The sequence below is a fragment of the Rhodococcus sp. NS-SX18 genome, from assembly GCF_057367935.1.
The window spans coordinates 2,390,054-2,447,346 of sequence record NZ_CM170633.1; the positions used below are offsets into that span (position 1 = coordinate 2,390,054).

The 57,293-nt window shown below is 70.4% G+C and carries 51 protein-coding genes and 7 tRNA genes (1 of these 58 cut by a window edge); 35 read left to right on the top strand and 23 right to left on the bottom strand.

The window, feature by feature from the left end; translation table 11 throughout:
• Positions 1 to 1,173, top strand: partial view of a 1-deoxy-D-xylulose-5-phosphate synthase gene (dxs, locus tag AC2IPW_RS11160; protein ID WP_416063454.1) — the 3' portion only. The gene continues 801 nt to the left of window position 1, outside the view; the window shows 1,173 of its 1,974 coding nt (coding positions 802-1,974); its start codon lies beyond the left edge, outside the window; the stop codon is at positions 1,171 to 1,173.
• Positions 1,174 to 1,228: 55 nt separating this feature from the next.
• Here the strand turns inward: dxs and AC2IPW_RS11165 are convergent, their stop codons facing one another.
• The 7 genes from AC2IPW_RS11165 to AC2IPW_RS11195 all read right to left on the bottom strand — a co-directional run bounded on the left by AC2IPW_RS11165 (position 1,229) and on the right by AC2IPW_RS11195 (position 11,345).
• Complete coding sequence (locus AC2IPW_RS11165) at positions 1,229 to 2,668, bottom strand: sugar porter family MFS transporter (protein ID WP_371383015.1); 1,440 nt, start codon at positions 2,666 to 2,668, stop codon at positions 1,229 to 1,231.
• 138 nt (positions 2,669 to 2,806) lie between these two features.
• Positions 2,807 to 4,912, bottom strand: a complete 2,106-nt coding sequence (locus AC2IPW_RS11170; RefSeq protein ID WP_416063455.1) for a 3-hydroxyacyl-CoA dehydrogenase NAD-binding domain-containing protein — start codon at positions 4,910 to 4,912, stop codon at positions 2,807 to 2,809.
• Positions 4,913 to 4,914: 2 nt separating this feature from the next.
• Positions 4,915 to 6,123, bottom strand: a complete 1,209-nt coding sequence (locus AC2IPW_RS11175; RefSeq protein ID WP_416063456.1) for a thiolase family protein — start codon at positions 6,121 to 6,123, stop codon at positions 4,915 to 4,917.
• Positions 6,124 to 6,462: 339 nt separating this feature from the next.
• Complete coding sequence (locus AC2IPW_RS11180) at positions 6,463 to 7,701, bottom strand: HRDC domain-containing protein (RefSeq protein WP_416063457.1); 1,239 nt, start codon at positions 7,699 to 7,701, stop codon at positions 6,463 to 6,465.
• Between the two features lie 100 nt (positions 7,702 to 7,801).
• Entirely contained in the window at positions 7,802 to 9,178 is a 1,377-nt protein-coding gene (locus AC2IPW_RS11185) for a WS/DGAT/MGAT family O-acyltransferase (RefSeq protein WP_416063458.1), read from the bottom strand.
• A 100-nt stretch (positions 9,179 to 9,278) separates the two neighbouring features.
• Positions 9,279 to 10,691 carry a WS/DGAT/MGAT family O-acyltransferase gene (locus AC2IPW_RS11190; RefSeq protein WP_371383010.1) on the bottom strand — a complete coding sequence of 471 codons (1,413 nt, stop codon included), beginning with the start codon at positions 10,689 to 10,691 and terminating at the stop codon, positions 9,279 to 9,281.
• A 78-nt stretch (positions 10,692 to 10,769) separates the two neighbouring features.
• Positions 10,770 to 11,345: a DUF3000 domain-containing protein gene (locus AC2IPW_RS11195; RefSeq protein WP_003935556.1), complete on the bottom strand. Its 576-nt coding sequence runs from the start codon at positions 11,343 to 11,345 to the stop codon at positions 10,770 to 10,772.
• Positions 11,346 to 11,461: 116 nt separating this feature from the next.
• Between AC2IPW_RS11195 and hemE the strand changes: the two genes are divergently transcribed.
• The 4 genes from hemE (at position 11,462) to AC2IPW_RS11215 (ending at position 17,031) form a co-directional block, all read left to right on the top strand.
• Entirely contained in the window at positions 11,462 to 12,559 is a 1,098-nt protein-coding gene (gene hemE, locus AC2IPW_RS11200) for a uroporphyrinogen decarboxylase (protein ID WP_416063459.1), read from the top strand.
• Positions 12,556 to 13,914, top strand: coding sequence for a protoporphyrinogen oxidase (locus tag AC2IPW_RS11205; RefSeq protein WP_289379339.1), 1,359 nt, complete (start codon positions 12,556 to 12,558; stop codon positions 13,912 to 13,914). Before hemE ends, AC2IPW_RS11205 begins: the two co-directional genes overlap by 4 nt.
• Before the next feature lie 5 nt (positions 13,915 to 13,919).
• On the top strand, positions 13,920 to 14,615 hold the full coding sequence (hemQ, locus tag AC2IPW_RS11210; RefSeq protein ID WP_003935553.1) for a hydrogen peroxide-dependent heme synthase: 696 nt from the start codon (positions 13,920 to 13,922) through the stop codon (positions 14,613 to 14,615).
• 130 nt (positions 14,616 to 14,745) lie between these two features.
• Positions 14,746 to 17,031, top strand: a complete 2,286-nt coding sequence (locus AC2IPW_RS11215) for a molybdopterin guanine dinucleotide-containing S/N-oxide reductase (protein ID WP_416063660.1) — start codon at positions 14,746 to 14,748, stop codon at positions 17,029 to 17,031.
• A gap of 118 nt (positions 17,032 to 17,149) precedes the next feature.
• Here the strand turns inward: AC2IPW_RS11215 and AC2IPW_RS11220 are convergent, their stop codons facing one another.
• Positions 17,150 to 18,112, bottom strand: coding sequence for an L-lactate dehydrogenase (locus tag AC2IPW_RS11220; protein ID WP_416063460.1), 963 nt, complete (start codon positions 18,110 to 18,112; stop codon positions 17,150 to 17,152).
• A gap of 66 nt (positions 18,113 to 18,178) precedes the next feature.
• On the opposite strand from AC2IPW_RS11220, the gene AC2IPW_RS11225 reads away from it, so the two are divergent.
• Positions 18,179 to 18,904 (top strand): HAD family hydrolase, encoded by a 726-nt coding sequence (locus AC2IPW_RS11225; protein WP_416063461.1) that lies wholly within the window; start codon positions 18,179 to 18,181, stop codon positions 18,902 to 18,904.
• Here the strand turns inward: AC2IPW_RS11225 and msrB are convergent.
• The 3 genes from msrB to AC2IPW_RS11240 are packed head-to-tail and all read right to left on the bottom strand — an operon-like array spanning position 18,867 to position 22,216.
• Positions 18,867 to 19,295, bottom strand: a complete 429-nt coding sequence (msrB, locus tag AC2IPW_RS11230; RefSeq protein WP_289379342.1) for a peptide-methionine (R)-S-oxide reductase MsrB — start codon at positions 19,293 to 19,295, stop codon at positions 18,867 to 18,869. The genes AC2IPW_RS11225 and msrB overlap by 38 nt on opposite strands.
• A gap of 10 nt (positions 19,296 to 19,305) precedes the next feature.
• Positions 19,306 to 20,613, bottom strand: coding sequence for a glycosyltransferase family 87 protein (locus AC2IPW_RS11235; protein ID WP_486376859.1), 1,308 nt, complete (start codon positions 20,611 to 20,613; stop codon positions 19,306 to 19,308).
• Between the two features lie 46 nt (positions 20,614 to 20,659).
• Positions 20,660 to 22,216: an alpha/beta hydrolase gene (locus AC2IPW_RS11240; RefSeq protein ID WP_486376860.1), complete on the bottom strand. Its 1,557-nt coding sequence runs from the start codon at positions 22,214 to 22,216 to the stop codon at positions 20,660 to 20,662.
• Between the two features lie 153 nt (positions 22,217 to 22,369).
• On the opposite strand from AC2IPW_RS11240, the gene zapE reads away from it, so the two are divergent.
• A complete protein-coding gene (zapE, locus tag AC2IPW_RS11245; protein WP_003935546.1) occupies positions 22,370 to 23,386 on the top strand; it encodes a cell division protein ZapE in 1,017 nt (338 codons plus the stop codon).
• 42 nt (positions 23,387 to 23,428) lie between these two features.
• On the opposite strand, the gene AC2IPW_RS11250 is transcribed toward zapE, so the two are convergent.
• Positions 23,429 to 23,989: a GNAT family N-acetyltransferase gene (locus AC2IPW_RS11250; protein ID WP_003935545.1), complete on the bottom strand. Its 561-nt coding sequence runs from the start codon at positions 23,987 to 23,989 to the stop codon at positions 23,429 to 23,431.
• Between the two features lie 363 nt (positions 23,990 to 24,352).
• Between AC2IPW_RS11250 and AC2IPW_RS11255 the strand changes: the two genes are divergently transcribed.
• Positions 24,353 to 24,865 carry a 2-isopropylmalate synthase gene (locus AC2IPW_RS11255; RefSeq protein WP_054373604.1) on the top strand — a complete coding sequence of 171 codons (513 nt, stop codon included), beginning with the start codon at positions 24,353 to 24,355 and terminating at the stop codon, positions 24,863 to 24,865.
• Positions 24,866 to 24,961: 96 nt separating this feature from the next.
• Here AC2IPW_RS11255 and AC2IPW_RS11260 read toward each other — a convergent pair.
• The 6 genes from AC2IPW_RS11260 to AC2IPW_RS11285 form a co-directional block, all read right to left on the bottom strand.
• Positions 24,962 to 25,037, bottom strand: a tRNA-Gly gene (locus tag AC2IPW_RS11260).
• Between the two features lie 59 nt (positions 25,038 to 25,096).
• Positions 25,097 to 25,171 (bottom strand) — tRNA-Val (locus AC2IPW_RS11265).
• A 7-nt stretch (positions 25,172 to 25,178) separates the two neighbouring features.
• Positions 25,179 to 25,254 (bottom strand) — tRNA-Gly (locus AC2IPW_RS11270).
• A gap of 60 nt (positions 25,255 to 25,314) precedes the next feature.
• A tRNA-Val gene (locus AC2IPW_RS11275) sits at positions 25,315 to 25,389 on the bottom strand.
• A gap of 1 nt (position 25,390) precedes the next feature.
• A tRNA-Cys gene (locus AC2IPW_RS11280) sits at positions 25,391 to 25,461 on the bottom strand.
• A gap of 25 nt (positions 25,462 to 25,486) precedes the next feature.
• A tRNA-Gly gene (locus tag AC2IPW_RS11285) sits at positions 25,487 to 25,559 on the bottom strand.
• 298 nt (positions 25,560 to 25,857) lie between these two features.
• Between AC2IPW_RS11285 and AC2IPW_RS11290 the strand changes: the two genes are divergently transcribed.
• From AC2IPW_RS11290 to AC2IPW_RS11390, 21 genes are all read left to right on the top strand, one after another.
• A tRNA-Val gene (locus tag AC2IPW_RS11290) sits at positions 25,858 to 25,929 on the top strand.
• A gap of 166 nt (positions 25,930 to 26,095) precedes the next feature.
• Positions 26,096 to 26,662, top strand: coding sequence for a DUF742 domain-containing protein (locus AC2IPW_RS11295; protein ID WP_289379345.1), 567 nt, complete (start codon positions 26,096 to 26,098; stop codon positions 26,660 to 26,662).
• A 137-nt stretch (positions 26,663 to 26,799) separates the two neighbouring features.
• Positions 26,800 to 28,881 carry a threonine--tRNA ligase gene (gene thrS, locus AC2IPW_RS11300; RefSeq protein ID WP_289379352.1) on the top strand — a complete coding sequence of 694 codons (2,082 nt, stop codon included), beginning with the start codon at positions 26,800 to 26,802 and terminating at the stop codon, positions 28,879 to 28,881.
• Positions 28,878 to 29,426, top strand: coding sequence for an ATP adenylyltransferase (locus AC2IPW_RS11305; RefSeq protein ID WP_289379346.1), 549 nt, complete (start codon positions 28,878 to 28,880; stop codon positions 29,424 to 29,426). Before thrS ends, AC2IPW_RS11305 begins: the two co-directional genes overlap by 4 nt.
• A 109-nt stretch (positions 29,427 to 29,535) precedes the next feature.
• Positions 29,536 to 30,216, top strand: coding sequence for a phosphatidylinositol phosphate synthase (gene pgsA / locus AC2IPW_RS11310; RefSeq protein ID WP_289379347.1), 681 nt, complete (start codon positions 29,536 to 29,538; stop codon positions 30,214 to 30,216).
• Positions 30,213 to 31,118, top strand: a complete 906-nt coding sequence (locus tag AC2IPW_RS11315; RefSeq protein ID WP_289379348.1) for a phosphatidylinositol mannoside acyltransferase — start codon at positions 30,213 to 30,215, stop codon at positions 31,116 to 31,118. Before pgsA ends, AC2IPW_RS11315 begins: the two co-directional genes overlap by 4 nt.
• On the top strand, positions 31,115 to 32,242 hold the full coding sequence (locus AC2IPW_RS11320) for a glycosyltransferase family 4 protein (protein WP_289379349.1): 1,128 nt from the start codon (positions 31,115 to 31,117) through the stop codon (positions 32,240 to 32,242). Before AC2IPW_RS11315 ends, AC2IPW_RS11320 begins: the two co-directional genes overlap by 4 nt.
• A gap of 40 nt (positions 32,243 to 32,282) precedes the next feature.
• Positions 32,283 to 33,302, top strand: a complete 1,020-nt coding sequence (locus AC2IPW_RS11325; protein WP_003935537.1) for an NUDIX hydrolase — start codon at positions 32,283 to 32,285, stop codon at positions 33,300 to 33,302.
• A gap of 237 nt (positions 33,303 to 33,539) precedes the next feature.
• Positions 33,540 to 34,442: a pyridoxal 5'-phosphate synthase lyase subunit PdxS gene (pdxS, locus tag AC2IPW_RS11330; RefSeq protein WP_003935536.1), complete on the top strand. Its 903-nt coding sequence runs from the start codon at positions 33,540 to 33,542 to the stop codon at positions 34,440 to 34,442.
• Between the two features lie 116 nt (positions 34,443 to 34,558).
• A complete protein-coding gene (locus AC2IPW_RS11335; protein WP_003935535.1) occupies positions 34,559 to 35,374 on the top strand; it encodes an acyl-CoA thioesterase in 816 nt (271 codons plus the stop codon).
• A gap of 107 nt (positions 35,375 to 35,481) precedes the next feature.
• Positions 35,482 to 36,102 carry a pyridoxal 5'-phosphate synthase glutaminase subunit PdxT gene (gene pdxT / locus AC2IPW_RS11340; RefSeq protein ID WP_152975440.1) on the top strand — a complete coding sequence of 207 codons (621 nt, stop codon included), beginning with the start codon at positions 35,482 to 35,484 and terminating at the stop codon, positions 36,100 to 36,102.
• A gap of 64 nt (positions 36,103 to 36,166) precedes the next feature.
• Positions 36,167 to 36,919: a YebC/PmpR family DNA-binding transcriptional regulator gene (locus tag AC2IPW_RS11345; protein WP_003935533.1), complete on the top strand. Its 753-nt coding sequence runs from the start codon at positions 36,167 to 36,169 to the stop codon at positions 36,917 to 36,919.
• Between the two features lie 173 nt (positions 36,920 to 37,092).
• A complete protein-coding gene (ruvC, locus tag AC2IPW_RS11350; protein ID WP_289379350.1) occupies positions 37,093 to 37,671 on the top strand; it encodes a crossover junction endodeoxyribonuclease RuvC in 579 nt (192 codons plus the stop codon).
• A complete protein-coding gene (gene ruvA / locus AC2IPW_RS11355) occupies positions 37,668 to 38,261 on the top strand; it encodes a Holliday junction branch migration protein RuvA (protein WP_003935531.1) in 594 nt (197 codons plus the stop codon). Before ruvC ends, ruvA begins: the two co-directional genes overlap by 4 nt.
• Before the next feature lie 41 nt (positions 38,262 to 38,302).
• Positions 38,303 to 39,352 carry a Holliday junction branch migration DNA helicase RuvB gene (gene ruvB / locus AC2IPW_RS11360; RefSeq protein ID WP_416063478.1) on the top strand — a complete coding sequence of 350 codons (1,050 nt, stop codon included), beginning with the start codon at positions 38,303 to 38,305 and terminating at the stop codon, positions 39,350 to 39,352.
• A gap of 117 nt (positions 39,353 to 39,469) precedes the next feature.
• Positions 39,470 to 39,811, top strand: coding sequence for a preprotein translocase subunit YajC (yajC, locus tag AC2IPW_RS11365; RefSeq protein WP_054374608.1), 342 nt, complete (start codon positions 39,470 to 39,472; stop codon positions 39,809 to 39,811).
• Positions 39,812 to 39,976: 165 nt separating this feature from the next.
• Positions 39,977 to 41,701, top strand: coding sequence for a protein translocase subunit SecD (gene secD, locus AC2IPW_RS11370; RefSeq protein WP_371382997.1), 1,725 nt, complete (start codon positions 39,977 to 39,979; stop codon positions 41,699 to 41,701).
• A gap of 2 nt (positions 41,702 to 41,703) precedes the next feature.
• The gene (gene secF / locus AC2IPW_RS11375) at positions 41,704 to 42,894 is read left to right on the top strand and encodes a protein translocase subunit SecF (protein ID WP_371382996.1); all 1,191 of its coding nucleotides are present in this window, start codon (positions 41,704 to 41,706) and stop codon (positions 42,892 to 42,894) included.
• A 1-nt stretch (position 42,895) separates the two neighbouring features.
• Positions 42,896 to 44,641, top strand: coding sequence for an ABC transporter substrate-binding protein (locus AC2IPW_RS11380; protein ID WP_371382995.1), 1,746 nt, complete (start codon positions 42,896 to 42,898; stop codon positions 44,639 to 44,641).
• 26 nt (positions 44,642 to 44,667) lie between these two features.
• The gene (locus tag AC2IPW_RS11385; RefSeq protein WP_486376993.1) at positions 44,668 to 45,195 is read left to right on the top strand and encodes an adenine phosphoribosyltransferase; all 528 of its coding nucleotides are present in this window, start codon (positions 44,668 to 44,670) and stop codon (positions 45,193 to 45,195) included.
• Positions 45,196 to 45,286: 91 nt separating this feature from the next.
• Positions 45,287 to 47,593, top strand: a complete 2,307-nt coding sequence (locus AC2IPW_RS11390; RefSeq protein WP_040781631.1) for a RelA/SpoT family protein — start codon at positions 45,287 to 45,289, stop codon at positions 47,591 to 47,593.
• Between the two features lie 35 nt (positions 47,594 to 47,628).
• Here the strand turns inward: AC2IPW_RS11390 and AC2IPW_RS11395 are convergent, their stop codons facing one another.
• The 3 genes from AC2IPW_RS11395 to AC2IPW_RS11405 all read right to left on the bottom strand — a co-directional run bounded on the left by AC2IPW_RS11395 (position 47,629) and on the right by AC2IPW_RS11405 (position 50,198).
• The gene (locus AC2IPW_RS11395) at positions 47,629 to 48,426 is read right to left on the bottom strand and encodes a peptidylprolyl isomerase (RefSeq protein WP_371382994.1); all 798 of its coding nucleotides are present in this window, start codon (positions 48,424 to 48,426) and stop codon (positions 47,629 to 47,631) included.
• Positions 48,427 to 48,537: 111 nt separating this feature from the next.
• On the bottom strand, positions 48,538 to 49,326 hold the full coding sequence (locus AC2IPW_RS11400; protein WP_371382993.1) for a peptidylprolyl isomerase: 789 nt from the start codon (positions 49,324 to 49,326) through the stop codon (positions 48,538 to 48,540).
• Positions 49,326 to 50,198, bottom strand: a complete 873-nt coding sequence (locus AC2IPW_RS11405; RefSeq protein WP_003935519.1) for a peptidylprolyl isomerase — start codon at positions 50,196 to 50,198, stop codon at positions 49,326 to 49,328. The genes AC2IPW_RS11400 and AC2IPW_RS11405 overlap by 1 nt, the downstream gene beginning before the upstream one ends.
• 167 nt (positions 50,199 to 50,365) lie before the next feature.
• On the opposite strand from AC2IPW_RS11405, the gene AC2IPW_RS11410 reads away from it, so the two are divergent.
• Genes AC2IPW_RS11410 through AC2IPW_RS11425 form a run of 4 tightly spaced genes read left to right on the top strand, consistent with a single transcriptional unit; the run spans position 50,366 to position 53,746 of the window.
• Entirely contained in the window at positions 50,366 to 51,049 is a 684-nt protein-coding gene (locus AC2IPW_RS11410) for an MBL fold metallo-hydrolase (RefSeq protein WP_200863123.1), read from the top strand.
• Positions 51,050 to 51,088: 39 nt separating this feature from the next.
• Complete coding sequence (gene hisS, locus AC2IPW_RS11415) at positions 51,089 to 52,363, top strand: histidine--tRNA ligase (RefSeq protein WP_416063480.1); 1,275 nt, start codon at positions 51,089 to 51,091, stop codon at positions 52,361 to 52,363.
• Positions 52,350 to 52,994, top strand: a complete 645-nt coding sequence (locus tag AC2IPW_RS11420; RefSeq protein ID WP_416063481.1) for a hypothetical protein — start codon at positions 52,350 to 52,352, stop codon at positions 52,992 to 52,994. Before hisS ends, AC2IPW_RS11420 begins: the two co-directional genes overlap by 14 nt.
• Positions 52,995 to 53,038: 44 nt before the next feature.
• Entirely contained in the window at positions 53,039 to 53,746 is a 708-nt protein-coding gene (locus tag AC2IPW_RS11425) for a phosphodiesterase (RefSeq protein WP_450120158.1), read from the top strand.
• An 84-nt stretch (positions 53,747 to 53,830) separates the two neighbouring features.
• Here the strand turns inward: AC2IPW_RS11425 and AC2IPW_RS11430 are convergent, their stop codons facing one another.
• Together AC2IPW_RS11430 and ctaD are read right to left on the bottom strand one after the other, a co-directional pair.
• A complete protein-coding gene (locus AC2IPW_RS11430) occupies positions 53,831 to 54,325 on the bottom strand; it encodes a hemerythrin domain-containing protein (RefSeq protein WP_450120157.1) in 495 nt (164 codons plus the stop codon).
• A 102-nt stretch (positions 54,326 to 54,427) separates the two neighbouring features.
• Entirely contained in the window at positions 54,428 to 56,176 is a 1,749-nt protein-coding gene (gene ctaD, locus AC2IPW_RS11435) for an aa3-type cytochrome oxidase subunit I (protein ID WP_003935513.1), read from the bottom strand.
• Between the two features lie 299 nt (positions 56,177 to 56,475).
• On the opposite strand from ctaD, the gene AC2IPW_RS11440 reads away from it, so the two are divergent.
• Complete coding sequence (locus tag AC2IPW_RS11440) at positions 56,476 to 56,892, top strand: Hsp20/alpha crystallin family protein (RefSeq protein WP_003935512.1); 417 nt, start codon at positions 56,476 to 56,478, stop codon at positions 56,890 to 56,892.
• Between the two features lie 24 nt (positions 56,893 to 56,916).
• Positions 56,917 to 57,192 (top strand): hypothetical protein, encoded by a 276-nt coding sequence (locus AC2IPW_RS11445; RefSeq protein ID WP_486376861.1) that lies wholly within the window; start codon positions 56,917 to 56,919, stop codon positions 57,190 to 57,192.
• The last annotated feature ends 101 nt before the right edge of the window (positions 57,193 to 57,293 follow it).

The following is a 57,293-nucleotide window of genomic DNA, read 5'->3' on the forward strand; positions in this document are numbered from 1 at the left end:
GCCAAGTCGTTCGGGGGACCGGTGATCGTGCACGCCGTCACCCGTAAGGGCGCCGGATACGCGCCGGCCGAGAACCACGTCGCCGATCAGATGCACGCCACCGGCGTCATCGACCCGGTCACGGGCCGCGCCACCGCGGCAGCGTCGGCCCCGGACTGGACGTCGGTGTTCTCCGACGAACTGCTCGTGCAGGGCGGTCGCCGCAAGGACGTCGTGGCTATCACCGCCGCGATGCCGGGGCCCACGGGCCTCTCGGCCTTCGGTGAACGCTACCCGGACCGGATGTTCGACGTCGGCATCGCCGAACAGCACGCCGTCACCTCCGCCGCAGGCCTGGCGCTCGGCGGGATGCACCCGGTGATCGCGGTGTACTCGACGTTTCTCAACCGTGCCTTCGACCAATTGCTGATGGACGTGGCGCTGCTGAAACTCCCGGTGACCGTCGTGCTCGACCGAGCGGGCATCACCGGTGCCGACGGCGCCAGCCACAACGGCATGTGGGACTTCTCCCTGCTGGGCGTGATCCCGGGGATCCGCGTGGCCTCGCCGCGCGACGGCGCGACCCTGCGCGAGGAGTTCGACGAGGCGCTCGCCGTCGCGGACGGCCCGACCGTACTCCGGTTCCCGAAGGGCGCGGTCGGTCCCGACATCCCCGCGGTGGAGCGCATCGACGGCACCGTCGACGTACTGCGGATGCCGCCCGGACGCCGCGGCGACGTGCTGATCGTCGCGGTCGGAGCCTTTGCGGGCCTGGCACTCGACGCGGCGGAGCGGCTCGAGCAGCACGGCCTCACCGCCGCCGTCGTCGACCCGCGCTGGGTGCTGCCCGTTCCGGCGGCCCTCGCTCGATTGGCGCGGGACTTCCGGCTCGTCGTCACCGTGGAGGACAGCGGCATGCACGGCGGCGTGGGTTCGGCGGTCTCGTCGGCCCTGCGCTCGTCCGGCGTGGACCTTCCCACCCGCGAACTCGGTGTGCCGCAACGGTTCCTGGATCACGCATCGCGGGAGCAGATCCATCGCGAGCTGGGTCTGACCGCGCAGGACGTCGCCCGTCAGGTCACCGGCTGGGTGGTCGGGCTCGGGGCCGCGCAGAAGGCGGAGCCGGCCGTGGACGGATCGGCCGGTGAGGAGTCGGCGGGCGACGTCGTCGTCCGTCGCGACCCCGGCCGCTGACGCTGAACCGAGGGGCCGGTCCACCGCGTATGCGATGGACCGGCCCCTCGACTGCTCAGCCTGCTTCCTCGAGGGTGCGCCCGCGCGTCTCCGGCACGAACTTGAGCACCAGTGCGAGCGAGAGCGCAGCCATCAGCGCGTATCCGGCGTAGGTGAAGGACAGGTTCCAGTCGGCCAGGGCCGGGAACGTCGCCGAGACGAGGAAGTTCGCCACCCAGTTGGACGCGGTCGCGATGCCGACGGCGACGGCGCGCACCCGATTCGGGAACATCTCGCTGATGAGGACCCACACGACCGGGCCCCACGAGAGGGCGAAGAAGAAGACGAAGGCGTTGGCGGCCAGCAGGGCGATCGTGCCGTTGGTGTCGGACAGGGTCGCGACCCGCTCACCGTCCTCGTTGACGACGAACGTCGCCGAGTGGAAGCACACCGCGGCAGTGCCCAACGAGAGCGCCATGCCCACCGAGCCGACCAACAGCAGCGGCTTGCGGCCGATCTTGTCGATCACGGCGATGGCCACGAAGGTGCCGACGATGTTGACCAGCGCGCTGACGACGCTGATGAGCAGGGACCGATCCTCACCGAAGCCGACCGCCTGCCACAGCGTCGACGAGTAGTAGAAGATCACGTTGATGCCGACGAACTGCTGCAGAGCCGCCAGCGCGATGCCGACATAGATCAGCCCGGCTACGCCCAGCCGCCGGGTGAACACGTCCCGTACTCCCGGCCGGGCGGCCTCGAGGTGCAGGGTCTCGCGGATCGTGGCGATCCGCTCGGAGACGGCGACCTCGTCGCCGCCCTCGACCGTGGCGATGATGCGACGCGCCGTGTCCTCCCGGCCGATCCGAACCAGATACCGCGGAGACTCGGGGATCGGGAACGTCATGATCAGGTACAGCGTCGCCGGGACCGCGCCGAGCGCGAGCATCCACTGCCACGCCTCGATACCGAGCAGTTCTTCGCGGGCACCCCCGGCCGCCGCGGCCAGCGCATAGTTGACGAGCTGGGAGACGGCGATACCGAGAACGATCGCGAGCTGGTACATCGAACCGAGCCGGCCGCGAATGGCAGCGGGCGAGATCTCGGCGATATAGGCCGGGGCGATGACCGAGGCGAAGCCGACGCCGACGCCGCCGATGGTGCGCCAGAAGGTCAGGTCGTAGATGCTGAACGGGAACGCCGACCCGAGCGCCCCGACGAGGAACAGGACCGCGGCGATCTGCATGACCCGGATCCGGCCGAGCCGGTCGGCGACGCTGCCGGCAATCCACGCGCCGATCGCCGCGCCGACCAGCGTCAGCGACACGGACAGGCCGATGGCGCCGGCTCCGACCTCGTAGCGGTCCCGGATGGCCCCGACGGCGCCGTTGATGACGGCGGTGTCGTACCCGAACAGGAATCCGCCGAGCGCGGCCACGGCAGCGAACAACACCGCGCGCGCCACCGTGTGCTGCTGTTCGAGCCTCGAATGGGGGAGGTGGGAACTGTCGGTCACAGGCTGGACGGTACGCCTGACGGTGCACCGAGGGGGCCGCTTCGGCGGGCACCGTGGCCGGGGCGATACGCACGGACACGCCCCGCGGTCCGCAGCGGAGTGCGCGGACCGCGGGGCGCCGTGACGAACAACCGGGTGTCAGACGCTCGCTACTCCCGGGGCGAGGAAGCGTGCCCCGTTGACGGCCTCCGAGGTGCCGGTGCGATCCAGGTACGGCGTGATGCCCCCGTTCCAGAATCCGAAGCCGCCACCGAGGATCAGGCACAGATCGATGTCCTCGGGAGCGGCGACGACGCCCTCCTCGAGCATGATCCGGATCTCCTCGGCGAACGCGCGACGGGTCCGCTCGAGCACCTCCTCGGCGGTGGAGGGCCGGTCGCCCTGCGGCCACAGCGCGGCGACCTCCGGGTCGACGACCTGCTTGCCGTCGACGTACGTCCACACCCCGGGCTTGCGGGCCTCGACGAGTGCCTCGAGGCCGGGGGAGGAGACGAAGCGCTCGGGGTAGGCGGCCTGCAGGGTCTCGCCGGTGTGCAGCGCGACGGCCGGGCCGACGAGCGCGAGCAGGGTGAACGGGCTCATGGGCATGCCGAGTGCGCCGACGGCGTTGTCCGCCACCTCGAACGGGGTGCCCTCGTCCACGGCGGTCATGACCTCCCCGAGGGTGCGGGTGACGAGGCGGTTGAACACGAATCCCGGCTTGTCCGCGCACAGCACGGCCGACTTCTTCAGCGCCTTGGCGGTGGCGAAGGCCGTGGCCAGGGTCGCATCGTCCGTCTGCGCCCCCTTGATGATCTCGAGCAGCGGGAGCACAGCGACGGGGTTGAAGAAGTGGAAGCCGACCACGCGCTCGGGGTGCTTCAGGTCCGCAGCCATCTCCGTGATCGACAGGGAAGAGGTGTTGGTCGCGAGAATCGTCTCGGGCGAGAGGTGCTGCTCGAGGTCGGCGAACACCTGCTTCTTGACGTCCATGTTCTCGAACACGGCCTCGATGACGAAGTCGGTGTCCGCGAACGCCGCCTTGTCCAGCGAGCCGGACACCAGTGCCTTGAGACGGTTCGCCGCGTCGGGCGAGAGCCTGCCCTTGCCCTGCAACTTGTCGATCTCGGTGTGGACGTAGCCGACGCCCTTGTCGATGCGCTCCTGGTCGATGTCGGTGAGGATCACCGGCACCTTCAGCTGCCGGACGAACAGCAGCGCGAGCTGGCTGGCCATCAGGCCCGCACCGACGATGCCGACACCGGTGACCTTGCGGGCCAGCGACTTGTCCGGGGCGCCCGCGGGACGCTTGGCGCGCTTGTTGACCAGGTCGAACGCGTACAGTCCGGCCCGCAGCTCGTCGGACATGAGCAGGTCCGCCAGCGCCTCGTCCTCGGCGGCGAAGCCGGCCGACAGCGACTGCGGGTCACCGATGTCGGTGTTGCGGGCGAGCTCGAGCAGCTCGATCGCCCGAGCGGGGGCAGGCGCGAAGCCGCGGGTCTTGGCCGCGACGAGCGCCCTCGCCCGTTCGAGAGCACTGTCCCAGCCGGCGCCGCGATCGATCTCGGGCCGGGCGGGGGTGATCTGCCCGGCGAGCACCTTCGCGGCCCAGGCCAGGGACTGCTCGAGGAAATCCGCCGATCCGAACACCGCGTCGGCGAGGCCGATCTGCTCGGCCTGCTGCGCGCGGATCACCTTGCCGTTGTCGAGCGGGTTCTGGAGGATCAGGGTCACGGCCGCGTCGGGGCCGATGAGGTTCGGCAGCAGCTGCGTGCCGCCCCAGCCGGGGACCAGGCCGAGCATGGTCTCGGGCAGACCGAGCGCGGGCACGTTGTCGGCGTAGGTGCGGTAGTGGCAGTGCAGCCCGACCTCGAGGCCACCGCCGAGCGCGAGCCCGTTGACGAAAGCGAAGGTCGGGACGGCCGACTCGCGCAGCCGCCGGAAGACCCGGTGGCCGAGCCGGCCGAGTTCGACGCCCTGCTCGCGGGTGGTGATCGCGGGCACGCCCTTGAGATCGGCACCCGCGGCGAAGATGAAGGGCTTACCCGTGACGGCGACGGCGGCAGGCTCCGCGGCGAACGCCTCGTCGAGCGCGGCGTCGAACGCCGCGAGGCCGGCAGGGCCGAACGAGTTCGGCTTGGTGTGGTCGAACCCGTTGTCCAGCGTGATCAGCGCGACGGGACCGTCGATGCCGGGCACCCGGAGGATCTTGGTGTAGGCGTTCGTGACGACCTCGTCGGCGAACAGGGACGAAAGCTCGCTCATGACTACTTGTCTCCCTCGAAGTTGGGGTTCTCCCAGATCACGGTGCCGCCCATGCCGAGGCCGATGCACATCGTGGTCAGGCCGTAACGCACCTCGGGGTGCTGCGCGAACTGCCGGGAGAGCTGGGTCATCAGGCGCACGCCGGACGAGGCGAGCGGGTGACCGCAGGCGATGGCACCGCCCCACTGGTTGACCCGCGGGTCGGCGTCGTCGATGCCGAAGTGCTCGAGGAAGGCGAGGACCTGCACGGCGAAGGCTTCGTTGATCTCGAACAGACCGATGTCATCGATGGTCAGGCCGGTGCGGGCCAGGACCTTCTCGGTTGCCGGCACCGGGCCGATGCCCATCACGGCCGGATCGACACCATGGAAGGCGAACCCGACCATGCGCATCCCGATCTGCAGGCCGAGTTCGCGGGCGGTGTCCTCACCGGCGAGGATGCAGGCCGTCGCGCCGTCGTTGAGGCCGGCGGCATTGCCGGCGGTGATGCGGCCGGCGGGACGGAACGGGGTCTTGAGCGTCGCGAGATCCTCGAGCGTGGTGCCCGGACGCGGCGGCTCGTCCTCGGTGGCCAGGCCCCATCCCGTCGTGGACCGGGTCGCGACGGGCACGAGGGTGTCGGCGAGGTAGCCGGCCTTCTTCGCGGCGTCGTACTTGTTCTGGCTGGCGACGGCGTACGCGTCGGTGCGGGCCTTGGTGATACTCGGGAAGCGGTCGTGCAGGTTCTCCGCGGTGTTGCCCATCACCAGGGCGCTGGGGTCGACGAGCTTGTCGGCGAGGAAGCGGGGGTTCGGGTCGGCGCCCTGGCCCATCGGGTGGCGGCCCATGTGCTCGACGCCGCCGGCGACGACGACGTCGTACTGGCCGAAGCCGATTCCGGAGGCGGTGGTGGTGACCGCCGTCATAGCGCCCGCGCACATCCGATCGATCGCGAAGCCCGGCACGGTCTCGGGCAGACCGGCAAGGATCGCGGAGGTGCGTCCGATGGTCAGGCCCTGATCGCCGGTCTGGGTGGTCGCGGCGATGGCGACCTCGTCGATGCGCGCGGGGTCGAGCTGCGGGTTGCGGCGCAGCAGTTCCCTGATGGTCTTGACGACGAGGTCGTCGGCGCGGGTCTCCGCGTAGATGCCCTTCGGGCCCGCCTTCCCGAACGGGGTGCGTACGCCGTCGACGAAGACGACAGTGCGTTGAGTTGTGGTGGTTGACGCCACGCGTATTCCTCCCGATGGAGCGATGCTCGCCGACGTGGGCGAGGCCAGGGTTCCGGGAACATCCGGCGCCGGGCAGCCCGGACGCCAACGTGTTACCGACCGGTAACTTACCACCTGTGTCCGCGGCTGCGGGAGGGGTGCGCCGAGGGTCGTCGGTCTGCGGGCACGACCGCACGGCCGAGGGGCGTGGATGGTCGTGACCGGCGATCCGGCCCGTGGCAGCCCTCGGCGCCGATTCCGGGCGGCTACGGCGGCGGCGTGCGCGCGCTCGGGTACGAGACGGACGGCGACGATCGCGGCGGCGCCGAGCTCGACCGTCGCGAAGGAGGGATCCGGGGGTCAGTCCGCGGACAGCGCCTTCGCCAGCCGCGGCACCGTCAGTTCCCGTTGCCAGGGCCGTGCCCCGTCGGCGGCGAACCGTTCCTCGATGTACGCGACGACGTCCGCATCGGTCGGCACCTGCCACTCCCAGCACAGCCGGCGCACCATCTCGGGGCCGACCAGATTCTCCACCGGCACCTGCACCTGCTCGCTCAGCTCGGCGAGCGCGGACCGGGCCGCGGCGAGCCGCGCCGCGGCCTCGGGGTCGTGCCGGGCCCAACGGTTGGCCGGCGGCGGACCTGTGAACGGCTGGGTGACCGGGGGCAGCTCCGATTTCGGCAGTGCCCGGGCCCGTTCGATCGCGCCCAGCCATATCCGCGACGACCGGCGCTGACGGGGGCCTCCGAACACCGGCAGGGCGCGCAGCTCCTCGACCGTGCGAGGTGCGGCCTCCGCTGCGGCGACGATCGCGGAGTCCGGCAGTACCCGTCCCGGTGCTATGTCTCGCCGTGCCGCGAGTTCGTCTCGCGCAGTCCACAATTCACGCACGATCGCGAGCCGGCGCGGATCCTTGAGGGTGTGGATCCGGGAGGTGCGGCGCCAGCGGTCCGGCTTGGGGGCGGGGGGTCCGGCGCGACGGATGTGCTCGAACTCCTGCGCCGCCCAGTCCGACTTGCCCTGCCGCTCGAGCTCGTCCGCCATCGCGTCCCGGAGCTCGACGAGGATCTCGACGTCGAGTGCCGCATAGTTCAGCCAGGCATCGGGGAGCGGCCGGGTGGACCAGTCCGCCGCCCCGTGCCCCTTTCGCAGTTCGAAGCCGAGGGTGCGTTCGACGATGGCGGCCAGCCCCACTCGATCGAAGCCGGCCAGTCGTCCGGCCAGTTCGGTGTCGTAGAGCACCGCAGGCCGCAGCCCGAGCTCGTCGAGGCCGGGTAGGTCCTGGTCGGCGGAGTGCAACACCCACTCGAGATCGTTGATCGCCGATGCGAGCGGGGTGAGCGCGCCGGCCGTCGGGATCGGGTCGAGCAGTACCGTGCCGGCGCCGGCGCGACGCAGTTGCACGAGGTAGGCCCGCGCGGAGTAGCGGAATCCCGAGGCGCGTTCGGCATCGACGGCCAGCGGTCCCCGGCCCGCGGCGAGCGCCTCCGCGGCCGCGGCCACTCCGGCGGCCGTGGTGACGACCTCGGGGACACCGTCCCGTGGGGTCAGCAACGGGACCGTTGCCCGCGCGGGCTCGTGCTCGTTGGCTACCGACATGCTTCGTGACTCTATCCGGATGGCGGAAACAGGGGCGTCGACCCGGTCAACGGCGCGGTCCCCGCGTCGATTCCCGGGGTGACGAAAGGCACAGGGCGGGTCATCGTGAGTTCTCGAGTTCCTCGAGCGCCGAGGGGAAGCCGTCGACGAGTGCCCAGAGGTCGGGAACCAGCTCGGGGCACGCGAGCACGCCGACATCGAGCGTGCCGGACAGGGACATCACGGTGACGTTGAGTCCGACACCGTGGAAGATCGGCCCCAGCGGATACATGGCCCGGATCCGCGCGCCCAGAAAGTACAGGGGCACGGCGGGGCCCGGCACGTTCGACACCACCAGGTTGTGCACCACGGGGTGGCGTTCCGCCAGCCGCAGCGACGCGTACATGCGCATCGCGGTGCCGAACACCGCCGGCGCCATGAACTGCGTCCAGTCCTGCAGCAGGCTCACGCCCAGTGCCGAATTATGTTCTTTGGCAGAGGCATTCGCATCGGCAATCGCGTGCAATCGCTCGATCGGATCCACGATGTGGGTGTGCAGGCTCGCGAACATCGGCGAGACCTGATTGCGCCCGGGCCGGTCCGACGTGCCGCGCACCGACACCGGGACCATGCCGATCAGCGGGGAGTCGGGAAGTTCGTCGCGCTCGGTGAGGTAGCGGCGCAACGCCCCGGCGCACACCGCCATGACGACGTCGTTGACCTTCACGCCGTGCTCGTCCTTCACGGCCTTGACCCGGCCCAGATCGAATTGCGTGAACCCGACACTGCGGTGGCCGGTGATGGTGCCGTTGAAGGATGTGCGCGGCGCGGTGAACGGCGCCGGCATGGCCTCGCCCCGCCGGGCCCGGGTGATCCACCGGGGCAGCAGTTCCACGGTCTTGGGCAGTGCTCGTACCAGACCCAAGGGGCGGGTGGCGACGTTGAACAAGCCGCCGAGGGCGATCTCGAGCGCCGACCCCCCACCGGCACCGTCGGCGACCGGATCGGGGCGCGGTGCATCGGGTTCGAGACTGCACAGCTGGGCCACGAGTTCGGCGCCGGTGACGCCGTCCGCGCCCGCGTGGTGGATCTTCGTCATGACGGCGACCGATCCGTCCTCGAGCCCCTCGATCACTGTCATCTCCCACAGGGGCCGGGAGCGGTCGAGCGGCTGCGCAGCGATGTGTCCGCACAGTTCCGCGAGTTCCTCCCGGCGCCCGGGCGCCGGGACCGCGACCCGGTGCAGGTGCCGGTCGAGGTCGAAGTCCGGATCGTCCACCCACACCGGATGGTCGAGATTGAACGGGCTGTCGGCGATCTTCTGCCGGAACAACGGCACGGCCGGAACACGGGCGGCGAGTCCGGCGCGGAGCGTCTCGAAGCGGTATCCGCCCGGGACCGTGGTCGGGTCGAGGACGATCAGTCCGCACACGTGCAGCAGCTGCGTCGGCGTCTCGAGGTACAGGAATCCGGCGTCGAGGCCGCTGAGTCGATGCATGCCCTCATGGTAGAACGAGTTCTAGAATCTGCACGGGAACGATCGCTCCACGTGCGCGTACCCCCGGGCGGCCGGTGCTCCGCGGGTTCCCGGGCGGCGGTCAGCCCGGCGAGGCGAGCGGGGCAGGCGGCGTGCCCGGCGCCCGGTCGGCCAGCTCCGCGAGCGCGGCCGGGAAGCCGCCGGCCAGCTGCCACAGGTCCGGGAGCAGGTCCGGGCACGACTGCAGACCGAAGTGCAGGCCGCCGTCGAGCGACATGACGGTGATGTTCAGACCTGCGCCGTGGTAGATCGGCCCGAACGGGTAGAGCGCGGTGATCCGCGCGCCCAGGTAGTACAGCGTGTCCTTCGGGCCGGGGATGTCGGAGACCACGAGGTTGTTGAGCACGGGGAGCACGTCGGGCAGCCGCAGCGCCGAATACAGCCGCAGCACTGCACCGAATGCCGCTCCCGGGGTCACCTGGCCCCAGCTGCCGAGCAGATCCGGGTCGAACGTGGCCTGATGCGCCTTGGCCGCGGTCTGGTCCGCCGCCACGGCGTGCAGCCGCACCACCGGGTCGGCGATCTCGGTGTGCAGCCGCCCCATCAGTACCGAGATCTGGTTGCCGGCGTCGCCCCGGGCGCGTCCGTGCACCGAGACCGGGACGGCCGCCAAGAGGGGAGAGGCCGGCAGCTCACCGCGGCCGTCGAGATACCGGCGCAGAACCGAGGAGCACAGCGCCAGCACGACGTCGTTGACCGTGACGCCGAACGCCCGCTTGACCGCCTTCACGGCCGCAAGATCCAGCGTCACGAACGCGACGTTGCGACGGCCGGTCACGCGGCGGTTGAACGACGTCCGCGGCGCCGTGAGCGGAACCGCCATCGCCTCTCCCCGCCGGGCCCGGCCCACCCAGCCGGGCACCAGGGCGGCGCCGGACCGCACCGCCCGGGCCAGGTCCAGCGGCCGGGCGGCGAGATCGGCGATGCCGCCCGCAGCGACGCTCAGGCGGTTGCCCCCGCCGACGCCGGGCGACTCGGGTTGCGGGGGCGGCGCCCCCGGTTCGAGGTCGCACAACTGCGCCAGCAGGGTCGCTCCGGCGAGGCCGTCCACCACGGCGTGGTGGATACGTGTCAGCACCGCGACCGAGCCGTCGGCCAGTCCCTCGAACACCGCGGTCTCCCACAGCGGCCCGGACCGGTCGAACCGCCGGGCGAAACGCTGCCCGCAGAGCACGGCCAGTTCGGCGGCGGTGCCCGGTTGCGGCACGGTGAACCGGCGCAGATGCCTGCCGACGTCGAAAGAGGGATCGTCCACCCACACGGGGTGGCCGGGATTGAACCGGGAATCGACCACACGCCGGCGCAGCAGCGGCACTGCCGCGACCCGCGCCGCCAGGTCGGATCCCAGCCGTTCGAAGGAGTAGCCACCCGGCACGGTGGAGACGTCGAGCAGGGCGAGGCCACCGATCTGTACCGGCAGCCCCGGTGAGTCGGTGTAGAGGAGCGCGGCGTCGAGCCCGCTGAGCCGCCGCATGCCTCGATCATAGGACCGCGAAGTGCCCGGTACATCCGTTCCAGGCCCGTCGGGGACCCCGGTGCCGATGGTGAGGGTTCAGTGCTGGAGCCGCGTCACACCCGCCGGGGGCAGCCCCGCCGCATACGCGAGCACCTCGCAGAACGCCTCCACGTGAGGGCCGAGTTCGGCGGACTGCGCGGTCCACGAGGCCCGCAACTCCAGCTGATGCGCCCGGGCCGGGCCGGCGATGTCTCCGAAGCGCACCGAACTCGTCGACGTCACGGTGCCGCCGAGCGCCGTCAACGGCTCGCCGTGCGCGTCGAGCGCATCGACCAGCCAGCTCCAGGCCACCTCCGGAAGCAGAGGATCGGCAGCCAGGGTGGCGTCCACGTCCGCCTGGATGTAGGCGACGAGCCGCATGGTGCCGTTCCAGGCCTCGTCGCCCTCCGGATCGTGCAGCAGGATCAGCCGGCCGAACGCGTCGCCCTCCGACTGCTCGGGCACCAGGTCGGTGTCCGGATGAAGCACCTCCGCGCCCAGCGCATAGCTGTACGGAGCCAGCCGCTGCGGCGGCCGGATCGGACCAACCTCGATCTCCGGCCGCACGGTGGCCGCGTTCATCGAGTCGATGGCCGCGCGGAACTGAGCCGGCTCGGCGGGCGAGGTGGTCACGACAGCGGACGTTAGACCGGGTGACCGGGGCCACGCGGGAGGCGCGCCGATTCCGGCGGGGTGGCCGGGCGTGGCAGCATGGGCGGCGACCTGTGCCCCTGGACGAACGAGGATCGATGACCGGCCTGGAGAACACGAACGTCGGCTCCACCCCGCGTGTGGAGTACCCGACGCGGCGCCAGCTCCCGCAGGCGCCCCTGCTCGCCGCTGCGCGGGGACTCGAGCCGGCACACCGGCCCGTGTGGTTCATGAGGCAGGCCGGTCGCTCGCTTCCCGAGTACCGGGAGATCCGGGCGAACATCGGCATGCTCGAGTCCTGCTTCGATCCCGAGCTGGTGTGCGAGATCACCCTGCAGCCGGTGCGCCGCCATCGAGTCGATGCCGCGATCCTGTTCTCGGACATCGTTGTTCCGCTCAAAGCCGCGGGAATCGACCTCGACATCGTAGCCGGGACCGGACCGGTGATCGCCGACCCTGTGCGCACCGCGGCGGACGTCGCGAAGCTGCCGGTCCTCGAGCACGACGAGGTCGGTGCCGTCTCACGGGCGGTCGGGCTGCTCACCCGCGAGCTCGGCGACGTTCCGCTCATCGGTTTCGCCGGGGCGCCGTTCACCCTCGCCTCCTACCTCGTCGAGGGTGGTCCCAGCCGCAACCACGAGCGCACCAAGGCGCTCATGCACGCCGAGCCGCGCACATGGCACGCCCTGCTGGGGCGGCTCGCCGACATCACGATCGCGTTCCTGCAGGCCCAGCTGCACGCCGGCGTCGACGCGATCCAGCTGTTCGACTCGTGGGCGGGCGCGCTGTCGCTGGCCGACTACCGCGAGTTCGTGCTGCCCCATTCGGAACGGGTGTTCGCCGAGGTCGAGTCCGCGGGCGTGCCGCGCATCCACTTCGGCGTCGGCACCGGCGAGCTGCTCGGCGCGATGGGCGAGGCCGGCGCCGACGTGGTCGGCGTGGACTGGCGGGTACCGCTGGACGTCGCCGCCACCCGGGTGGGGGCCGGAAAGGCATTGCAAGGCAACCTCGATCCCGCGATCCTGTTCGCCGGACCCGACGTGGTCCAGGCCGAGGTGCGGCGCATCGTCGCCGAGGGGGACCGCGCGCGTGCCGCGGGCGCCACCGGGCACATCTTCAACCTCGGGCACGGCGTCCTCCCGGACACCGACCCGGACGTCCTCACCGCGGTCGTCGACCTGGTGCACTCGTTGTGAGCGGTGCACCGAGCGTCGCCGTCGTCGGGGGCGGGATCACCGGTCTCGTCGCGGCGTACCGGCTGCGTCGCCTGCTCGGCGCGCACGCCCGGATCGTCCTGCTCGAGGGCGCGGAGCGGCTCGGCGGAAAGCTGCACACCGTGCCGCTCGCCGGCAATCCGGTCGACGTCGGGGCGGAAGCGTTCATCGCTCGCCGCCCCGAGGTCCCGGCGCTGCTCGAGGAGCTGGGCCTGAGCGACCGGATCGTCCACCCGTCCGGGGCCCGGCCGCTGATCTACGCCGGCGCCGCGCTGCACCCGTTGCCCGCCGGCACCCTGATGGGTATCCCCGCCGACGCCGGGTCGCTCACCGGTCTCGTCGACACCGAGACCCTCGCGCGAATCGCGGCCGAGCCCACCGTCCCGCTGCGCTGGGACCGCACCCGCGACGTCTCGGTGGCCGACCTGGTGGCCGACCGGTTCGGTGAACAGGTGGTGCGCCGCTCCGTCGACCCCCTCCTCGGCGGCGTCTACTCCGGACTCTCCGACACCGCAGGCGTGCGGGCCACCCTGCCGACCCTGGCCGCGGCCCTCGACGCGGGGGCCCCGAGCCTGAGCGAGGCGGTCGCCCGAGCCCTGCCGGAGCCTTCGGACACGCCCGTGTTCGGCACCCTGCGCGACGGCTACGGCACGTTGCTCGACGCGCTCGAGAAGGCCGCCGACGCCGAGGTCCGGCACGTTACCGCGGTCGGTCTGCGCCGCAGCGGCGACCGCTGGGACCTCGACCCGATCGGATCCGTGGACGGCGTCGTCCTCGCGGTGCCCGCCGACCGCGCCGCCGAACTGCTCACCGACGCCGTCCCGGCGGCAGCCGCCCAGGCCGCCCGGATCCCGCTCGCGTCGTCGGCGGTGGTCGCGCTGGCACTGCCAGACGATGCCGCACTGCCGCAGAACTCGGGGATCCTCGTGGCCACCGGCGAGGATCTGTCCGCCAAGGCATTCACCTTGTCGAGCCGCAAGTGGCCCCACCTGGCCGGGCGCGACGTCGCGCTGGCTCGCGCGTCGTTCGGCCGCTACGGCGAGGCCGCGATCGTCGACGCACCCGACGACGAGCTGATCGCCCGCGCGCGCGTCGACCTCGCCACCGTCACCGGTGTCACCGACGAACCCGTGGCCGCGTTCGTCCAGCGCTGGCACGGGGGCCTGCCGCAGTACCGGGCGGGGCACCTCGACATCGTCGCGGCGCTCGAGGACGCGGTCGCCGCCGTCGACGGCCTCGAGGTCGCCGGCGCGATGCTCCACGGCGTGGGCGTGCCGGCATGTGTCGCATCAGGCACGACGGCCGCGACGCGCCTGGCAGCCCGAGTGGCAGGATGAACGGTATGGCACGTCTCGACTACGACAAGCTCAATTCCACCCTGCGCTACGCGATGTTCTCGGTGTTCCGGGTCCAGCCCGGTGCCCTCGGCGACGACCGCTCCGCGGCGATCGAGGACGCCCAGAAGTTCTTCGCGGCCTACGACGGCACCGATCTGGTCGTGCGCGGCATCTACGACGTCGCCGGGGTGCGCGCCGACGCCGACTTCATGATCTGGACGCACGCCGAGCGGCTGGAGGATCTGCAGAAGCTGTACGCCGATTTCCGCCGTACCACCGTCCTCGGCCGCACCACCACCCCGGTGTGGTCGAACGTGTGCCTGCACCGGCCGGCCGAGTTCAACAAGAGCCACCTGCCCGCCTTCATCGCCGGTGAGGAACCCGGCAACTACGTGTGCGTCTACCCGTTCGTGCGGTCGTACGAGTGGTACCTGCTCCCCGACGCCGAACGCCGCCAGATGCTGGCCGACCACGGCAAGGCCGCCCGTGGCTACCCGGACGTGCGGGCCAACACCGTGCCCGCATTCGCACTGGGCGACTACGAGTGGATCCTCGCGTTCGAAGCTCCCGAACTCGATCGCATCGTCGACCTCATGCGCGACCTGCGTGCCACCGAGGCCCGCATGCACGTGCGCGAGGAGACCCCGTTCTTCACCGGTCCGCGCGTCGACCTCGACAAGCTGATCACCGCGCTGCCCTGACGCCCGCCGTCACCCCCGGATGTGCCGTCCCCGCACGGACTCCGGGGGCGCCTTCGGCTCGCCGGAAGGACGTGATGCACCCCCTGGCAGACTGTGCACCATGAGTTCTCGGACCGTGCGGTACCAGCACATGGCGCACTGGGGGATGTTCGAGGTCGAGACACACGACGGCGACGTCAGCGCCGTGCATCCCTTCCGAGGCGACGCAGATCCGTCACCGATTCTCGACAACGCCGTGGGCTCGGTGCGGCACCGCTCGCGGGTTGCGGGACCAGCGGTGCGCCGCGGCTGGCTCGAGCACGGGCCCGGGCCGAGCGATCGCCGCGGCAACGACGAATTCGTCGCGGTGTCCTGGGACGAGCTGACCGAACTCCTGGCCGGGGAGCTGCAGCGCGTGGTCGACACGCACGGCAACCGGGCGATCTTCGGCGGTTCGTACGGGTGGTCGTCGCCGGGCCGGTTCCACCACGCGCAGAGTCAGGTGCACCGATTCCTGAAGATGCTCGGCGGCTACACCCGCTCGGTGCACAGCTATTCGCTCGGCGCGACCGGCGTGATCATGCCGCGCGTGGTCGGCACGCACTGGAAGCTGTTCGCCCGCGCGACCCACTGGGACGTCATTGCCCGCGACACCGACCTGATGGTGTGCTTCGGCGGGGTGCCGCTCAAGAACACGGCCGTCAACGACGGCGGCACCAGCAACCATCCCACCCGGGGGGCGCTCGACGCGCTGCGCGCCCGCGGCGGGACGGTCGTGTCCGTCAGCCCCCTGCACGACGATCTGCACGGCGCCGCCGAACGCCTCGCGCCGCGGCCCGGAACGGACGTCGCGATCATGCTCGCCCTCGCCTACGTGCTCGCCACCGAGGGCCTCGCCGACCGCGACTTCCTCGACCGCTACTGCGTCGGCTACGACAAGTTCGAAGACTATCTGCTCGGCCGTACCGACGGCATCGCCAAGACACCGCAGTGGGCGGCCGCCCTGTCCGGGCTGCCCGCCGAGACCCTCGCCGCGCTGGCGCGGCGCATGGCAGCCGGCCGCACCCTGATCACCGTCACCTGGTCGCTGCAGCGGGTCCGGCACGGTGAGCAGGCTCCGTGGGCGGGCGTGACCCTCGCCGCGATGCTCGGCCAGATCGGGCTGCCCGGCGGCGGGTTCGGTCACGGCTACGGCTCGATGAACGAACCCGGCATCGCGCCCGTCCCGTACCCGCTCCCGACCCTGTTCCAGGGCGACAATCCGGTCGGCGACCTGATTCCCGTGGCCGCGATCTCCGACCTGCTGCTGCGGCCGGGACAGGAGTACGACTTCGACGGCCGGCGCCTGACGTACCCCGACATCCGGCTCGTGTACTGGGCCGGGGGCAACCCGTTCCACCACCACCAGGACCTGGGCCGGCTGCGCCGCGCCCTGACGCGCCCGGACACGATCGTCGTGCACGACCCGTACTGGACGCCGACGGCCAAGCACGCCGACATCGTCGTGCCGTCCACCACGTCCCTCGAACGTGAGGATCTCAGCTGCACCCGCAACGACCCGCTGCTGGTCGCGATGCACGCCGCCGCCCCACGCTTCGCCGACGCCCGCGACGACTACGACACGTTCTCCGCGCTTGCGCACCGTCTGGGCTTCGGGGACCGGTTCACCGAGGGCCGCACCGCCCGGCAGTGGCTCGAGCACCTGTACGAGCAGTGGCGTGGATTCGTCCTCGCCGACGACGCCCGCGTCGAATCCCCTCCGGAGTTCGACGAGTTCTGGGTGCGCGGACACGTGCGGATGCGCACCGAGGACGAGCTGACACTGTTCGAGGAGTTCCGCGCCGACCCCGAGCGCAACCCCCTGCGTACCCCGAGTGGGCGCATCGAGATCTTCTCCGCCGACATCGACGGCTTCGGTTACGACGACTGCACCGGGCACCCTGCGTGGTTCGAGCCGGAGGAGTGGCTCGGCGGCCCCCGCGCGCAGCGTTACCCCCTGCACCTGATCGCGAACCAGCCCAAGACCCGCCTGCACAGCCAGCTCGACCACGGCGGCGTCAGTCAGGCCTCGAAGATCCGCGGGCGCGAACCGGTCCGGATGCATCCGGACGATGCGGCGGCCCGCGGTGTGGCGGACGGCGACGTCGTGCGGGTGTTCAACGACCGCGGCGCGTGCCTGGCCGGCGCCGTCCTCGACGACGGTCTGATGCCCGGGGTGGTGCAGCTGGCCACCGGCGCCTGGTACGACCCACTGGACCCGGCCGATCCCGGCTCGATGTGCGTGCACGGCAATCCCAACGTGCTCACCGCCGACGTGGGCACTTCGAGTCTGGCCCGCGGCTGCACGGGCCAGCATGTGCTCGTGCAGATCGAACGCTTCGACGGAGACCTGCCACCGATCCGCGCCTACGACCCGCCGGTGATCCGCACCCGCTGAGCCGCCGGTTTCCGCCCGACCGACCGGGTTCCCGTACGCCGAGCGTTCCCGCGCCGAGCGAATGTATCCCTCGCTCCGAGGAGCTGGACGATACATCCGCTCGGAGGCGGGCCCATAGTCACATCCCCAGCGAGCGCTGCACCTCCCGCAACGTCTGTGCCGACGCCCGCAACCCGTCGGCCTCGTCGGGCGCGAGGGGAATCTCGAGTACCCGGTCGGCGCCGCGGCCGTCGACGATCGTCGGCAGCGACAGGCACACCCCTTCGACCCCGTGCACGCCGCGCTGCAGCGTCGAGACCGGCAGCACCCGGTGCTGATCCCGCAGCACCGCCTCCACGATCCGGGCAGTGGACAGGCCGATGGCCAGGTTCGTGGCGCCCTTGCCCTGGATGATCTCGTACGCGCTGCGCACCACCTGGGTGGAGATCCGCTCCCGGACCGCCGCGTCGAACACCGCCACACCGTTCTCGTCGCGGTACTCGGTGGCCGGAACCCCGCCCACCGTCGCGCTCGACCACAGGGTGATCTCCGAATCGCCGTGCTCGCCGACGATGAGCGCGTGCACGTTCTCCACCGCGATGCCGACGTGCTGCGCGACGAGGAAGCGCAACCGCCCCGAGTCGAGGACCGTGCCGGACCCGAGAATCCGCCCGCCGGGGGCGTCCGTTGCGCGGATCGCCGCATACGTCACCACGTCGACGGGGTTGCTGACGAACAGCACCACCGCGTCGGGGGACAGCGCGAGCAGCGCCGGTGTGAGTTCCTGGGCGAGGCGCACGTTCGCGGCCGCCAGCTCGAGCCGTGACTGGCCCGGCTTCTGCTTGGCGCCCGCCGTCACGACGATCAGATCGGAGCCGGCGGTGACGGCCGGGTCGTCGGCGCCGTCGATGCGGCACGCGGGGGCGAACTGGGTGCCGTGGTTCAGGTCGAGCACTTCGGCCCGCACCTTGGCGGTGTTCGGATCAAACAGGGCCAGCGAATCCGCCGAACCCCGGATCAGGCACGCGTAGGCGACGGCGGTGCCGACGCTGCCGGCGCCGACGATCGAAACCTTGGACTTGGACGCACGGGTCGTCGACATGGACTCGATCGTCGTCGCTCCGCGCTCGATCCGCAGCCCGACCGTGCAGCCGTTAGCCTTCGAATCATGAGCGCTCAACCGTTCGACGCCGTGCTGTTCGACTTCTCCGGCACGTTGTTCCGGCTCGAGGAGGACGAATCCTGGCTGGCCGACATCACCGACGAGCGGGGCGAGCCCTTCGACGTGCACCGGCAGGCCGAGCTGATGCGCCGGATGACCGCCCCGACCGGCCAGCCCGTCGAGATGGACGCCGCCGAACATCACGCCTGGATCAACCGCGACCGGGACCCCCGCTGGCACCGGGACGCATACCTGACGGTGCTGCGCCGTTCCGGAGTCGCCGACGAGGAACAGGCCCTCGGCCTGTACACCAAGCTGACCGATCCCCGCTGCTGGACGGTCTACCCGGACACGGTGCCGGTGATCGAGGCGCTCGCCGGCGAGGGCCTCGCGATGGCCGTGCTCAGCAACATCGCCTTCGACATCCGGCCGGCGTTCGCGGCGCTCGGTATCGACGATCTGGTGTCGGAGTTCGTGCTCTCGTTCGAAGTCGGCGCGGTCAAACCGGAGCCGGAGATCTTCCGGCACGCCACCGAGGCGCTCGGGGTGTCCCCGGAGCGCACCCTGATGGTGGGCGACAGCGAGGAGGCCGACGGTGCGGCCCGCCGTATCGGGTGCTCCTTCGCCCTGGTCGAGCCGCTGCCCACCGCCGAGCGTCGCCGGGGACTGTGGCGAGCCCTGTTCGCGGCGGGCCTCAGTCCTTCGGAACCAGGCGCAGGGAGATCGAGTTGATGCAGTACCGCTGATCGGTCGGAGTCGGGTACCCCTCGCCCTCGAACACGTGCCCGAGATGGCTGTGGCAGGACGCGCACACGACCTCCACCCGGCGCATGCCGAGGGACGTGTCGGAGCGCAGGATCACCGCGTCGCTCGACGCCGGGTCGAAGAACGAGGGCCACCCGCAGTGCGAATGGAACTTCTCGGTGCTGCGGAACAGTTCGGCGCCGCAGGCGCGGCACTCGTACACACCTTCGGTCTCCGTGTCGGTGTACTCGCCGACGAAGGGCCGCTCGGTGCCGGCCTGCCGCAGCACCGCGTACTCCGCGGGGGTGAGGCGGGTCCGCCATTCGTCGTCGCTGAGGGATACCTTCGGCGCGGGTTCGGTGGGGACAGCGTCAGCCATGCGCTCCACGCTAGCCGTCACCGCGGTTCGTCGCCACGAGCTCGGCCTTCCGCGCAGGTTCGTGCTCCGGCAACAGGAACGACGGTTCGATGCCGTCCGCCAGCCGGCCCTCCCGCCGGGCGGCCAGGTAACGGTCGAGCAGCACCGCGAAGATCACGATGAGCAGCAGCGACCACCCGAACGTCGTCTTCATGTACTCGGCAGCGCGACCGGCCTCCGGCCACCGTCCCGACAGCCAGCTGTCGTAGCTCATGAAGCCGTAGACCGCCAGCCAGGCCGGCCAGTTCCGCATCACCGAATTGCGCAACACGACCGTCATCAGCAGCGGGAACAGCATCATCGAGTAGTACATCTGACCGAGCGAACCGAGCAGGAACGACGCGGTGAGCAACACCCCGCTGCTCGTACCGACGAAGAAGAGCTCGTCGTGGCGGCAGTACCGGTACAGCAGCCACAGCGAGACGACGACCATGAGACCCAGGACGACGCGCAGCGCGAGGATCAACCAGCCGGGTAAGCCGTAGTACATGCCGTTGCCGACGATGGCGCTGTTGAAATAGTCGCGTGCCTCGAACAGGTACGGCGTGGTGCGCTCGACGAACGCCCAGGCGTCCACCGAGAGCGGCCACGCGACGAGCGTCAGGCCGAGCGGCACCGCCGCGGCGGTGACGAACACCTTCCACTGCCGGCGCACGAACGGAATCAGCAGCAGGGGCGCGAGGATCGGCTTGACCGCGAACGTCAACCCGATCGCAACGCCCGCCCACAGATCCCGCCGGCGCAGCAACAGCGTCAGGAAGGCGACCTCGCCGAGCAGGACGAGGCCGTTGATGTTGGTGAAGACCAGGGTGTTCGTCACGGTCTCGGAACTGAACGCCGCCAGCAGGAGGATCGGCGCGAGCACCGAGTCGAGACCGTAGCCGAACATCCGCAGCAGCAGGTACAGCGCCACGATGATCGCGATCGCGTTGGCGATGATGAACAGCCACCGGGAGCGCTCCGGGTCGATCACCGCGATCGGGGAGATCAGCAACGTCCCGGACGGGGGATACAGGTAGTGCGGGTCCACCCACTCGAAATTCGCGGTGTACACCGGCCGGCGGTTGAGAAACGCCAGGGCCGCGTTGTAGACGGGAGTGAAGTCGTCGGTGCGGAACCCGTTGACGGCTTTGACCACCACACGGTGCAGCACCGTGAGCACGGCCAACGGCCACACAACGCACTTGACCACCTCCGCGGCGGTGCGGGCGGTGCGGGGCTCGAGGCGGCTGAGGAACACTACGGCACGGTACACCGAGAGCCGGGGGCGGCCACCCACCGTCCCCACCCGGCGGCGTCGGGCCCGGGCCGCGGCGGACGCCGGTTCACGCCGGGCACAGGCTGCCGTTCGGCGGCAGGGCGCCGGTGTCGAGGTAGGCCGCCAGGCGTGCCTGGACGCAGCCGGAGTGCAGGACCGCGGAGTAGCCGGCACCCTGCCAGGACAGCGCCGCCCACCGGGCGGAGACGGCGGTGAGCGCTCCGGTGACCGACTCGAGCCCGGCGCTGCCGACGAGCGGATCGGCGGCACCCGTCGTCACCAGCACAGGCACGCGCACCTCCGCCGGCAGCGGTGGTGTCGGCATGCTCGGCCAGGCGCTGCACGCGGTGAGACCGATCGCGCTGTCGCCGCCGAACAGGGGGTAGTTCGCCGACCACGTCTGCTGCAGCTCGGTGGCCCGGGCCGTCGTGGGCCACCGCTGACCGTCGCTGCAGCGGGAGACGAACTGCCCGTCGGACGACAGCACGGCCTCGGCGGCGCCGACGAGTTCGAGCATCGGTGTCACGTCTCCCGCGCCGGCGGCGGCCAGTGCGTCGGACAGCTCGCGGACCCGGGCCTGCGCGTCGCTACGGGGGGTTCCCAGGAACCACGTCACCGCAGTGAGCAGGGCGTTCGACGAGAGTGGTGCAAGAGTGCCGGCCGCGGCGCGGGCGTGCAGGTCCTCGAGCGCGGCCCGCGGGTCGGGGCCCAGCGAGCACGCCAGCGCGACGCACTGGCGGGCGAACGCGTCGACCGCCGACTCCGCGCCGCGCACCCGGCTCTCGGCCAGCAGCTCGGCGTCGGCCGTCGCGGCGGCGGGGGAGTCGAGGACGAGGCGGCCGACGGTGGTCGGGTACTTCGACGCGTAGGCGAGGGCGACCGTGGCACCGTTGCCGATGCCGAGCACGCCGATCCGATCGACGCCCCAGGTGGTTCGCAGCTGTTCGAAGTCGTCGGCGGCGTGGGCGGCGTCGAACAGCAGTTCCTGCGGCTGCAGGTAGTCGGTGCATGCGATGGTGGCTTGCCGGCCGAGCTCGGCGACCCGCTCCGGACCGTCGCCGGTGCGGCCGAACTGCCCGTGGTCGGCCAGGGCGCGCCGGTCCGCTCCGAAGATGCACTCGATCGGCTGGGAGGCGCCGAGGCCGCGCCGATCCACCGCGACGATCGGCCGCGAGGCCGCGAGTTCGGCGAGCGAGCCGGTCGACAGTGCGGCCAGCGCCCGTGAGGAGGGCATGTCCGCACCCGTCGTCATGACGAGCGGGGCCGCCTCGGTGGGGGTCTGCGCCAGCCGGGCGCGCAGCACATCGAGTGGAAACGAACCCGGCACGATGCCTGTCGCGTCGATCGCGGCGGGAATCTGGGCGCACTCGAGGACGAGGCCTGTCGGTCCTGGCGGCAGCGCCTGGGCGGCGAGGGTCTCGGCGGTGCAGTCGCGCCAGTCCAGGTCCCGGGCGGGTGCCGGCAGTTCCGGGGCGAGGGCAGGGTCCTCGCCGGTGGGAGTGGCCCGGCCGTCCGCCTCCTGCACCACCGCGACATCGGGGCGTACCGAGGGGCCCGCCCCGCACGCGGCGGTCATCGCTCCGAGTACGACGATGCCCACGGTGAGCACACGGGTTCTGCGCATGCGCACAGCCTGCCAGGTCGGTACGCGGGCCCGCGCACACGACCGGATCGCCCGATCTGCCGGATGTGACGATCACGTGTACGTGATGTGAAGTAGGTCGCAATCTGCCCTGGGTGTACCGGTCGCCTCGAGCTGCGGCCCTACCCTGGAGAAATGCACGAACGTCTCGTCGATCGCAATCCCGTGGTGCCGTCCGACCAACTGGTGGCCCAGATGGTTCCGCCCGCGATGTTCGACGACGTGAGCTTCGCGTCCTACATTCCCGATCCGAACGAGCCGAGCCAGGCGACCGCCGTGGCGACGGCGGAGGAGTTCGCCCACAAGATCGCGAAGATCCGGGGTGGCGGCCGGCGGGGCCTGTTCGGGCGGAAGGCGCCGTCCACCGGCGCCGGTCTCTATCTCGACGGCGGCTTCGGCGTCGGTAAGACCCACCTGCTGGCGTCGATCTTCCACGCGGCCCCGTCGCCGAAGGCGTTCGGCACCTTCGTGGAGCTGACCCACGTCGTCGGTGCGCTCGGCTTCAACAAGGCGGTCGAAGAGCTGTCCAGCCACAGCGTGCTGTGCATCGACGAGTTCGAGCTCGACGACCCGGGCGACACGATGCTGGTCTCCCGGCTGCTGACCGAACTGTCCGCGCGGGGCGTGTCCATCGTCGCGACCTCCAACACTCTGCCCGGGCAGCTGGGCGAGGGGCGATTCGCGGCGCAGGACTTCCTGCGCGAGATCAAGAAGCTCGCCTCGATCTTCGAGACCATCCGCGTGGACGGTCCCGACTACCGCCATCGCGACCTGCCGCCGGCGCCGGACCCGATCAGCTCCGAGGAGCTGCTCGATCGCGCCGATGCGGTCGCCGGCGCCACCCTCGACGATTTCGACGAGCTGTGCGCGCATCTGAGCACGCTGCATCCGTCGCGGTACGGCAAGCTCGTCGAGGGCGTCGCGGCGGTCTTCCTCAACGGGGTCCATGCGGCCCACGACCAGTCCGTGGCGCTGCGTCTGGTGGTGCTCGCCGACCGGCTCTACGACGCGAGCATCCCGGTGACCGTCGCCGGCGCGAAGCTGGACGAGATCTTCACCGCCGAGATGCTCGCCGGCGGCTACCGCAAGAAGTACCTGCGTGCGACCTCGCGCCTGCTGGCGCTGTCGCGGTTCGAGACCGCCGCCACCTGAGTCGGGTTCCCGGCCGGATCTGCCGCACGCGAGTACCTCGCGTCACAGGGTGCGTTGCATGACGTAGTCGTGATGGGTCTGCGAGCCGACCTGGAAGGTGCGCGTGCCCACGACCTCGAATTCGTTCTTGGCGTAGAACCGCCGGGCCCGCGAGTTCTGCTGGTTGACTCCCAGCCACAGCCCCCGGCAGCCGGCTGCCCGGGCACGCTCGACGACGGCGGCCATTAGGGCCGCCGCCACTCCGGTGCCGTGCTTGCCCGGCAGCACGTAGAGCTTGCTGATCTCGGTGGTCGGCAGCGCGGTCACGGCTGCCCGGACCTCCGGGTCCGTCGGTTCCGCATCGACGGCCATGAGGTAACCCACGATCTCGCCGCCGACGGTCGCCTTGAGCACGATGCGGGTCGGGTCGGTGAGGTATTCGCTGAACCGTTCTGCCGAGAGGGTGTCGTCGATGAACGCGGCGATGTCCTCCTGCGAGGCGTCGGCCGGGCAGGCGAGGGGGAACGTGGTGGCTGCGACATCGGCGATGGTCTCGGCATCCCAGATGCCGGCCTGCTCGACGGAGACGTTCGCCGTCGATTCCTCGAGTGACGGAGTGGGCATGGGAACCAGTAGATCACTCGGCGGCTCACCGCGCCGACGCTCGGGTCCGGTATCCGCTCGGCGTCCGGAAATGGCTGAACCCCAGCCTTGGATGGGGGGTCATGGCTGGGGTTCATTACCATCGGGGGGATGGCATCTCCGACAATACATGAGGAATCCCTCAGGTTCCAGCCGGGGTGGTCACGGTTGGGTCACACGCCGGTCGACGGGCGGTTGCCTTCCGCCGGGCGACGCTCTACTGTGGGCCTCATGAAGCGCGTACTCGTAGTTCACCGCCGTAGCGGGGTCTGATTCGGACCGACCCCTCGCTGCGGGTCGTCGAGCTACCTGTCGGTCCTTCCTTCACGCGGAAGACCTCCCACGATGAACGCCTTCACCTCCACCGCTTCCAGCACCTCCTATGCCGCCGGCGACGCGAACACCGCATACTCGGCGCCGATCGACCCGTTCGCCGCGCGCTACGGACGATCCCTGCCACGCGAACTGCGCGCCGAGGCGCTCGACATGAGCTGGACCGAGTTCACCGCGACCTATGCCCCGCACGGGCCGGTCCGTCTCGGTGGCTGGTCGGCCGGGGCTCCGTGTGCAGGCCGTCGGAATTTCGAGGCCACCTTCGGCGTGGGGGAGACCATCCACGCGGCTGCGGCGACGGCCACCGGCCCGGTGGCTGCGATGACCGCCATGATGCACACCCTCGGGATGCCGCTCGAGATTCTCTCGTTCCACCAGTTCGACCTCGGCGACAGCCACGCGACCTTCCTGCTGTGCGAGGCGGACGGGCGCCGGCTCTGGAGCATGGGTATCGCGGCGACCGGAACCGAATCGGCACTGCGCGCGATGACCGCGGGAGCCAATCGCCTGCACGCCTCCCGCTGAGAGCGCGGTAGCACGACGAAGGCCCTCCCGACCGGGAGGGCCTTCGTCATCGAGTGGTGGGCGCGACCCCGTCCGGCCGGCGCCCCCGACGGGTGGTGGAGCGGATGACGGGATTCGAACCCGCGACCCTCACCTTGGCAAGGTGATGCGCTACCAGCTGCGCTACATCCGCATGCGCACTCCTCGACCCGGCGGACCGGCGATGGAGTGCAGGGTGGAGAAGGTGAATCGTGGTGCGCGATACTGGGATCGAACCAGTGACCTCTTCCGTGTCAGGGAAGCGCTCTCCCGCTGAGCTAATCGCGCCGGGTGGTGGAGCGGATGACGGGATTCGAACCCGCGACCCTCACCTTGGCAAGGTGATGCGCTACCAGCTGCGCTACATCCGCATGCGCACTCCTCGACCCGGTGACCCGGGTCGAGAAGTGCAGGTAAAACCTGGTCGATCGTGGTGCGCGATACTGGGATTGAACCAGTGACCTCTTCCGTGTCAGGGAAGCGCTCTCCCGCTGAGCTAATCGCGCGAGGTGGAGACGGGAATCGAACCCGTGTGCACGGCTTTGCAGGCCGTTGCCTCACCACTCGGCCACTCCACCGTAAAAGGTCGAGTCCAACCTCTCGAGCGGATGACGGGATTCGAACCCGCGACCCTCACCTTGGCAAGGTGATGCGCTACCAGCTGCGCTACATCCGCATCGCACCCTCCGGCGCCGTGCTCTCCGTGGTGCGGTTGAGAACATTAGCCGACCATCGTCAGAACACACAAATCTGCAGGTGAGGGCATGGACGAGCCGTCCTCACGGGGTTGTGCACGGCCCGTTCCGGGCCGGCGGGCTCCGGTTGCGGCGATTCGCTCCGCAGGGGCGGAGCTTGCGGCTGTTCGGGGCGCGGCGTCCCGACCCGGTACCGAAAACACAGGCGACCAGGCGATTCGTGTTCACCCGATGGGCGTGTTAATGTTCCTTCTCGTTCGAGCCGCTGCGAAGCGGCCCGGTCCCGTGGCTCAGTGGAAGAGCGTCCCGTTCACACCGGGGAGGTCGCTGGTTCGATCCCAGCCGGGACCACAGCACCGACGAAGGGCACCCCACGGGGTGCCCTTCGTCGTTTCGGGCCGGCGCGGTTCGCGTCCGGCCGGAACATCTCGGCGACGGAGCGGCGGTGACCTGCGCGTTCACCGAACCGCACTGCGCTGATGGCAGGATTGCGGTCGGTGTGAGGAGGATGCGACTGATGAGCGTCGCCGACAACAACTGGCCCCTGGTCGGGGCCACAGGAGCACGATTCGGATCGTCCGGCCGCCGGCGCAAGGATCACCCGGCACCGGGTACCGCCGACCGCGCAGAGGGCACGCCCGCGGTGGAGACCCCGGCGACGGGTGCCTCCGCGGCCGTCGCCGCTCCGGCCTCGAAGCCGATGCCTGCGGTTCCGAGGCACACGGCAGCCACGAGGGAAGAGGAGCCGAGCGGGCAGCAGCCCTCGTTCGTCCGACCCTTCGTGCGCAGCCAGGGCCGGACCCGCGCCGAGGTGGATCTCCCGCTCGAGGTCCTCGTCTCCGCGGTGAGCGACGCCGTGGGAACTGCAGGTCTCGAGGAGCACCGCACCATCCTGGCGTTGTGCGCCGAGCCCCGGTCCATCATGGAGATCGCGGCTCTGGCACGACTGCCTCTGGGCGTCGCACGTGTCCTGGTGGGGGATCTCGCCGCCACGGGAGAACTCACCGTTCACCGAACCGCCGACGGACTCGGCCCGGACGCCCAGTTGCTGTCTCGGGTCCTCGGCGGCCTGCGCCGGCTCTAGCCCACCGGCCCCCGGCGGTGCCCGGGTGAACTGCCGTTCGGGGTGGTGTCGATAGCATGGTCTGGTTGCCGACGCGTGGCATACCCCGCGGCGTCGGCGGCACCCATCACCGGCACGAGCCCGAGGAGCCCACCACAGTGACGACGCCCGCATCCGTAGACCCCACCGTGCTCGTCCGGGTGCCCGCGGGGACCGCTGCCGGTGCCGCCCTCCGGGAGGCGGGCCTGCCCAACAGCGGGCCCGACGCGGTCGTCGTGGTCCGCGACGAGGAGGGCCGGCTGCGGGACCTGTCGTGGACGCCGGAACAGGACGCTCGGGTCGAGCCGGTCGCTGCCGCCACCGAGGACGGCCGGTCTGTCATCCGGCACTCCGCGGCGCACGTCCTCGCCCAGGCGGTGCAGCAGGAGTTCCCCGAGGCCAAGCTCGGCATCGGCCCTCCGATCAAGGACGGCTTCTACTACGACTTCCAGGTCGACCGGCCCTTCACTCCGGAGGACCTGGCCAAGCTCGAGAAGCGGATGAAGCAGATCGTCAAGGGGGCACAGCGGTTCTCCCGCCGCGTCGTCGAGAACCTGGACGACGCACGCGAGGAACTGAAGAACGAGCCGTTCAAGCTCGAGCTGCTCGGTGAGAAGTCGGCCGGAAACGACTCCCTGGACGAGGACCCCGAGATCATGGAGGTCGGCGGCAAGGAACTGACGATCTACGACAACCTCAATCCGCGCACCGGCGAGAAGATCTGGGGCGATCTGTGCCGTGGCCCGCACATCCCCACCACCAAGTACATCCCGGCGTTCAAACTCACCCGCAGCTCTGCCGCCTATTGGCGCGGAGACCAGGACAATGCCGGTCTGCAGCGCATCTACGGCACCGCGTGGGAGTCCGCGGAGGCGCAGGAGCGTTACCTCGAGCTGCTCGCCGAGGCCGAGCGCCGTGACCACCGCAAGCTCGGCAACGAGCTCGACCTGTTCAGCTTCCCCGACGAGCTCGGCTCCGGCCTTCCGGTGTTCCACCCCAAGGGCGGCATCATCCGTCAGGAGATGGAGGACTACTCCCGCAAGCGGCACGTCGAGGCCGGCTACGAGTTCGTGTACTCCCCGCACATCACGAAGGGCCACCTCTACGAGGTGTCCGGCCACCTCGACTGGTACCGCGACGGGATGTTCCCGGCGATGCACATCGACGAGGAACTGGCCGAGGACGGCACCGTGCGCAAGCCGGGCCAGGACTACTACCTCAAGCCGATGAACTGCCCGATGCACAACCTCGTCTTCCGTTCCCGCGGCCGGTCCTACCGCGAGCTGCCGCTGCGGCTGTTCGAGTTCGGCTCGGTGTACCGGTACGAGAAGTCCGGCGTCGTCCACGGTCTGACCCGGGTACGTGGCATGACGCAGGACGACGCGCACATCTACTGCACCCGCGAGCAGATGCGCGACGAGCTGACCACGACCCTGAACTTCGTCCTCGACCTGCTCAAGGACTACGGCCTCGAGGACTACTACCTCGAGCTGTCGACGAAGAACCCCAAGAAGTTCGTCGGCGACGACGCCCTGTGGGAGGAGGCCACCGAGACCCTGCGCGAGGTCGGCGAGGCCTCCGGTCTCGATCTCGTGCCGGATCCGGGCGGCGCCGCCTTCTACGGCCCGAAGATCTCCGTCCAGGTTCAGGACGCGCTCGGGCGCAGCTGGCAGATGTCGACGATCCAGCTCGACTTCAATCTGCCCGAGCGATTCGAGCTCGAATACACCGGCCCCGACGGCAGCAAGCACCGGCCGGTGATGATCCACCGGGCCCTGTTCGGTTCGATCGAGCGCTTCTTCGGCGTGCTCACCGAGCACTACGCGGGCGCCTTCCCGGCGTGGCTCGCCCCCGTCCAGGTCGTCGGGATCCCCGTCGCGGAAGCCTTCGAGGATCACCTGTTCGACGTCACCCGGCAGTTGAAGGCCGCCGGGGTGCGGGCCGAAGTCGACACCAGCGACGACCGGATGCAGAAGAAGATCCGCAACCACACCACGCAGAAGGTGCCGTTCATGCTGCTCGCGGGCGAGCGCGACGTCGCCGCCGGCGCGGTCAGTTTCCGGTTCCGCGACGGTACGCAGGTCAACGGAGTGCCCGTGGCCGACGCGGTCCGGCTGGTGACCGAGTGGATCGGGCGGCGGGAGAACGCCTCGCCCACCGCGGAACTCGTCGCTCCCGTCGACCGTGGCGGCGCCGCATGAGCGGGGACTGCTCCGACGACGCCCTCGTCGACCGGGGTGCCGGCGAACCCGACCACCTCCAGCGCCTGTGGTCCCCGCACCGGATGTCGTACATCGCGGAGGCGCCCCGGTCCAAGGAGGCGCCCTACGAGCCGTTCACCGACATCCCGAAGATGCGGGACGAGGAGGGCCTCGTCGTCGCGCGCGGAGAGCACGTGTACGCGGTGCTCAACCTGTACCCCTACAACCCCGGCCATCTGATGGTCGTGCCGTACCGCCGGGTCGCCAACCTCGAGGACCTCACCCCCGAGGAGAGCACCGAACTGATGTCCTTCGCGCAGCAGGCGATCCGGGTCATCAAGAGCGTCTCGCGGCCGCACGGCTTCAACGTGGGGCTCAACCTCGGGGCCGCCGCCGGTGGTTCGCTCGCCGAGCACCTGCACCTGCACGTGGTGCCGCGGTGGGGCGGCGATGCCAACTTCATCACCGTCCTCGGCGGCGCCAAGGTCATGCCGCAGCTGCTGCGCGACACCCGCGCGTTGCTCGCTGCGGCCTGGAGCGACTGACACCGGCCCGAACCGAACGCCGTCCCCGACTCATGTTTGTCGCCGTTCGCAGGCATGGCAGGATCGTGTCCCGGACGCAACGATGTGACGAAAGACGGGGGTCGGTGGGATGCTCAGCTTCTTCGGGCGTGCGTCGGTGTCGAAGGTCACCGCCCCGCTCGGCAGGGCCCTGATCCGCACCGGCCTCACACCGGACGCGGTGACACTGATCGGCACCGTCGCCACGATCACCGCCGCCGTGACGCTGTTCCCGATGGGGCAGTTGTTCTGGGGTGCGATGGTGATCTGGCTGTTCGTGATGTTCGACATGCTCGACGGCGCCATGGCACGGGCTCGAGGGGGCGGCACCCGCTTCGGCGCGGTCCTCGACGCCACCTGTGACCGGGTCGCCGACGGCGCGATCTTCGCCGGACTCGCCTGGTGGGCGGTCTACGAGGAACAGAGCCGGCCACTGCTGATCGCCACCCTCGTCTGCCTCGTCACCTCCCAGGTGATCTCCTACGCCAAGGCTCGCGCGGAAGCGAGCGGCCTGTCCGCCGACGGCGGCCTGATCGAACGTCCCGACCGGCTCGTCATCGTCCTGGTCGGCGCCGGCCTCACCGGGCTCGGCCTGTGGTGGGCGATCCACGCCGCGATGTGGCTGCTCGCCGCCGGTTCGGTGATCACCGTATTCCAGCGGGTGCTCGCGGTGCGGCGCTGCCCGGAGGCCCGCGAGCTGCTCCCGTTGCCGTCGTCGACTCCGGCCGGCGGAGAACCGTCGTCCGCCCCGGCCGACGGAGACGCCCGATGAGCGTGACGGGACGCGCCTCCGACCTCGGCTACGCCGCAGGATGGCGGCTCGTGCGGGCGCTGCCCGAGTCCACTGCGCGCCGGCTGTTCGACCTCGGGGCCGATTTCGCGGCCCGTCGCGGCGACGGCCCGCAGCAGTTGCGCCGCAACCTGGCCCGCGTCCTGGGCGTGCCCGCGGCGCAGGTCCCGGACGAGCTGATCCGGCAGTCCCTGCGGTCCTACGCTCGGTACTGGCGGGAGGCGTTCCGGCTGCCCTCGATGGACCTCGCCGCGACGGCTGCGGCACTCGATCACGCCGTCGAGGGCCGCGAACACATCGAACAGGCACTGGCGGCCGGGCGCGGTGCAATTCTCGCCCTACCGCACAGCGGGAACTGGGACATGGCCGGTGTGTGGTGCACGCAGACCTACGGTGGACTGTCCACGGTGGCCGAACGCCTGCGTCCCGAATCGCTCTACCAGCGGTTCGTCGCATACCGCGAAAGCCTCGGCTTCGAGATCTTCCCCCTCAGCGGCGGTGAGACCCCGCCGTTCGACCGGCTCGAGACCCGGCTGCGCGAGAACCGGATCGTCTGCCTGCTCGGCGAACGTGACCTGGCCCGCAGGGGCGTGCCGGTCACGTTCTTCGGGGAACCCACCCGCATGCCCGCCGGCCCGGCGAAGCTCGCCGTCGAGACCGGGGCGCCGCTGCTGCCGGTGCACTGCTGGTTCACCGACGACGGCTGGGGCTTCCGGGTCCACCCCGAGATCGACGTCGCCGGCGGGATCGGACCGGCGACCCAGGCACTCGCCGACTGCTTCGCTGCCGACATCGCCGAACACCCCGCGGACTGGCACATGCTGCAACCGCTCTGGCTCGACGACCTCTCCGAGGCCCGCCTGGCCCGGATGGAGGCGCGGTGAAGATCGGGATGGTGTGCCCGTACTCGTTCGACGTACCGGGCGGGGTGCAGGCGCACGTCGTGGATCTGGCGACCGTGCTCATCGAACGCGGCCACCGGGTCAGCGTCCTCGCTCCGGCCTCCGACCGCACCGAACTGCCCGACTTCGTCGTCTCCGCCGGACGCGCCGTCGCCATCCCCTACAACGGCTCGGTGGCGCGTCTGAGCTTCGGCCCCGTGTCCTATGCGCGGGTCCGGCGGTGGATCAACGACAACGACTTCGACGTCCTGCACATCCACGAACCCAACGCCCCGAGCCTGTCGATGCTCGCCCTGAAGATCGCGGAAGGCCCCATCGTCGCCACCTTCCACACCTCGACGACCAAGTCGCTGGTACTGAGCACCTTCCAAGGCGTGCTGCAGCCGTATCTCGAGAAGATCAGCGGCCGCATCGCCGTGTCCGAGCTCGCCCGCCGCTGGCAGGTGACCTCACTCGGCTCCGACGCCGTGGAGATACCCAACGGAGTCGACGTCTCGTCGTTCGCGCACGCCCCGACGCTGCCCGGGTATCCCCGCGCCGGGCGCACCGTGCTGTTCCTCGGCCGGTACGACGAACCACGGAAAGGCATGGCGGTGCTGCTCGGCGCGCTGCCCTCGCTCGTCGAGCACTACCCGGACCTGCAGATCCTCGTGGTCGGCCGCGGGGACGAGGAACGGCTGCGCAAGGAGGCCGGACCGTACGCACGGCACCTGCGGCTGCTCGGCCAGGTGTCCGACGCGGAGAAGGCCTCGGCCATGCGCAGCGCCGAGGTGTACTGCGCCCCCAACCTCGGCGGGGAGAGTTTCGGGATCGTGCTCGTGGAGGCGATGGCCGCCGGCACCGCGGTGGTGGCCAGCGAACTCGACGCGTTCCGCCGGGTGCTGCGCGACGGCCGCGCCGGCGTACTCGTCCCGGTGGGCGACTCGGCGGCTCTCGCGGCCGCCATCCGCGGCCTGCTCGACGACGCAGCCCGGCGGCGCGCCCTCGTGGCGGCGGCGAACGAGATCGTCGGCGCGTACGACTGGCCGGTGGTGGCCGAGCAGATCCTGCGCGTATACGAGACCGTCACGGTCGGCGCCGGGCCGGTCCGCGAGGTCCGATCGTGACATGCGGGCGGGCGACGGCGCCGCGTGAGAGGAGTGGGACGTGACACTGTCCGCACTGACCGTTCTCGTCCTCGCCCTGGTCACCGCGCTCGTCGTCGCGCTCGGGTTGTGGGCGTACGGCACGGCCAACCGGCTGGACCGGTTGCACGTGCGATCGGACCTCTCCTGGCAGGCGCTCGACGCCGCTCTGGCCCGCCGCGCCGTGGTGGTACGGGGGATCGCGGCCTCCATCCCGGTCGCCGAAGGCCGCCGGCTGGCCGCCCTGGCCGACCGTGCCGAACGGGCGGACCGTGCCGAACGGGAGTCGGCGGAGAACACGCTCTCGGCCGCCCTGGCCGCGATCGACACCGAGCGGCTCCGGCCGCAGCTGGTGGCCGAACTCGCCGACGCCGAGGCGCGGGTGCTGATCGCCCGCCGATTCCACAACGACGCCGTCCGCGACACGCTGGCGTTGCGTACCCGCCGGCCGGTCCGGTGGCTGCACCTCGGGGGCACGGCGCCGTTGCCGACCTACTTCGAGATCGCCGAGCGCACCGACCCGGCCGCCGCGTCGGGCCTGTCGCTCGACGAGACGCGCACCTCGGCGCGGGTCGTGCTGTTCGACCACGAGGGGCGGGTGCTGCTGCTGCGCGGCCACGACCCGACCACGCCGGACGTGCACTTCTGGTTCACCGTCGGCGGTGCCGTCGAGGTGGGGGAGACGTTGCGCGCGGCCGCCGCCCGCGAGGTGGGGGAGGAGACCGGTCTGCCGGTCGCACCCGAGCAACTGTGCGGACCCCTGTGGCGCCGGGTGGCGGTGTTCCCCTTCAACGGCGAGCTCATCCGTTCGGAGGAGCTGTTCTTCGCTCTGCAGACGCCCGCCTTCGAGCCGGGCAGCAGCGGATTCACGGACCTCGAGCGCCGCATGAGCCTCGAACACCGCTGGTTCGCCGAGAACGAGATCCGGGACCTGCCGCGACACGGGGAAGCCGTGTACCCGCAGGACCTCGCCGATCTGCTGGGCGAGGCGCGTGACGTCGCCGTGCGTCGCGTGGAACCGGAGGTCCGCGCCATCCGGTGAGCGTCGCCGACGCAGGCCGGACCGGTGCCCGTGGGGCAGGCTGTGTCGATGCCTGCGGGCAGGGCTGTCGATGCCTGCGGGCAGGGCTGTCGATGCCTGCGGGCATGCAGGCCAGGGCCTCGCGACTGGCTATGGGAGGGCCGCCGGGGCGCACCTAGACTCGGGAGCGGCGCCGTGACGTGCCCTGATCCGTCCGCGCGCCAGTCTCTGCAGGCCATACCCCAGGAGTTTGTTGCTGTGAGCAGCCCCGAGTCCGTCCCCACCACCGGTACCGCCCGCGTCAAGCGCGGCATGGCCGAGATGCTCAAGGGCGGCGTGATCATGGACGTGGTCACCCCCGAGCAGGCGAAGATCGCCGAGGACGCGGGTGCCGTCGCCGTCATGGCGCTCGAGCGCGTCCCCGCCGACATCCGCGCCCAGGGAGGCGTGTCCCGCATGTCCGACCCGGACATGATCGAAGGCATCATCGAGGCCGTGTCCATCCCGGTGATGGCCAAGGCCCGCATCGGTCACTTCGTCGAGGCGCAGATTCTGCAGGCCCTCGGCGTGGACTACATCGACGAGTCGGAGGTGCTCACCCCCGCCGACTACGAGAACCACATCGACAAGTTCGCCTTCACCGTGCCGTTCGTGTGCGGTGCCACCAACCTCGGTGAAGCGCTGCGCCGGATCAACGAGGGCGCGGCGATGATCCGCTCCAAGGGTGAGGCCGGCACCGGCGACGTCTCCAACGCCACCACCCACATGCGGAAGATCCGGCAGGAAATCCGTCGCTTGACGTCCCTGCCGGAGGACGAGCTGTACGTCGCGGCCAAGGAACTGCAGGCCCCGTACGACCTGGTCGTCGAGGTGGCCAAGGCCGGCAAGCTGCCGGTGACCCTGTTCACGGCCGGCGGCATCGCCACCCCGGCGGACGCGGCGATGATGATGCAGCTCGGCGCCGAAGGTGTGTTCGTCGGCTCGGGCATCTTCAAGTCCGGCAACCCCGCCGAGCGTGCCGCCGCGATCGTCAAGGCCACCACCTTCTACGACGACCCGGGCGTGCTCGCCAAGGTCTCGCGCGGTCTGGGTGAGGCCATGGTCGGCATCAACGTCGACGACATCCCGGTGCCGCACCGCCTCGCCGAGCGGGGCTGGTGACCGCACGACCGCCGGCATCCCCGCGTGCGACGGGAGCCTCCACCGCGCCGGAGGCTCCCGTCGCTCCGGTCCGGGCACCTGCCGCTAGCCTGTCGCAGGACTGAAAAGGAGCCCGCATGGCGAAGATCGAGGAGATCCTGGCGCTCGAACACCTCGAGAAGAACATCTTCCGGGGCGTGGCGACGGAGACGTCGCTGCCGCGCACCTTCGGGGGCCAGGTCGCCGGCCAGGCGCTGGTGTCCGCGGTGCGCACCGTCGATCCCGCGTACTCGGTGCATTCGCTGCACGGGTACTTCGTCCGTCCCGGTAACCCGGCGAAGCCGATCGTGTATCTCGTCGACCCGATCCGCGACGGGCGGTCGTTCGGCACCCGGCGGGTGACCGCAGTCCAGGACGGGCAGGCGATCTTCACCATGTCCGCGTCGTTCCACGTCCAGGACGAGGGCATCGAGCACCAGGACGAGATGCCCCCGGTGCCGGATCCCGAGGAACTGTCCGCGTCCGCGGACTCGGAGGACCCCGGAAACCTCTGGGCCAGGCGGGAATGGCCGGAATGGGACCTGCGACGGGTGCCGGAGGATCGCATCTTCCGGCGTCCCGGCATCGTGTCCCAGCAGCAGGTGTGGTTCCGGGTCCGGGACCCGCTCCCGGACGACAACGTGCTGCACGTGTGCACCCTGGCGTACATGAGCGACATGACGTTGCTCGGCTCCGCGAGCGTCGCCCACCCCGACGAGAAGACCCAGGGCGCATCCCTCGACCACGCCATGTGGTTCCTGCGCTCCTTCCGCGCCGACGACTGGTTGCTGTACGACCAGACCTCACCGTCGGCAGGCTTCGGGCGGGCCCTGACGCAGGGACGTATCTTCGACCGGGACGGGCGCATGGTCGCTGCGGTGGTGCAGGAGGGACTGACCCGCTACCTGCGCTGATGCAGACGCGGGCACGGTCCTTGAGCCGGGACACCCTCGGCGCGGCTGCTAGCGTGACGTCCAGATTTCGGGCGGGCTTCGCCCCGTCCCAGACAGAACAGGCGACAGTGGGAAGTTTTCCGACCATCGGCGTGCTCGCCCTCCAGGGCGACGTCCGCGAGCACCTGACCGCACTCGAAGCGGCCGGCGCCCGTGCGATCGGCGTGCGCCGGCCCAGCGAGCTCGACGCCGTCGACGGCCTGGTGATCCCCGGCGGGGAGTCCACCACCATGAGCCGGCTGTTGCAGGTGTTCGACCTGCTCGAGCCGCTGCGCGCCCGCCTGAAGGCGGGCCTGCCCGCGTACGGTTCCTGCGCGGGCATGATCCTGCTCGCCTCGCAGGTCCTCGACACCCGTCCCGACGCCGAGCATCTCGACGCCCTCGACATCACCGTCCGGCGCAACGCCTTCGGCCGGCAGGTCGACTCGTTCGAAGCCGACCTCACCGTCGCGGGCGTCGAGGGCGGCCCGGTGCGCGCGGTGTTCATCCGAGCTCCCTGGGTGGAAGAGGTCGGCTCGGACGTGGAAGTACTGGCCACCGTCCCGGAGGGCCCGGCTGCCGGACGCGTCGTCGCCGTACGCCAGGGCGCCGTGATGGCCACGTCGTTCCACCCCGAGGTCACCGGTGACCTGCGGGTGCACCGGCTGTTCGTCGACACCGTCCGTTCGGGATCACTCCGCGCGGAGTAGAATCGGCCCTCCGAACCAGTCGGACCCGGTCCGACCTCACCTCGCCGGAAGGGGCTCCAATCGAATGAGCGGCCACTCCAAATGGGCCACCACCAAGCACAAGAAGGCGGCCATCGACGCCAAGCGCGGCAAGATGTTCGCGAAGCTGATCAAGAACATCGAGGTGGCGGCCCGGACGGGCGGTGGTGACCCGGCGGGCAATCCGACGCTGTACGACGCCATCCAGAAGGCGAAGAAGAGCTCGGTCCCCAACGACAACATCGAGCGGGCCCGCAAGCGTGGTGCCGGTGAGGAAGCCGGCGGCGCGGACTGGCAGACCATCACCTACGAGGGCTACGGTCCCAGCGGTGTCGCCGTCCTCATCGAGTGCCTCACCGACAACCGCAACCGCGCGGCGGGCGAGGTCCGCACCGCGATGACCCGCAACGGCGGCAACATGGCCGACCCCGGCTCGGTGTCGTACCTGTTCACCCGCAAGGGCGTCGTCGTGCTCGAGAAGAACGGCCGCACCGAGGACGAGATTCTCGAGGTGGTGCTCGAGGCCGGTGCCGAGGAGATCAACGATCTCGGTGACAGCTTCGAGGTCGTCTCCGAGGCCGGCGACCTCATCGCCGTGCGTACCGCGCTCGTCGAGGCGGGAATCGACTACGAATCGGCCGATCCGGACTTCCGGGCCTCGGTCGAGGTGCCCGTCGACGCGGACAGCGCCCGCAAGGTGTTCAAGCTCGTCGACGCGCTCGAGGATTCCGATGACGTGCAGAACGTCTACACCAACGTCGACGTCTCCGACGAGGTCCTCGCCGAACTCGACGCCTGAGTCGCACGGCTCACCGACGGCTGAGTCGCACGGCTCACCGACGGCTGAGTCGCACAGCTCACCGACGGCTGAGTCGCACAGCTCACGGCCGGGGCTGCGTGTCGGTACCGCGACGCGTGGCCCCGGCCGCTATGCTCTCGAACAGTTGTTCGTAGCGGTCGAGAGGTGAACGGGTGCGCGTGATGGGTGTGGACCCGGGACTGACACGATGCGGTTTCGGCATCGTGGACACCGGCCGCGGGCGCGAGGTCGCCGCCGTCGCAGTGGATGTCATCCGCACACCCCCCGAGATGGATCTGCCGTCGCGGCTCCTGCAGATCTCCACGGCCGCCGAGGACTGGCTCGACCGCTTCGAGCCCGAGGTCGTCGCCGTCGAGCGGGTGTTCTCCCAGCACAACGTCCGTACCGCAATGGGCACCGCCCAGGCGGGGGGAGTGGTGGCGCTCTCGGCGGCGCGGCGCGGCATCCCGGTGGCATTCCACACCCCGAGCCAGGTCAAGTCCGCCGTGACCGGGAACGGTTCGGCAGACAAGAAGCAGGTCACGGCGATGGTCACGAAGATCCTGGGCCTCGTTACCGCCCCGAAGCCCGCGGATGCCGCGGACGCCCTCGCCCTGGCGATCTGCCACTGCTGGCGTGCGCCCATGCTCGCGCGCATGGCCGCCGCCGAGGCCGCCGCGGCCGAACAGAAACGACGGTACGAAGCGCGGCTGCGGGAACAGGCCGCCGCCCGGAAGGCAGGTGCACGGTGATCGCCTCGGTGCGCGGGGAAGTGCTCGAAATCGCCCTCGACCACGTCGTCATCGAATCCGCGGGGGTCGGCTATCGGATCCACGCCACGCCCGCCACCCTCGCCACGCTCCGTCGCGGCGAGGACACCCGCCTGGTGACGGCGATGATCGTGCGCGAGGACTCGATGACGCTGTACGGGTTCCCCGACCCCGATGCCCGCGACCTGTTCGGACTGTTGCAGACGGTCTCCGGTGTCGGACCGCGACTCGCGATGGCCACCCTGGCCGTGCTCGATCCGGACTCGCTGCGTGCGGCCCTCGCCGACGGCAACACCGCTGCCCTGACCCGGGTCCCGGGCATCGGGAAACGCGGCGCCGAACGCATGGTCGTCGAACTTCGGGACAAGGTCGCGGCGTTCGCCGGCGCCTCCGCCCCGGCGGCGGTGGTCGGCTCACCCATGCGGGACCAGGTGATCGAGGCTCTCGTCGGCCTCGGCTTCCCCGTCAAGCAGGCAGAACAGTCCACCGACACGGTTCTCGCGGGTGACCCGCATGCCGACACCTCGACCGCGCTGCGTTCGGCGCTGGCTCTGCTGGGCAAGAGCCGATGATCGAGGACTTTCCCGCCGAGGGAGCTCCCGACGAGACTCCGATGACCGCCGAGTACACGCCCGCCGACGGCGACGTCGAGGCGAGTCTGCGGCCGAAGAATCTCGACGACTTCATCGGCCAGCCCCGGGTGCGGGAACAGCTGCAGCTGGTGCTGCGCGGGGCGAAGCTGCGTGGCGGCACCCCGGATCACATCCTGCTGTCCGGACCGCCGGGCCTGGGCAAGACGTCGATGGCCATGATCATCGCCGCAGAACTCGGGTCGTCGCTGCGGCTGACGTCGGGGCCCGCCCTGGAACGGGCCGGCGACCTGGCCGCGATGCTGTCCAACCTCGTCGAGGGGGACGTGCTGTTCATCGACGAGATCCACCGCATCGCGCGTCCCGCCGAGGAGATGCTGTACCTGGCCATGGAGGACTTCCGGGTCGACGTCGTCGTCGGCAAGGGCCCGGGCGCGACGTCGATCCCCCTCGAGGTGGCCCCGTTCACCCTCGTCGGCGCCACGACCCGTTCCGGTGCGCTGACCGGCCCACTGCGCGACCGGTTCGGCTTCACCGCCCACATGGACTTCTACGAACCGGCCGAACTACAGCAGATCCTGCTCCGCTCGGCCCGCATCCTCGGCATCGACCTGGGCGAGGAGGCGAGCGCCGAGATCGCCGGCCGTTCCCGCGGCACCCCGCGCATCGCCAACCGTCTGCTGCGGCGGGTCCGCGACTACGCCGAGGTCCGCGCCGACGGCATCATCACCTGCGAGATCGCCCAGGCCGCCCTCGCGGTCTACGACGTCGACGCGCTCGGCCTGGACCGGCTCGACCGGGCCGTGCTGGGCGCGCTCGTCCGAAGTTTCGGGGGCGGACCGGTGGGCGTGTCCACCCTCGCGGTGGCCGTCGGTGAGGAGCCCGGCACCGTCGAGGAGGTGTGCGAGCCGTTCCTGGTACGGGCGGGCATGATCGCGCGCACCCCCCGCGGCCGGGTCGCGACGCAGGCCGCGTGGCTGCAACTCGGGCTGACACCACCGCCGGAGGCCGCGACCGGCGGCATCGAGGTGCGGGCCCGCGAACCGCAACTCGGCCTGTTCGACGACGAATGACCGCTCTGCCACCGGCGCCGGTACAGCAGCCGCGCCGGTAATGGCACACTGGTCTACTGCGCCGGTCCGCGACGACCGGCGCCCGATGCCGGACGACTTCGAGGACTGACTTCAACGATGGAACTGCTCTTCCCGCTGCTGATTCTTGCCCTGCTGGTGCCGACCTTCCTCGGCATCCGGCGCCAGAAGAAGGAGATGCAGAAGACCGCGGAACTGCAGGACGCGTTGCAGGTCGGCGACAGGGTGATGACCACGGCGGGACTGCACGCCACCATCACCGCGCTCACCGACACCACCGTGGAGCTCGAGATCGCGCCCGGCGTGGTGACCACCTGGGCCCGGGTCGTGGTCCGCGAGCGCATCACCGATCTCGGCTCGACCGACGAGACGACCGGTGGCCTCTCGCTCGACAAGGGCGACGACACCGAGCCGCCGGCCGGGCGACCGACCGAGCACTGAACAGGCACTGAACAGCCGAGCACTGAACAGCCGAGCACCGAACGGCCGGACACTGCCCGGTCGACATCCCGGCCGATGTGCGGGCCGGGCGGGGGCCGCGCCGGACGCGTGCGATGGCCCCGTGACCAGCGCATCACTCACTCGCATCGAGGAGACTGACAGACCGTGGCACCTTCCAACGGATCGGTGCATCCAGTTCGCTCCCTCGCCCTGTTCGGGGCGGTCCTGGTGGCGCTGTATGCACTGATCTTCTTCACCGGGGACAAATCGGCGACGCCGAAGCTCGGCATCGACCTGCAGGGCGGCACCCGGGTAACCCTCACCGCCCGCACCCCGGACGGCAGTGCGCCCAGCCAGGACAGTCTCCGGCAGGCCCAGCAGATCATCGAGACCCGCGTGAACGGTCTCGGCGTGTCCGGTTCCGAGGTCGTCATCGACGGTGACAACCTGGTGATCACGGTGCCCGGCGACGACAGCTCGCAGGCCCGCACCCTCGGCCAGACCGCGCGCCTGTACATCCGGCCCGTGATCGGCCAGCCCATCGCGAGCGCCAACTCCGCTCAGCCCGCCCCCGCGGACTCCCCGGCTCCCGTCCCCGAGACGCCGGCGCCCGGCGCCGCGACGCCTGCCCCCGAACCGGCCGCACCGGAACCGCAGGGCCGGCCCTTCCCGGCGCAGGATCCCACCGATACCCCGGCCCCCGACACCCCGGATACCGGCACCCCGGCCCCCGCTCCGGAGACCCCGGCACCCGCTCCTGCGGAGGACCTCGACCCGCAGGCCCAGGCGGCCGCGGACATCGCCGCTGCGAAGGAGACCCGGCAGAGCGAGGACCCGGCCGTTCTGCAGGAGGCCATGGCCACCCTGGACTGCTCGGCCGCCGACCCGCTCGCCGGCAACGACGATCCGGCCAAGCCGCTCGTGGCATGCTCCACCGACGGCACCGCCGTCTATCTGCTCGGCCCCAGCATCATCGACGGTCAGCAGATCACCGACGCCTCCGCCGGCTACAACTCCCAGCAGTCCCGCTACGAGGTCAGCCTGACGTTCGACTCCGAGGGCAGCAGCACCTGGGCGCAGTTCACCGCCGCCAACATCGGCCAGCAGGCCGCGTTCGTCCTCGACTCCAAGGTGGTCAGCGCGCCCGTCATCCAGGGCGCCACCCCCGCCGGAAGCGCAACCTCCATCACCGGCAACTTCAGTAACACCGAGGCCACCGAGCTCGCCAACACCCTCAAGTACGGCTCGCTGCCCCTGTCCTTCGCGGCGTCGGAGGCCGAGACGGTCTCCGCGACCCTCGGCCTGGCATCGCTCGAGGCCGGGCTGATCGCCGGTGTCGTCGGACTGCTCCTGGTGCTGATCTACAGCCTCGTGTACTACCGCATGCTCGGGGTACTCGTCGCGCTGTCGCTGGTGCTGTCCGGCCTCGCCGTGTACGCGGTGATGGTGCTGCTCGGCCGCTACATCAACTTCACCCTCGACCTCGCCGGCATCGCCGGCCTGATCATCGGTATCGGCATGACCGCCGATTCGTTCGTGGTCTTCTTCGAACGCATCAAGGACGAGATCCGTGAGGGACGCAGCTTCCGTTCTGCCGTGCCCCGCGGCTGGGCGCGGGCCCGCCGGACCATCCTGTCCGGCAACGCCGTCAGCTTCATCGCGGCCGCGGTGCTCTACGTCCTCGCGGTCGGCCAAGTCCGCGGCTTCGCGTTCACCCTCGGTCTGACCACCATCCTCGACGTCGTGGTCGTGTTCCTGGTGACGTGGCCGCTGGTGTACCTCGCGTCGAAGTCGAAGTTCTGGTCCAAGCCGAGCGTGAACGGTCTCGGTGCCATTCAGCAGGTCGCGCGTGAGCGCCAGCTCGCGGCTGCCTCGGCGAAGGAGGCGTGACGATGACCGACACCACCACGACCGCACCCCGGCACAGCACCCTCTCGCGCCTCTACACCGGCACGGGCGCGTTCGAGATCGTCGGCCGCCGCAGGTTCTACTACCTGCTCACCGGCGCCATCGTGCTGGTGGCACTGCTGAGCATGCTGATCCGCGGCTTCACCTGGGGCATCGACTTCGAGGGCGGAACCCGCATCCAGCTCCCGGCCGCCGAGGGCGTCACCACCGAACAGGTCGAGACGGTGTACTCCGACACCCTCGGCGCCGAACCCGTGTCGGTGCAGACCGTCGGGTCCGGCGCCGCCGCCTCCATCCAGATCCGGTCGGAGGCCCTCGACCTGGAACAGGTCCGGGCGCTGCAGAACGCCCTGTACGACGAGTTCCAGCCCGCCGGTCCCGACGGCGTGCCCACGCGCGACGCGATCAGCGTCGCCGACGTCAGCGAGACATGGGGCGGACAGATCACCCGCAAGGCCCTCATCGCGCTGGCGGTGTTCCTGGTACTCGTCAGCATCTACATCGCGGTGCGCTACGAGCGGGACATGGCACTCGCGGCCCTGGCCGCGCTGTTCTTCGACATGATCGTCACCGCGGGGGTGTACTCGCTCGTCGGATTCGAGGTCACCCCGGCCACCGTCATCGGGTTGCTCACCATCCTCGGCTTCTCGCTGTACGACTCCGTGGTGGTGTTCGACAAGGTCGAGGAAAACACGCGGGGCATCCTGCACCTGCATCGACGGACCTACGCCGAGCAGGCCAACCTCGCCGTCAACCAGACCCTCATGCGGTCGATCAACACCACCGTCATCTCGGTGCTGCCGGTCCTCGCGCTGATGGTGATCGCGGTGTGGTTGCTCGGCGTCGGCACCCTCAAGGACCTTGCCCTCGTCCAGCTGGTCGGCATCGTCGTCGGTGCCTACTCGTCGATCTTCTTCGCGACCCCGCTGCTGGTGACGCTCAAGGAGTGGCGGGGGCCGGTGGCGGCGCACACCCGCAAGGTGCTCGCCAAGCGCGACGCTGCGGCATCGCGTTCGGTGCCGTCCGGCGAGACGACGGTCGGGGCGGCACCGGTGTCCGTGACCGAGCGCAGCGCAGTGGCCACGACAGCGGGCGCCGGTGCCCCCCGGGTGGCCGAGCGCAGCCCCAGACCGGGGGTCCGTCCCACCGGAAAGCGCGCCAAGAGAAGGCACTGACATGTCGGCACCCGAGCACACCCGGCGCCGCCGGTCGGTCCGCGCGGCACTCGCGGCCACGGCTGCGGCCGCAGCACTGGCCGCGACGACCGTGGCCTGCGGCACGACCGAGGAGTCCCTGCCCTCCATCGGGTATGCCCTCGACAACACGGTCACCACCTACAACGCCAACACCGTCGACGGCGCCGCCTCGGGAGCCCGGCAGGCCCTGGCCCGCGTGCTGCCCGGGTTCGGCTACGTCGATCCGGCCGGCCAGGTGATCTCCGACACCGACATCGGGACGGCCACCGTCGTCGCGCAGGACCCGCTGACCGTCCAGTACCGGCTGTCCCCGGACTCCGTGTACTCGGACGGGGTGCCGATGTCGTGCGACGACCTGGTGCTGACCTGGGCGGCCGCCAGTGGGCGCTTCACCGCTCCCGACGCTTCGGGTGCGGCGGGGAACCTGTTCTCCGCCGCGCGACGCTCGGGCTACGTCGACATCGAACGGATCGACTGCCAGACCGGATCCAAGGACGCCACCGTCGTCTTCCGTGGCGGCCGCGCCTACGCCGACTGGCGGGCCCTGTTCGGCGCGACCGAACTGATGCCCGCGCACGTCGCGGCCCGGGTCTCGGGGGTGCCCGACGTGGTCGCCGCCGTCGGCGGCGGTGACGGCGAGGCGCTGCGCCGGCTCGCCGACTTCTGGAACACGGGGTGGAACCTGACCCCGGGCGCGGTGGACCTGTCGCTGCTGCCGGCCTCGGGTCCCTACCGGATCGAGTCGTTCACCGTCGAGGACGGGCTCGTCCTCGTCGCGAACGAGCGCTGGTGGGGCAACAAGCCCGGCACCGACCGGATCGTGGTGTGGCCGCGCGGCACCGACGCTTCCGCGGCGGCTTCCGACGACCGGGTCCACGTCGTCGACGCCGCCACCGGAGCCCTGGACCTTTCACTCGGCGACGGCGCCGAAACGACGGAGACGGCCTCGCGCAACGTCGAACAGCTCGTGCTGGGCACCGCGGGCGGGAGCCTCGGCGCCCCGGCCGCGCGCCGGGCGTTCGCGCTGTGCGTGCCCCGGTCGCAGTTGTTCGAGGAGTTCGGCCGGGTCGGGGACGTCCCCGCAACCGGTCTCGGTTCCGGGACCACTTCGTCGCGGCTGCTGCCCGCGGACTCGCCCCTGTACCCGGGCGTGTCCGCACCGGCCGCCCGCTACGACGACGCGGACACCACCGCGGCGCGGAGCGAACTCGCCGCGGCCGGGACGGACAGCATCACCGTGCGGATCGGGTACCTCGGTCCCGACGCGCGCCGCGCCCGCATCGTCGAACTGATCGCCCAGTCCTGCCGCGAGGCGGGCATCGAGGTGGTCGACGCCGCCTCCGACACGTTCACGCCGTCGCAGCTCACGGCGGGTCAGGTCGACGCCGTACTGGCCGGGACCGCCGCCGCCGCAGGCGCGGCCGGCACGGCCGACATGCAGGACGCCCGCGGTTCCCTCAACTCCGCCGCCGGTGCCAATGTCGGTCGTTTCGCCGACGCCCGGGTGGACCGGATCCTCGATGCCCTCGCCGTGACCGACGACGACGCCACGATCGCGGGCCTGGTCGGCGAGGCCGAGACGATCCTGTGGACCGAGATGCCGACCCTGCCGCTCTACGCGCAGCCCCGGGAGACGACCTTCGCCGGCGGCCTGCGCGCCGCCGTCGTCAACACCAGCGCTGCCGGTGCGGGCTGGAACATGGACAGGTGGATTCTCAACCGATGAACGACACTCCCGCCGGAATGCACGCTCTGATCGACCGTGCCGCAACGGCGGTCACCGCCCACACCCGCTGGGTCGACGACTTCCCGACACCCGGAGTCCGCTTCGCCGACCTGACCCCGGTCTTCGCCGACGGCGAGGCGTTCGGGGTGGTGATCGCTGCGCTGGCCGCCACCGCACCGGACGCGGAACTGGTGGCCGGGGTCGACGCCCGCGGCTTCCTGCTCGGCGGTGGGATCGCTCACGCACTCGGCACCGGCGTCCTCGCGGTACGCAAGGCGGGCAAGCTGCCCCCGCCGGTGAACACCCGCGAATACTCGCTCGAGTACGGCACCGCCGCCATCGAGATTCCGCAGGATTCGGTTCGGCTGCGCGGCCGGCGGGTACTCGTCGTCGACGACGTGCTCGCCACCGGCGGCACCCTCTCGGCGACGGCGGAGTTGCTCGACGCGGCCGGTGCCCTCGTCGTCGCGGTGGCGGTGGTGACCGAGATCGAGGTTCTCGGCGGGCGGGCGCGCCTGGAAAAGTACCCGGTGACGTCATTGGTCCAGCTCTGAGAGCTAGAGTTGGCGCAGGTGCCGGTGGTTCCGGACGACGAGGAATGCGCGACGGTACGCCCGGTGTGCATCGGCGACGGGAGGTGTGGGCATGACCCAGAATCTTGATCGGTCCCAGAACTCCGGTCCGACCCCGACCTCGGCGTCCACCTCGGCGTCCCGCCGGGTGCGGGCCAGGCTGGCGCGGCGCATTACCGGGCAGCGCAGCACCAATCTCAAGCCGGTGCTCGAGCCGCTGGTCACGATCCACCGCGAGCTGTACCCGAAAGCCGACCTGTCGGAGCTGCAGCGCGCCTACGACGTGGCGGAGGAGCGGCACGCGTCGCAGAAGCGCAAGTCCGGTGACCCGTACATCACCCACCCCCTCGCGGTCGCGACGATCCTCGCCGAACTCGGCATGGACACCACCACGCTGATCGCGGCGCTGCTGCACGACACCGTCGAGGACACCGGCTACAGCCTCGAACAACTCACCGCCGAATTCGGTGAGGAGGTCGCCCACCTTGTCGACGGGGTCACCAAACTGGACAAGGTGGTGCTCGGCACCGCGGCCGAGGGCGAGACCATCCGCAAGATGATCATTGCGATGGCGCGCGACCCCCGGGTCCTGGTGATCAAGGTCGCCGATCGACTGCACAACATGCGCACCATGCGCTTCCTGCCGCCGGAGAAGCAGGCCCGCAAGGCACGCGAGACCCTCGAGGTGATCGCTCCGCTCGCGCATCGTCTCGGGATGGCGACGGTCAAGTGGGAGCTGGAGGACCTGTCCTTCGCGATCCTGCATCCGAAGAAGTACGAGGAGATCGTCCGGCTCGTCGCCACCCGGGCGCCGTCGCGCGACACCTATCTGGCAAAGGTCCGCGCGGAGATCAACTCGACGCTCTCGGCGTCGCGGATCGAGGCCACCGTCGAGGGCCGGCCGAAGCACTACTGGTCGATCTACCAGAAGATGATCGTCAAGGGCCGCGACTTCGACGACATCCACGACCTGGTCGGCGTGCGGATCCTGTGCAACGAGATCCGCGACTGCTACGCCGCCGTGGGTGTCGTGCACTCGCTGTGGCAGCCGATGGCGGGCCGCTTCAAGGACTACATCGCCCAGCCGCGGTTCGGCGTGTACCAGTCTCTGCACACCACGGTGATCGGCCCCGAGGGCAAGCCGCTCGAGGTGCAGATCCGCACCCGGGAGATGCACCGCACCGCCGAGTTCGGCATCGCCGCGCACTGGCGGTACAAGGAGACCAAGGGCAAACACTCGGGCGACGCCACCGAGCTCGACGACATGGCGTGGATGCGGCAGTTGCTCGACTGGCAGCGTGAGGCCGCCGACCCCGGCGAATTCCTCGAGTCGCTGCGCTACGACCTGGCCGTGAAGGAGATCTTCGTCTTCACCCCCAAGGGCGATGTGATCACGCTGCCGTCCGGGTCGACCCCGGTGGACTTCGCGTACGCCGTGCACACCGAGGTCGGGCACCGCTGCATCGGCGCACGGGTCAACGGCCGGCTCGTCGCGCTCGAGCGCAAACTCGAGAACGGCGAGGTCGTCGAGGTCTTCACCTCCAAGGATCCCAATGCCGGGCCGAGCCGTGACTGGCAGTCGTTCGTGGTCTCGCCGCGCGCGAAGGCCAAGATCCGGCAGTGGTTCGCGAAGGAACGCCGCGAGGAGGCGCTCGAGACCGGCAAGGACGCCATCGGCAAGGAGGTCAAACGCGTCGGCTTGCCGCTGCAGCGCCTGATGAACGCGGACCTGATGCAGGCCGTGGCCAAGGAGCTGCGGTACGCCGACGTCTCGGCGCTCTACACCGCGGTCGGGGAGCATCACGTCTCGGCGCACCACGTCGTGCAGCGTCTCGTCGCGCTCCTCGGTGGGGTCGGTGGGGTCGAGGAGGAGCTCGCGGAGCGGGCCACGCCGTCGTCCATCCCGACCCGGTCCCGGCAGAGCGGCGACTCCGGCGTCCTAGTGCCTGGTGCCCCCGGCACGGTGTCGAAGCTGGCCAAGTGCTGCACCCCGGTACCCGGCGACGAGATCATGGGCTTCGTCACCCGTACCGGCTCGGTGAGCGTGCACCGCACCGACTGCACCAACGCCGGATCGCTGCAGCAGCAGGCCGAGCGGATCATCGACGTCGAGTGGGCACCGTCCCCGTCGTCGGTGTTCCTCGTGGCCATCCAGATCGAGGCGCTGGATCGGCACCGGCTGCTCTCGGACGTCACGAAGGCCCTCGCCGACGAGAAGGTGAACATCCTGTCGGCGTCGGTGACCACGACGGGCGACCGGGTCGCGGTGAGCCGCTTCACCTTCGAGATGGGAGACCCCAAGCACCTCGGGCACGTCCTCAACGTCGTCCGCAACGTGGAGGGCGTCTACGACGTGTACCGGGTGACCTCCGCGGCGTAGGCCGGTTCAGGGACCGCCCATCGCCCGGCGGCGCCTCATCCCACGTCGGTGACGACGAGCGGAGTGAGGGGGCGGCCGCCGCCGAGCGGGCTCGAGCCGTCGTTGCCGGCCGCGGCGACGTCCTCGAGCACCTGCAGGCCCGGCTCGGCGACGGTACCGAACACCGAATACTGCGGATGCAGCAGCGAGTCGCCGAAGACGAGCAGGAACTGGCTGCCGTTGCTGTCCCGGTGTCCGGCGCCTGCCATCGCGACGGTGCCGCGGGGGTACACGACCGGGACGGGCAGATAGCCGTTCTCCCCGCGGACGACCGTGACGGGATACTCGTCGGCGAATGTGTAGCCCGGCCCGCCGGCCCCGGAACCGGTCGGGTCGCCGCAGCGGAGCATCTGCATGCCCGGATCGTCCGTCAGGTGATGACACTGCGTCCCGTCGAAGAATCCCTGCCGGGCGAGAGCGGCGAAGCTGTGCACCGCGCACGGTGCTGCGGAGCGTTCGAGGACCAACGGGACCGGTCCCGCAGACGTCGTCAGCGTGAGCTCCACCGTTCCGGTCGCAGGCACGGATGTCGACCCCGGCATGGTCGCCGTCCTCGCCGCCGGTCCGGCGGCAGGGTACGTGCAGGTGACCGTCGAGGCCCCCGGTTCGGGACGCGGCGGAAGAGCGGCATAGCCGGACGGGTCGAACCCGGCGGGGGCCGCGGGCGTGGTGGTCGTCGTCGACCGCAGCGTGGCCGGGGCAGGGGCGGTGGCGGACGCGGCACACGCCGCCGCCGCGAGTGCCGCGGCCAAGGTCAGGGCCAGGCGCGCAGCAATGGAAGTACTGGAGGTCACAGACACGGCACAGTAGACGATCGCGTCACGATCCGACAGACCCCGCCGGCGCCGGGGACGCGAACGCCCTGCCCGCCGAGGGGCGGGCAGGGCGTTCGCGGCAGGACCTGATCAGTCCGTGCGGACGGCCGTCAGCGTCGTCGCGGCAGCCGGCGGCCCGTCGGGTCCGCCGCCGTCCACCCCCGCCGCGGCGATCTCGTCGAGCGTCGCCAGACCGGCGTCGTCGATGGTGCCGAACACGGTGTACTGCGGCGGCAGGATCGAGTCCCGGTACACCAGGAAGAACTGGCTGCCGTTCGTGCCGGGGCCGGCGTTGGCCATTGCGAGCGTGCCCCGCGGGTAGACCATCGGATTCTGCGCCTGCGGATCCCCGGCCGCGTACTGGTCGGTGGGGAACTCGTTGGCGAACTCGTAGCCGGGTCCACCGGTGCCCGTGGCGGTGGGATCGCCGCACTGCAGCACCGACAGCGTCGGGTCGGTGGTCAGGCGGTGGCAGTCGGTGTCGTCGAAGTACCCCTGCGAGGCGAGCGACAGGAAACTGTTGACGGTGCACGGGGACAGCTCGCCCCGGAGAGTCAGGCCGATATTGCCCTGGGTCGTGGTGACGGTGACGCCGGTATCGGTGGTGGGGACGTTCTCGGCGCTCGGCGGCTGCACCGACTCGGCGGCCGGACGTCCGTCCGACGGGTACGCGCAGCTCACCGTTTCGGGCAGCGGCTCGGCACGCTGGGCGGGCAGGGCGGGGAAGTCGGACAGCGACGGGGCGGACGTCGGCGCCGCGGCGCTCGTCGTGGTCGTCGCGGCCCCGTCGTCCGGATCGTCCGAGCACCCGGCGAGCAGCAGCGCCATACCCACCCCGGCCACGGCCGTCCGGGCGAAGCCGGATCGAGTACGAGTCATCAGTCCATCCTGACACTGGTCAGCGAGATCGGCTGGGCCGGCGCGCCGTCCTGGCCGCCGCCCTCGACACCGCCCGCGGCGACCTTGTCGAGGGTCGCCAGGCCGGTCTCGTCGATGGTGCCGAACACGGTGTACTGCGGCGGCAGAACCGAGTCGCCGTACACGAGGAAGAACTGGCTGCCGTTGGTGCCGGGGCCGGCGTTGGCCATCGCGACGGTCCCGCGGGGATAGGTCAGCGGCTGCGTGGCCGCCGGATCCTCGGGTGCGTACTGGTCGGTGGGGAACTCGTTGGCGAACTGGTAGCCGGGACCGCCGGCCCCGGTGCCGGTGGGGTCGCCGCACTGCAGCACGGCCAGCGTGTCGGACGTGGTCAGGCGGTGGCAGGCGGTGTCGTCGAAGTACCCCTGCGACGCCAGCGACAGGAAGTTGTTGACCGTGCACGGCGAGGTGTCGTTGTGCAGGACCAGCCCGATGTTGCCCTGGGTGGTCTCCACGCTGACGCTGATGTCGGTGTTGCCCTCCCCGGTGGTGAGAATGCCGTCCGTGCGGGGCGGCTGCACAGGCTTGGCGGGCTCGCCGGCAGCCGGATAGGCACAGTTCACGGAGTCCGGCAACGGTTCGGACCGGGCCGCCGGCAGCGCTCCGAACTCCGGCTGAGCCGGTTCGGTCGTCTCCGACGCCGCGGTCGAGTCCGCGCCGTCGTCGCGGGTGAGCACCCAGATGCCGACGCCGGCCGCGACGACCGCGACCACACCGAGCGCGGACAGGCCGATGGTGAGCTGGCGGCGCTTGCGCGCCCGCTGGGCCCGTCGTTCGAGCTGCCGCTCGAGTTTGCGTTTGGCGGCCTGGCGCCGCTGTGCGTTGCTCGGCACTGCAGTAGTCCTCCCGTAACCGATCGTCGTTGCCGGATCCGTCGTCGCCGCCGGCCTCCGGCTCGAGCCGGATCGAGTCTGCCACCCCAACCTGAGAACCGGTCGCCGGGGAGCCCGGCCTAGGCTGTAGGAGCCACACCGAGGCCCACACCGTAGGAGCGATGCCCGTGCTCGTCACCGGATTCCCCGCCGGGATGTTCCAGACGAACTGCTACATCCTCGCGCAGGACGACGCCGAGGACTGCGTTGTCGTCGACCCCGGACAGGATGCCGCCGAGCCCCTCGCGGATTTTCTGGCCCGGTCCGGGCTGACGCCGCGCGCGGTGCTGCTCACCCACGGCCATCTCGACCACATCTGGTCGGCGCAGGCCGTCGCCGACCGCTACGACATCCCGGCCTACATCCACCCCGACGACCGCTACATGCTGACCGATCCCGGTCGCGGTATCGGCCCGACACTGAAGCCGTTCCTCGAAGGCGCCGAATTCACCGAGCCGCGCACCGTGATCGAACTGGCCGACGGAGACCAGGTCGAGCACGCCGGCATCCGGTTCGTCGTCGATCACACCCCGGGCCACACCCAGGGCTCGGTGGTGCTGCGCACCCACGCGACGACCGCCGACGGCGACGACGTCGAGATCGCCCTCACCGGCGACACCCTGTTCCAGGGTTCGATCGGCCGCACCGACCTGCCGGGCGGCGACCACGAACAGCTGCTCGCGTCGATCGCGGCGAAACTGCTCGTGCGCGACGACGCCACCGCGATCCTGCCCGGACACGGCCCGACCAGCACCATCGGTCGGGAGCGGACGTCGAATCCCTTCCTGGCCGGGCTGACCGGCTCCCGCTGACCCCGGCCTCCGACCCCCGACGAGAGAAAGCAGCGACAGTTGAGCAAGCCCTCCACGTTCTCGGCGCCCAAGGGTGTACCCGATTACGTCCCGCCGCAGTCGGCGGAGTTCGTCGCCGTGCGCGACGGATTGACCCGCGCGGCGCGGCTGGCCGGCTACGGGCACATCGAGCTGCCGATCTTCGAGGACACCGGACTGTTCGCGCGCGGCGTCGGCGAGTCCACCGACGTCGTGAGCAAGGAGATGTACACCTTCGCCGATCGCGGCGACCGGTCCGTGACGCTGCGGCCGGAAGGGACCGCCGGAGTGATGCGGGCGGTGATCGAGCACGGCCTCGACCGTGGCCAGCTGCCCGTCAAGCTGAGCTACTCGGGCCCCTTCTTCCGGTACGAACGTCCCCAGGCCGGGCGGTACCGCCAGCTGCAGCAGGTGGGGGTCGAGGCGATCGGTGTCGACGACCCCGCGCTCGACGCCGAGGTCGTCGCCGTGGCCGACGCCGGATTCCGCAGCCTCGGCCTCGACGGGTTCCGCCTCGAGATCACTTCCCTCGGCGACGAGACGTGCCGCCCCCAGTACCGGGAGTTGTTGCAGGAGTTCCTGTTCGGGCTGGACCTGGACGAGGAGACCCGCCGCCGCGCCGAGATCAACCCGCTGCGGGTCCTCGACGACAAGCGCCCGCACGTGCGGGAGATGACGGCCGACGCTCCGCTCATGCTCGACCACCTCTCCGACACGGCCAAGGCGCACTTCGACGAGGTGCTGTCGCATCTGGACGCGCTCGGCGTGTCCTACACGATCAACCCGCGCATGGTGCGCGGTCTCGACTACTACACGAAGACCACCTTCGAGTTCGTCCACGACGGCCTCGGCGCCCAGTCCGGGATCGGCGGCGGCGGACGCTACGACGGCCTGATGGCTCAGCTCGGCGGGCAGCCCCTCTCGGGCATCGGGTTCGGTCTCGGGATCGATCGAACGGTGCTCGCCCTCGCCGCCGAGGGTAAGAGCGCGGGCAGCCCCGCCCGCTGCGAGGTGTTCTGCGTGCCGATGGGTGAGGCCGCCAAGTCGACGCTGGTCCCGGTCGCCCACCGGCTGCGCGCCGCCGGTATTCGGGTGGACCTGGCCTACGGGGGACGCGGCGTCAAGGGCGCGATGAAGGCCGCCGACCGCTCCGGTGCCGTGGTCGCCCTGGTGCTGGGGGAGCGAGAGCTCGAAGCCGGCGAGATCGTGGTCAAGGACCTGCGCACCGGCGAACAGCACACCGTGCCCCTCGACGACGTGGTCGCCTGGGTCGGGGACGTCGTTGCCGGCACCTGACCCGTCGGGACGTGCTGCGCCGACCCGTCTGGACCTGATCCCGACGCGGCTGCTCGCGCCGCGCGCCGGGAAGGTCGCGGCGTTCTCCCTCCTGATCGGCGTGGTGGCCGGTCTGCTGGTGTACCTCGTGGCCAGCCCCCTGGTCGCGGTCGTGTGCGGGATGATCGTCGGGGTGCCACCGGCGGTGGGTGCCCTGGCGGTGCTGCGCCGGCGTCGCTGGATCGACGGCACCACGATCACGGCGAAGGGGGCACTGCGCACCCGGCACGTGCAGCTGCGCAACCTCGCCGGGGTCGAACTGGTGGTGTCGGCGCTGCGGGTCAGTCAGGTGGTGCTGCGGCTCAACGACGGCGACCGGATCGTGTCGGTCCCGTTGGCGTTGTACGCGAACGGCGGCTGCCGGGAGCTCGATGTGCTGGCCTTGCGCCGGCTCGCCGACGCCCTCGCGGCAAGTGAGCTGGCCTCGGCCGCTGCGGTGTCGTCGGTACTGGTGGAGCAGCTGCGGGCAGAGGCCCGCGAAGCGGGACTGGAGCAGCGGCCGCTGTACCGGGCGGTGCTGCTGGCCCGGGACGCCGGCCGCGTGCCGCAGACCACGCTCACCGATCACGAGGTGGCTTCGCTCGTCGAGTGAGCGCATGCCGATTGGTGTGCCGGCACCCCGGGTATGCGGGGCGCATGATCTCGATGCACACGGTGTTCGCCGTGCCGTTCCGGGCTGCCTCCGCGTTGCGCGGCGCCCGGGTGTTCCACCCGCACGGGGTGCTCTTCGAAGGTGAGGCGGAACTGACGCCGGGCTGGTGGCCGCGTTCGGTTCCGGCACGGGTACCGGTCACCGCCCGGTTGTCCGGTGCCGTGGGCACGCCCGACGGTGTGCCCGACATCCTCGGCCTGGCGCTGCGGTTCTCACTGGAGAGCGGACCCTGGGACCTCCTGCTCGCCACGCTGCACGTGCCGACCAGGGCGGTGCTGCTGCCGGCGCGAGGCTGGTCGACCGCCCGGTACGGCTCCCTGATGGCGTATCGCACGAACGTCGACCTCGCGCCGCGATGGATCTTCGCGTTGCCCGAGGGGGACCAGCCGTCGTCGACCTCTGTGCGGGAACTGGCGCGGCGCGGTGGTCCGCTGTTGTTCTCGTTGCACGTGGCCGCGGCCCGGGGGCCGCTCGTGCCGGCGGGCCGCGTCACGCTCGAGCGCGAGGTACAGGCCCCCGACGACGCGCAGCCGTCGTTCGATCCGGTGCTCAATCGTCCCGCCTCGGTCGAACTGTGGCCACGGTGGCTCGTGCCGTTCCGTCGCGACGCCTACCGGGGCAGCCGCACGGGTCGCGGCGCGGCCGATGGGTCCGCGAAGAGCGGTCTGCCCACCTCCGCCGGCACTCCGTAGCGCCGGAACGCAGTAGCCGGGGGTGCGGAGCAACTCCGCACCCCCGGCCTTCGTGAGCCGGACCGGTAGCGGTCCGGCGACGTGTCAGCTGACGACGGCGTCGATCGTCTTCTTCAGTGCCGAAGGCTGTGCGGGGGAGCGGGGTGCCTTCTCCTTCAGTTCGAGCATCCGTGCCCCGATCTCCTGCAGCTGCTTGCGGCCGAGTGCCTCCCGCACCTTCGGGAACCACTCCTCTTCCTCCTCCTCGATGTGGTGCTCGACGTTCTCGATGAGGACCGTCGTCTTCGCGTCGAATCGCTCGGCGTCGGGCTTCATCCCCGCCAGTTCCATCACCAGCACATCCGCCACGTGGTGCTCCTCGAACGATTCGAGGATGTCCGCTTCGAGGTCGGGCAGCAGGGAGCGCACCTCGGGGTACATACCCTCGTTCTCGATGTAGGTGTGCACGGTCAGCAGTTCGATGATCCGTTCGACTATCCGACCCTTCTCCTGGTCGTCGTCCGCACCGCGGAACTCGCGGAACAACTTGCGGATCTCCTTGTGGTCTTCCTTCAACAACACGATCGCGTCAGTAGACACCGGGCCTCCCGCCGAAGTGGTACTCGAGTGCTCGCCGCCGTGCGGGGCGTGTGCTCCAGATACCCCGGCGGGAGCCCGGTTACACCGGTCCGGCCGGCCGGGTCAGGTGCCCTTGGGTGTCCGGTCGGCGGTGTCCCGGACGTGGGGTTCCTCGGCGACCTCGGCTGCGTGGCGCCGGCCGACGCCGACGTGCGCCTCCGCCCGCATGGTCTCCACCATGTGCGGGTAGTGCAGCTCGAACGCGGGCCGCTCGGAGCGGATGCGCGGCAGCTCGTAGAAGTTGTGCCGCGGCGGCGGGCAGGTGGTCGCCCACTCGAGGGAGTTGCCGTAGCCCCACGGGTCGTCGACGGTGACGACCTGCCCGTACCGGTAGCTCTTGAACACGTTCCACAGGAACGGCAGGGTGGAGACGCCCAGGGTGAACGCCCCGATGGTCGAAATGGTGTTGAGCGTGGTGAACCCGTCCGACGGCAGGTAGTCGGCGTAGCGGCGCGGCATGCCCTCGTTGCCCAGCCAGTGCTGCACCAGGAACGTGGTGTGGAAACCGACGAAGGTCAGCCAGAAGTGCCACTTCCCGAGCCGCTCGTCCATCAGCCGTCCGGTCATCTTCGGGAACCAGAAGTAGAGACCGGCGTAGGTGGCGAACACGATGGTGCCGAAGAGCACGTAGTGGAAGTGCGCGACGACGAAGTAGGAGTCGTGGACGTGGAAGTCGAGCGGCGGGCTGGCGAGGATGACGCCGGTCAGGCCGCCGAACAGGAAGGTGATGATGAAGCCGACCGAGAACAACATCGGCGTCTCGAACGTCACCTGTCCCCTCCACATGGTGCCGATCCAGTTGAAGAATTTCACGCCGGTGGGTACCGCGATCAGAAACGTCATGAACGAGAAGTACGGCAGCAGCACGGCGCCGGTGGCGTACATGTGGTGCGCCCACACGGCCATCGACAGGGCACCGATCGCGAGGGTCGCGTAGACCAGGCCGGTGTAGCCGAAGATCGGCTTGCGGGAGAAGACCGGGATGACCTCGGAGATGATGCCGAAGAACGGCAGCGCGATGACGTACACCTCGGGGTGACCGAAGAACCAGAACAGATGCTGGTAGAGGAGCACCCCGCCGGTGGCCGGATCGAAGATGTTCCCGCCCAGTACCCGGTCGACCATCACCCCCATGAACGCGGCGGTCAGCAGGGGGAAGATCAGCAGGATCAGGATCATCGTGATGAAGATGTTCCAGGTGAAGATCGGCATCCGGAACATCGTCATGCCCGGCGCGCGCAGGCACACCACGGTGGTGATCATGTTGACCCCGCCGAGAATCGTGCCGAGACCGGCCACCGCGAGGCCGGTGAACCACAGGTTGGCGCCGATACCGGGGGAGTGCAGATCGTCCGCCAACGGAATGTACGACGTCCATCCGAAGTCCGGTGCACCGCCGGGAGTGATGAGGGAGGCGGCGACGACGGTCGCGCCGAAGAGGTACAGCCAGTAGCTGAACGCGTTCAGGCGCGGGAAAGCGACGTCGGGGGCGCCGATCTGGAGGGGCAGGATGTAGTTGGCGAACCCGAACACGATCGGGGTCGCGTACATCAGCAGCATGATGCCGCCGTGCATCGTGAACAACTGGTTGTACTGCTCGTTGGACAGGAACTGCAGACCCGGAACAGCGAGCTCGCTGCGGATCAGCAGCGCCATCAGGCCGCCGATGAGGAAGAACGTGAACGACGTGACGATGTACATCAGACCGAGCATCTTCGGGTCGGTCGTGGTGACGAGTCTGTAGAACGTCGAACCCTTCGGCGCATACCGCGGCGGATACGGTCGGACGGCCTTCGTCTCGGTGACAACCATGGTGCCTCCTTGCGCCGCCCGGGGCGGCGACGTCACTGCGGCGCCGGGCGCTCCGCTCGGCCTGAGGGCATCCCGGAACCGCCGCGGCATCATGCGGTAGATCGAGCGTAACCAAACGCAGCCGCGCACGGGAGGTTTTGGGCGGCGGGATTGTCGCCTGGCCGCGCGGAATTCGCGGCTGTTCCGGGAACAAATCCTTGCCTTCATATGTTGTCGGTGGTACAAGAAAGGTGTAGCGGCAAACATAGATCGGCCGCTCTCCTCAACCGGCACGAAGAGAGTCTGTGGAGGTGGAAACGATGTTGATGCGCACCGATCCGTTCCGCGAGCTCGATCGCTTCGCGCAGCAGGTTCTCGGCACGGCGGCCCGGCCTGCGGTGATGCCCATGGACGCCTGGCGTGAGGGCGACAAGTTCGTCGTCGAGTTCGACCTGCCCGGCGTGGCCGACGATTCGCTCGACCTCGATGTCGAACGGAACGTGCTGACGGTGCATGCAGAGCGACCGGCGCGCGACCAGAGCCAGGAGATGGTGGCGGCCGAGCGTCCGCGTGGCGTGTTCAGCCGGCAGCTGTTCCTCGGCGAGAACCTCGATACCGAGAACATCGAGGCGACGTACGACGCCGGCGTGCTGAGGCTGACGATCCCCGTGGCGGAGAAGGCCAAGCCGCGCAGGATCGAGATCGCGGTGGGCGACAAGAAGGCGATCGACGCCTGACCCCCCGTGTCCGCGGAGACCGCCATGGACGCACTCGACCTGATCGCCGAACCGGCCCCCGTCGACGGTGCAGATCTCGAACTGCTCCTGCTCGATCTCGAGCTGGACATGCTCGAGGTGCCCTGGGCGCGACCGCCGGTGGACCTCCCGGGATGCCGGACCGCCGCGGTCCGGCGTCCACGGGGCCCGGTGTGCCCCCTGCGGCCGCCCGGCCGGGCCGGGACGCGGGCTCCGGGGGACGTGGTGGCCACGCAGCGCTCCCCTCCGGTCCGCACCCGATCGCCCGCGGAAGCCTTGTGAGACCCACGGAAGCCTTGTTGTGAGAAGGGACGGTGATACGACATCGCAGCAGTAGCGCAAGGCGCTGACGCGCGTGCCGCCCGCCCGGACGACAGCCACGA

Bases quoted from the DNA above. Each gene is read 5' to 3' on its own strand.
- AC2IPW_RS11440 (WP_003935512.1), top strand. From the start codon at position 56,476: ATGTTGATGCGCACCGATCCGTTCCGCGAGCTCGATCGCTTCGCGCAG.
- ruvB (WP_416063478.1), top strand. From the start codon at position 38,303: ATGACCGCCGAGTACACGCCCGCCGACGGCGACGTCGAGGCGAGTCTG.
- AC2IPW_RS11305 (WP_289379346.1), top strand. From the start codon at position 28,878: ATGAGCGGGGACTGCTCCGACGACGCCCTCGTCGACCGGGGTGCCGGC.
- AC2IPW_RS11400 (WP_371382993.1), bottom strand. From the start codon at position 49,326: ATGACTCGTACTCGATCCGGCTTCGCCCGGACGGCCGTGGCCGGGGTG.
- AC2IPW_RS11335 (WP_003935535.1), top strand. From the start codon at position 34,559: ATGGCGAAGATCGAGGAGATCCTGGCGCTCGAACACCTCGAGAAGAAC.
- AC2IPW_RS11225 (WP_416063461.1), top strand. From the start codon at position 18,179: ATGAGCGCTCAACCGTTCGACGCCGTGCTGTTCGACTTCTCCGGCACG.
- pgsA (WP_289379347.1), top strand. From the start codon at position 29,536: ATGCTCAGCTTCTTCGGGCGTGCGTCGGTGTCGAAGGTCACCGCCCCG.
- AC2IPW_RS11240 (WP_486376860.1), bottom strand. From the start codon at position 22,216: ATGCGCAGAACCCGTGTGCTCACCGTGGGCATCGTCGTACTCGGAGCG.
- AC2IPW_RS11215 (WP_416063660.1), top strand. From the start codon at position 14,746: ATGGCGCACTGGGGGATGTTCGAGGTCGAGACACACGACGGCGACGTC.
- AC2IPW_RS11380 (WP_371382995.1), top strand. From the start codon at position 42,896: ATGTCGGCACCCGAGCACACCCGGCGCCGCCGGTCGGTCCGCGCGGCA.
- hemQ (WP_003935553.1), top strand. From the start codon at position 13,920: ATGGCACGTCTCGACTACGACAAGCTCAATTCCACCCTGCGCTACGCG.
- AC2IPW_RS11255 (WP_054373604.1), top strand. From the start codon at position 24,353: ATGAACGCCTTCACCTCCACCGCTTCCAGCACCTCCTATGCCGCCGGC.
- zapE (WP_003935546.1), top strand. From the start codon at position 22,370: ATGCACGAACGTCTCGTCGATCGCAATCCCGTGGTGCCGTCCGACCAA.
- AC2IPW_RS11190 (WP_371383010.1), bottom strand. From the start codon at position 10,691: ATGCGGCGGCTCAGCGGGCTCGACGCCGCGCTCCTCTACACCGACTCA.
- AC2IPW_RS11185 (WP_416063458.1), bottom strand. From the start codon at position 9,178: ATGCATCGACTCAGCGGCCTCGACGCCGGATTCCTGTACCTCGAGACG.
- AC2IPW_RS11295 (WP_289379345.1), top strand. From the start codon at position 26,096: ATGAGCGTCGCCGACAACAACTGGCCCCTGGTCGGGGCCACAGGAGCA.
- yajC (WP_054374608.1), top strand. From the start codon at position 39,470: ATGGAACTGCTCTTCCCGCTGCTGATTCTTGCCCTGCTGGTGCCGACC.
- ctaD (WP_003935513.1), bottom strand. From the start codon at position 56,176: ATGGTTGTCACCGAGACGAAGGCCGTCCGACCGTATCCGCCGCGGTAT.
- AC2IPW_RS11180 (WP_416063457.1), bottom strand. From the start codon at position 7,701: ATGTCGGTAGCCAACGAGCACGAGCCCGCGCGGGCAACGGTCCCGTTG.
- AC2IPW_RS11315 (WP_289379348.1), top strand. From the start codon at position 30,213: ATGAGCGTGACGGGACGCGCCTCCGACCTCGGCTACGCCGCAGGATGG.
- AC2IPW_RS11220 (WP_416063460.1), bottom strand. From the start codon at position 18,112: ATGTCGACGACCCGTGCGTCCAAGTCCAAGGTTTCGATCGTCGGCGCC.
- AC2IPW_RS11170 (WP_416063455.1), bottom strand. From the start codon at position 4,912: ATGAGCGAGCTTTCGTCCCTGTTCGCCGACGAGGTCGTCACGAACGCC.
- AC2IPW_RS11250 (WP_003935545.1), bottom strand. From the start codon at position 23,989: ATGCCCACTCCGTCACTCGAGGAATCGACGGCGAACGTCTCCGTCGAG.
- msrB (WP_289379342.1), bottom strand. From the start codon at position 19,295: ATGGCTGACGCTGTCCCCACCGAACCCGCGCCGAAGGTATCCCTCAGC.
- AC2IPW_RS11445 (WP_486376861.1), top strand. From the start codon at position 56,917: ATGGACGCACTCGACCTGATCGCCGAACCGGCCCCCGTCGACGGTGCA.
- hemE (WP_416063459.1), top strand. From the start codon at position 11,462: ATGACCGGCCTGGAGAACACGAACGTCGGCTCCACCCCGCGTGTGGAG.
- AC2IPW_RS11390 (WP_040781631.1), top strand. From the start codon at position 45,287: ATGACCCAGAATCTTGATCGGTCCCAGAACTCCGGTCCGACCCCGACC.
- AC2IPW_RS11345 (WP_003935533.1), top strand. From the start codon at position 36,167: ATGAGCGGCCACTCCAAATGGGCCACCACCAAGCACAAGAAGGCGGCC.
- secF (WP_371382996.1), top strand. From the start codon at position 41,704: ATGACCGACACCACCACGACCGCACCCCGGCACAGCACCCTCTCGCGC.
- AC2IPW_RS11425 (WP_450120158.1), top strand. From the start codon at position 53,039: ATGATCTCGATGCACACGGTGTTCGCCGTGCCGTTCCGGGCTGCCTCC.